At 62.7% G+C, this 56,841-nt stretch carries 52 protein-coding genes, 1 other RNA gene and 2 pseudogenes; 22 read left to right on the top strand and 33 right to left on the bottom strand.

Features of this window, described 5'->3' with window-relative positions:
• Positions 1-11 precede the first annotated feature (11 nt).
• The 4 genes from NKJ64_RS18645 to NKJ64_RS18630 form a co-directional block, all read right to left on the bottom strand.
• Entirely contained in the window at positions 12-3,173 is a 3,162-nt protein-coding gene (locus NKJ64_RS18645) for an efflux RND transporter permease subunit (protein WP_352463122.1), read from the bottom strand.
• The gene (locus tag NKJ64_RS18640; protein ID WP_023744640.1) at positions 3,170-4,459 is read right to left on the bottom strand and encodes an efflux RND transporter periplasmic adaptor subunit; all 1,290 of its coding nucleotides are present in this window, start codon (positions 4,457-4,459) and stop codon (positions 3,170-3,172) included. The genes NKJ64_RS18645 and NKJ64_RS18640 overlap by 4 nt, the downstream gene beginning before the upstream one ends.
• A gap of 225 nt (positions 4,460-4,684) precedes the next feature.
• Positions 4,685-5,281: a LysE family translocator gene (locus NKJ64_RS18635; protein ID WP_023735940.1), complete on the bottom strand. Its 597-nt coding sequence runs from the start codon at positions 5,279-5,281 to the stop codon at positions 4,685-4,687.
• Between the two features lie 123 nt (positions 5,282-5,404).
• On the bottom strand, positions 5,405-6,361 hold the full coding sequence (locus tag NKJ64_RS18630) for an acyl-CoA desaturase (RefSeq protein WP_023822145.1): 957 nt from the start codon (positions 6,359-6,361) through the stop codon (positions 5,405-5,407).
• Positions 6,362-6,509: 148 nt separating this feature from the next.
• On the opposite strand from NKJ64_RS18630, the gene NKJ64_RS18625 reads away from it, so the two are divergent.
• Positions 6,510-6,890: a metalloregulator ArsR/SmtB family transcription factor gene (locus tag NKJ64_RS18625; RefSeq protein WP_352463121.1), complete on the top strand. Its 381-nt coding sequence runs from the start codon at positions 6,510-6,512 to the stop codon at positions 6,888-6,890.
• Between the two features lie 11 nt (positions 6,891-6,901).
• Here NKJ64_RS18625 and ilvN read toward each other — a convergent pair whose 3' ends face one another.
• The 3 genes from ilvN to NKJ64_RS18610 form a co-directional block, all read right to left on the bottom strand.
• A complete protein-coding gene (gene ilvN / locus NKJ64_RS18620) occupies positions 6,902-7,474 on the bottom strand; it encodes an acetolactate synthase small subunit (RefSeq protein ID WP_023668352.1) in 573 nt (190 codons plus the stop codon).
• Positions 7,475-7,555: 81 nt separating this feature from the next.
• Entirely contained in the window at positions 7,556-9,352 is a 1,797-nt protein-coding gene (locus NKJ64_RS18615) for an acetolactate synthase 3 large subunit (protein ID WP_023668351.1), read from the bottom strand.
• 331 nt (positions 9,353-9,683) lie between these two features.
• Positions 9,684-10,646: a DUF1236 domain-containing protein gene (locus NKJ64_RS18610; protein WP_023668350.1), complete on the bottom strand. Its 963-nt coding sequence runs from the start codon at positions 10,644-10,646 to the stop codon at positions 9,684-9,686.
• A gap of 579 nt (positions 10,647-11,225) precedes the next feature.
• On the opposite strand from NKJ64_RS18610, the gene NKJ64_RS18605 reads away from it, so the two are divergent.
• The 3 genes from NKJ64_RS18605 (at position 11,226) to NKJ64_RS18595 (ending at position 13,727) form a co-directional block, all read left to right on the top strand.
• Positions 11,226-11,528 (top strand): DUF1236 domain-containing protein, encoded by a 303-nt coding sequence (locus NKJ64_RS18605; RefSeq protein ID WP_023731684.1) that lies wholly within the window; start codon positions 11,226-11,228, stop codon positions 11,526-11,528.
• Positions 11,529-11,691: 163 nt separating this feature from the next.
• Positions 11,692-13,083: a sensor histidine kinase gene (locus NKJ64_RS18600; RefSeq protein ID WP_023668348.1), complete on the top strand. Its 1,392-nt coding sequence runs from the start codon at positions 11,692-11,694 to the stop codon at positions 13,081-13,083.
• On the top strand, positions 13,080-13,727 hold the full coding sequence (locus tag NKJ64_RS18595; protein ID WP_023668347.1) for a LuxR C-terminal-related transcriptional regulator: 648 nt from the start codon (positions 13,080-13,082) through the stop codon (positions 13,725-13,727). The genes NKJ64_RS18600 and NKJ64_RS18595 overlap by 4 nt, the downstream gene beginning before the upstream one ends.
• A gap of 49 nt (positions 13,728-13,776) precedes the next feature.
• On the opposite strand, the gene NKJ64_RS18590 is transcribed toward NKJ64_RS18595, so the two are convergent.
• The 3 genes from NKJ64_RS18590 to tmpA form a co-directional block, all read right to left on the bottom strand.
• The gene (locus tag NKJ64_RS18590) at positions 13,777-14,205 is read right to left on the bottom strand and encodes a hypothetical protein (protein WP_023750905.1); all 429 of its coding nucleotides are present in this window, start codon (positions 14,203-14,205) and stop codon (positions 13,777-13,779) included.
• A gap of 392 nt (positions 14,206-14,597) precedes the next feature.
• Entirely contained in the window at positions 14,598-15,182 is a 585-nt protein-coding gene (gene tmpB, locus NKJ64_RS18585) for a (R)-1-hydroxy-2-trimethylaminoethylphosphonate oxygenase (RefSeq protein ID WP_023751655.1), read from the bottom strand.
• Positions 15,179-16,330: a 2-trimethylaminoethylphosphonate dioxygenase gene (gene tmpA, locus NKJ64_RS18580; protein WP_352463120.1), complete on the bottom strand. Its 1,152-nt coding sequence runs from the start codon at positions 16,328-16,330 to the stop codon at positions 15,179-15,181. The genes tmpB and tmpA overlap by 4 nt, the downstream gene beginning before the upstream one ends.
• Positions 16,331-16,451: 121 nt before the next feature.
• Here tmpA and NKJ64_RS18575 point away from each other — a divergent pair, with 121 nt between their 5' ends.
• Positions 16,452-17,342 (top strand): LysR family transcriptional regulator, encoded by an 891-nt coding sequence (locus NKJ64_RS18575; protein WP_023712476.1) that lies wholly within the window; start codon positions 16,452-16,454, stop codon positions 17,340-17,342.
• Between the two features lie 138 nt (positions 17,343-17,480).
• Complete coding sequence (locus tag NKJ64_RS18570) at positions 17,481-19,283, top strand: NAD(P)/FAD-dependent oxidoreductase (RefSeq protein WP_023746888.1); 1,803 nt, start codon at positions 17,481-17,483, stop codon at positions 19,281-19,283.
• On the opposite strand, the gene NKJ64_RS18565 is transcribed toward NKJ64_RS18570, so the two are convergent.
• From NKJ64_RS18565 to NKJ64_RS18555, 3 genes are read right to left on the bottom strand one after another with little or no spacing between them, the layout of a single operon-like run.
• Entirely contained in the window at positions 19,280-19,801 is a 522-nt protein-coding gene (locus tag NKJ64_RS18565) for a GNAT family N-acetyltransferase (RefSeq protein WP_023712474.1), read from the bottom strand. The genes NKJ64_RS18570 and NKJ64_RS18565 overlap by 4 nt on opposite strands.
• Positions 19,802-19,816: 15 nt before the next feature.
• Complete coding sequence (locus NKJ64_RS18560; RefSeq protein ID WP_023682084.1) at positions 19,817-20,125, bottom strand: hypothetical protein; 309 nt, start codon at positions 20,123-20,125, stop codon at positions 19,817-19,819.
• A gap of 4 nt (positions 20,126-20,129) precedes the next feature.
• The gene (locus NKJ64_RS18555; protein WP_023668339.1) at positions 20,130-20,696 is read right to left on the bottom strand and encodes a helix-turn-helix domain-containing protein; all 567 of its coding nucleotides are present in this window, start codon (positions 20,694-20,696) and stop codon (positions 20,130-20,132) included.
• 152 nt (positions 20,697-20,848) lie between these two features.
• Here NKJ64_RS18555 and NKJ64_RS18550 point away from each other — a divergent pair, with 152 nt between their 5' ends.
• Positions 20,849-22,681, top strand: coding sequence for an ATP-binding protein (locus tag NKJ64_RS18550; protein WP_023735943.1), 1,833 nt, complete (start codon positions 20,849-20,851; stop codon positions 22,679-22,681).
• Between the two features lie 214 nt (positions 22,682-22,895).
• On the opposite strand, the gene NKJ64_RS18545 is transcribed toward NKJ64_RS18550, so the two are convergent.
• Both NKJ64_RS18545 and miaA read right to left on the bottom strand, forming a co-directional pair.
• On the bottom strand, positions 22,896-23,687 hold the full coding sequence (locus NKJ64_RS18545; protein WP_023690907.1) for a GGDEF domain-containing protein: 792 nt from the start codon (positions 23,685-23,687) through the stop codon (positions 22,896-22,898).
• Positions 23,688-23,818: 131 nt separating this feature from the next.
• Complete coding sequence (miaA, locus tag NKJ64_RS18540) at positions 23,819-24,802, bottom strand: tRNA (adenosine(37)-N6)-dimethylallyltransferase MiaA (protein ID WP_352463119.1); 984 nt, start codon at positions 24,800-24,802, stop codon at positions 23,819-23,821.
• Between miaA and serB the strand changes: the two genes are divergently transcribed.
• Positions 24,792-25,679: a phosphoserine phosphatase SerB gene (serB, locus tag NKJ64_RS18535; protein ID WP_023725332.1), complete on the top strand. Its 888-nt coding sequence runs from the start codon at positions 24,792-24,794 to the stop codon at positions 25,677-25,679. The two genes, miaA and serB, sit on opposite strands and share 11 nt — an antisense overlap.
• A complete protein-coding gene (locus NKJ64_RS18530) occupies positions 25,676-26,248 on the top strand; it encodes a GNAT family N-acetyltransferase (RefSeq protein WP_352463118.1) in 573 nt (190 codons plus the stop codon). Before serB ends, NKJ64_RS18530 begins: the two co-directional genes overlap by 4 nt.
• A 43-nt stretch (positions 26,249-26,291) precedes the next feature.
• On the opposite strand, the gene NKJ64_RS18525 is transcribed toward NKJ64_RS18530, so the two are convergent.
• The 6 genes from NKJ64_RS18525 to NKJ64_RS18500 all read right to left on the bottom strand — a co-directional run bounded on the left by NKJ64_RS18525 (position 26,292) and on the right by NKJ64_RS18500 (position 32,003).
• Positions 26,292-27,809 (bottom strand): DegQ family serine endoprotease, encoded by a 1,518-nt coding sequence (locus NKJ64_RS18525; protein ID WP_023682088.1) that lies wholly within the window; start codon positions 27,807-27,809, stop codon positions 26,292-26,294.
• 238 nt (positions 27,810-28,047) lie between these two features.
• On the bottom strand, positions 28,048-28,233 hold the full coding sequence (locus tag NKJ64_RS18520) for a DUF2065 domain-containing protein (RefSeq protein WP_023805528.1): 186 nt from the start codon (positions 28,231-28,233) through the stop codon (positions 28,048-28,050).
• Positions 28,234-28,237: 4 nt separating this feature from the next.
• Positions 28,238-29,215 (bottom strand): protease modulator HflC, encoded by a 978-nt coding sequence (hflC, locus tag NKJ64_RS18515; protein ID WP_023682089.1) that lies wholly within the window; start codon positions 29,213-29,215, stop codon positions 28,238-28,240.
• A complete protein-coding gene (gene hflK / locus NKJ64_RS18510; RefSeq protein ID WP_352463117.1) occupies positions 29,215-30,324 on the bottom strand; it encodes an FtsH protease activity modulator HflK in 1,110 nt (369 codons plus the stop codon). Before hflK ends, hflC begins: the two co-directional genes overlap by 1 nt.
• A 144-nt stretch (positions 30,325-30,468) precedes the next feature.
• Complete coding sequence (locus tag NKJ64_RS18505; RefSeq protein ID WP_023667408.1) at positions 30,469-30,987, bottom strand: dihydrofolate reductase; 519 nt, start codon at positions 30,985-30,987, stop codon at positions 30,469-30,471.
• Positions 30,987-32,003, bottom strand: a complete 1,017-nt coding sequence (locus NKJ64_RS18500) for a DUF4424 domain-containing protein (RefSeq protein ID WP_023714745.1) — start codon at positions 32,001-32,003, stop codon at positions 30,987-30,989. The genes NKJ64_RS18505 and NKJ64_RS18500 overlap by 1 nt, the downstream gene beginning before the upstream one ends.
• 147 nt (positions 32,004-32,150) lie before the next feature.
• Here NKJ64_RS18500 and cobF point away from each other — a divergent pair, with 147 nt between their 5' ends.
• Positions 32,151-32,924: a precorrin-6A synthase (deacetylating) gene (gene cobF, locus NKJ64_RS18495; protein WP_023725335.1), complete on the top strand. Its 774-nt coding sequence runs from the start codon at positions 32,151-32,153 to the stop codon at positions 32,922-32,924.
• A 202-nt stretch (positions 32,925-33,126) separates the two neighbouring features.
• Here cobF and NKJ64_RS18490 read toward each other — a convergent pair whose 3' ends face one another.
• The 4 genes from NKJ64_RS18490 to modA form a co-directional block, all read right to left on the bottom strand.
• Positions 33,127-33,468, bottom strand: coding sequence for a winged helix-turn-helix domain-containing protein (locus NKJ64_RS18490; RefSeq protein WP_023667411.1), 342 nt, complete (start codon positions 33,466-33,468; stop codon positions 33,127-33,129).
• A 69-nt stretch (positions 33,469-33,537) separates the two neighbouring features.
• Positions 33,538-34,650 carry a molybdenum ABC transporter ATP-binding protein gene (gene modC, locus NKJ64_RS18485; protein WP_352463116.1) on the bottom strand — a complete coding sequence of 371 codons (1,113 nt, stop codon included), beginning with the start codon at positions 34,648-34,650 and terminating at the stop codon, positions 33,538-33,540.
• Entirely contained in the window at positions 34,647-35,351 is a 705-nt protein-coding gene (modB, locus tag NKJ64_RS18480; RefSeq protein ID WP_023667413.1) for a molybdate ABC transporter permease subunit, read from the bottom strand. Before modB ends, modC begins: the two co-directional genes overlap by 4 nt.
• A 15-nt stretch (positions 35,352-35,366) precedes the next feature.
• The gene (gene modA, locus NKJ64_RS18475; protein ID WP_352463143.1) at positions 35,367-36,161 is read right to left on the bottom strand and encodes a molybdate ABC transporter substrate-binding protein; all 795 of its coding nucleotides are present in this window, start codon (positions 36,159-36,161) and stop codon (positions 35,367-35,369) included.
• A gap of 159 nt (positions 36,162-36,320) precedes the next feature.
• Here modA and NKJ64_RS18470 point away from each other — a divergent pair.
• Positions 36,321-36,518, top strand: a pseudogene (locus tag NKJ64_RS18470) (TOBE domain-containing protein).
• A gap of 28 nt (positions 36,519-36,546) precedes the next feature.
• Here the strand turns inward: NKJ64_RS18470 and NKJ64_RS18465 are convergent.
• Both NKJ64_RS18465 and NKJ64_RS18460 read right to left on the bottom strand, forming a co-directional pair.
• On the bottom strand, positions 36,547-37,341 hold the full coding sequence (locus NKJ64_RS18465) for a thymidylate synthase (protein WP_352463115.1): 795 nt from the start codon (positions 37,339-37,341) through the stop codon (positions 36,547-36,549).
• A gap of 341 nt (positions 37,342-37,682) precedes the next feature.
• Entirely contained in the window at positions 37,683-37,994 is a 312-nt protein-coding gene (locus NKJ64_RS18460; protein WP_023668323.1) for a DUF2853 family protein, read from the bottom strand.
• A 168-nt stretch (positions 37,995-38,162) separates the two neighbouring features.
• Between NKJ64_RS18460 and ssrA the strand changes: the two genes are divergently transcribed.
• Positions 38,163-38,521: a transfer-messenger RNA gene (gene ssrA / locus NKJ64_RS18455) on the top strand.
• A 212-nt stretch (positions 38,522-38,733) separates the two neighbouring features.
• On the opposite strand, the gene NKJ64_RS18450 is transcribed toward ssrA, so the two are convergent.
• Positions 38,734-39,939 carry a multidrug effflux MFS transporter gene (locus NKJ64_RS18450; protein ID WP_023682099.1) on the bottom strand — a complete coding sequence of 402 codons (1,206 nt, stop codon included), beginning with the start codon at positions 39,937-39,939 and terminating at the stop codon, positions 38,734-38,736.
• Positions 39,940-40,127: 188 nt separating this feature from the next.
• Between NKJ64_RS18450 and NKJ64_RS18445 the strand changes: the two genes are divergently transcribed.
• From NKJ64_RS18445 to NKJ64_RS18430, 4 genes are all read left to right on the top strand, one after another.
• Positions 40,128-40,811 carry a TetR/AcrR family transcriptional regulator gene (locus NKJ64_RS18445; RefSeq protein ID WP_023668320.1) on the top strand — a complete coding sequence of 228 codons (684 nt, stop codon included), beginning with the start codon at positions 40,128-40,130 and terminating at the stop codon, positions 40,809-40,811.
• Positions 40,812-40,941: 130 nt separating this feature from the next.
• Positions 40,942-41,487, top strand: coding sequence for an SspB family protein (locus tag NKJ64_RS18440; RefSeq protein WP_023667419.1), 546 nt, complete (start codon positions 40,942-40,944; stop codon positions 41,485-41,487).
• Positions 41,488-41,505: 18 nt separating this feature from the next.
• Positions 41,506-41,700 (top strand): DUF4169 family protein, encoded by a 195-nt coding sequence (locus NKJ64_RS18435; protein WP_023667420.1) that lies wholly within the window; start codon positions 41,506-41,508, stop codon positions 41,698-41,700.
• A gap of 13 nt (positions 41,701-41,713) precedes the next feature.
• Positions 41,714-41,935, top strand: coding sequence for a ribbon-helix-helix domain-containing protein (locus tag NKJ64_RS18430; RefSeq protein ID WP_023668319.1), 222 nt, complete (start codon positions 41,714-41,716; stop codon positions 41,933-41,935).
• 7 nt (positions 41,936-41,942) lie between these two features.
• On the opposite strand, the gene NKJ64_RS18425 is transcribed toward NKJ64_RS18430, so the two are convergent.
• The 3 genes from NKJ64_RS18425 to NKJ64_RS18415 all read right to left on the bottom strand — a co-directional run bounded on the left by NKJ64_RS18425 (position 41,943) and on the right by NKJ64_RS18415 (position 47,941).
• A complete protein-coding gene (locus NKJ64_RS18425; protein ID WP_352463114.1) occupies positions 41,943-45,878 on the bottom strand; it encodes an AsmA family protein in 3,936 nt (1,311 codons plus the stop codon).
• A 153-nt stretch (positions 45,879-46,031) separates the two neighbouring features.
• On the bottom strand, positions 46,032-46,466 hold the full coding sequence (locus NKJ64_RS18420) for a hypothetical protein (RefSeq protein WP_352463113.1): 435 nt from the start codon (positions 46,464-46,466) through the stop codon (positions 46,032-46,034).
• A gap of 65 nt (positions 46,467-46,531) precedes the next feature.
• Positions 46,532-47,941: an FAD-binding oxidoreductase gene (locus NKJ64_RS18415; protein ID WP_352463112.1), complete on the bottom strand. Its 1,410-nt coding sequence runs from the start codon at positions 47,939-47,941 to the stop codon at positions 46,532-46,534.
• A 220-nt stretch (positions 47,942-48,161) separates the two neighbouring features.
• On the opposite strand from NKJ64_RS18415, the gene NKJ64_RS18410 reads away from it, so the two are divergent.
• From NKJ64_RS18410 to NKJ64_RS18395, 4 genes are all read left to right on the top strand, one after another.
• On the top strand, positions 48,162-48,647 hold the full coding sequence (locus NKJ64_RS18410; RefSeq protein ID WP_352463111.1) for a thioesterase family protein: 486 nt from the start codon (positions 48,162-48,164) through the stop codon (positions 48,645-48,647).
• Positions 48,648-48,793: 146 nt separating this feature from the next.
• The gene (locus NKJ64_RS18405; protein ID WP_013531006.1) at positions 48,794-48,991 is read left to right on the top strand and encodes a hypothetical protein; all 198 of its coding nucleotides are present in this window, start codon (positions 48,794-48,796) and stop codon (positions 48,989-48,991) included.
• Positions 48,992-49,251: 260 nt separating this feature from the next.
• Positions 49,252-50,400, top strand: a complete 1,149-nt coding sequence (locus tag NKJ64_RS18400) for a histidine kinase dimerization/phosphoacceptor domain -containing protein (RefSeq protein WP_023667428.1) — start codon at positions 49,252-49,254, stop codon at positions 50,398-50,400.
• On the top strand, positions 50,397-50,846 hold the full coding sequence (locus NKJ64_RS18395; protein ID WP_023668313.1) for a response regulator: 450 nt from the start codon (positions 50,397-50,399) through the stop codon (positions 50,844-50,846). The genes NKJ64_RS18400 and NKJ64_RS18395 overlap by 4 nt, the downstream gene beginning before the upstream one ends.
• 3 nt (positions 50,847-50,849) lie before the next feature.
• On the opposite strand, the gene NKJ64_RS18390 is transcribed toward NKJ64_RS18395, so the two are convergent.
• Both NKJ64_RS18390 and NKJ64_RS18385 read right to left on the bottom strand, forming a co-directional pair.
• A complete protein-coding gene (locus NKJ64_RS18390) occupies positions 50,850-51,755 on the bottom strand; it encodes a dienelactone hydrolase family protein (protein WP_352463110.1) in 906 nt (301 codons plus the stop codon).
• A gap of 638 nt (positions 51,756-52,393) precedes the next feature.
• Positions 52,394-54,732: pseudogene (locus NKJ64_RS18385) on the bottom strand (glucose/quinate/shikimate family membrane-bound PQQ-dependent dehydrogenase).
• A 244-nt stretch (positions 54,733-54,976) separates the two neighbouring features.
• On the opposite strand from NKJ64_RS18385, the gene NKJ64_RS18380 reads away from it, so the two are divergent.
• A complete protein-coding gene (locus NKJ64_RS18380; RefSeq protein ID WP_352463108.1) occupies positions 54,977-55,810 on the top strand; it encodes a DUF2059 domain-containing protein in 834 nt (277 codons plus the stop codon).
• 80 nt (positions 55,811-55,890) lie between these two features.
• Positions 55,891-56,841, top strand: a 951-nt coding sequence (locus NKJ64_RS18375; protein ID WP_352463107.1) for an ATP-dependent helicase, incomplete at its 3' end; no start/stop codon positions are given.

Genomic DNA, 56,841 nt, shown 5'->3' with positions numbered 1-56,841 from the left:
CGGGCTATCGCCTATTCGGCGGCGGCCCTTTGCGGCTCGAGCCGATCCTCGGGAGCGAACAGCGAGGCCTGCTCGCCGCTCTCGACCGCATGCAGCTCCGGCCTGTTCTTTTTCGAAGAGAAGAAGCTCACCAGCCAGCCGGAGAAATTCTCGAAATAGACATAGATGACAGGGGTGACGAACAGCGTCAGCGCCTGCGACGCCAGGAGACCGCCAACCACCGCGACACCGAGCGGCTGGCGCAGCTCAGCACTGGCGCCGGTGCCGAGCGCGATCGGGAACGTGCCCATCAGCGCCGCCAACGTCGTCATCATGATCGGCCTGAAACGCATCAGGCACGCCTTGTGTATGGACTCCTTGGCCGACATGCCTTCTCGTCGCAGCTCCAGCGCGACGTCGACCATCATGATGCCGTTCTTCTTGACGATGCCGATCAACATCAGGATGCCGATCACCGCGATCACCGACAGGTCCATGCCGGCAAAGCGCAGCGCGACCACGGCGCCCAGCACCGCCGAAGGCAGGCCGGTCAGAATGGTCAGCGGATGGATAAAGCTCTCATAGAGGATGCCGAGTACGATATAGATGGTCAGAATGGCGCCGCCGATCAGCAGGCCCTGATTGGCCAGCGAATCCTGGAAGGTCTTGGCGGTGCCGGCAAAGCTGGTCGAAATCGCCGGCGGCATGCCGATCTGCTCCTTCAGCGCGGCGATGCGGGCCGTGCTGTCGCCCAGCGCCACGCCTTGCGGCAGGTTGTAGGAGATGGTCACCGCGGGCAGCTGGCCGAGCTGGTTGACCGTCAGCGCGCCGGCGGTGCGGTCGACGCGGGCAAAGGCGCCGAGCGGCACCAGGCTGCCGCTTGCCGTCCTGACCTGGATGGCCAGCATGCGCTCGGGCGACCATTCGATGTTGGGATCGAGCTCCATGATGACTTCGTAGCTGTCGGCCGAGCCAAAGATCGTCGAGACCTGCTCCGTGCCGAAGCCGCCATAGAGACTGGAGCGCAGCGTGTCGGTGTCGATGCCGAGCGACGCCGCCTTGTCGCGATCGACCACCAGCGTCGCCTGCAATGAATTGTTCTGCAGATCGCTGGTGACGTCGGTGAAATTCGCATGATCGGCCGCCATCGCATCGTTGAGCTTTTGCGCCCATGTGTCGGTCAGGCCGGTATCGAGGCCCTGAACGACGAGCTGGTAGGCGCTGGCGGAAGAACGCGCGCCAAGCCGCAGGTTCTGCACCGGCTGCATATAGGCATCGATCCCCGGCACAGTGGCCAGTTGCCGCCGCAGATCCGACAGCACCTTGTCGATGTCGGGGCGCTGGCTCTTGTCCTTCAGCTGCACATAGAGCTGGCCCTGGTTCAGCGCATTGTTGCCGCCGCCGGCTGACCAGGCGACATGCGAGACATAGGGCGAATGCGAGAAGACACTTGCCGCCTGGTTCTGCAGCTTGACCATGGCGTCGTAGGAGATGTCCTGCCTGGCGATCGTCGTAACCGAGATCTGGCCGATATCCTCTTGCGGGAAAAAGCCTTTCGGCGAGACCTCGATCAGCCAGACCGACCCTGCCGCCGTGCCGGCGAAGACGAAGAACACCAGAAAAGTGTGGCGCAGGCAGAAGGTCAAAAGCCGGTCATAGCCGCGGGTGACGATATCCTGCTTGTGGCCGGGGGCATGCTTGTCGCGATCGGCCTTGGTCACCGACAGCAAGCGCGAACACAGCATTGGCGTCAGTGTCAGCGACACGAACATCGAAGCCAGGATGGCGACCGTCACCACGACGGCGAATTCGTTGAAGATGCGGCCGATGACGCCGCCCATTAGAAGCACGGGGATGAACACCGCCACCAGCGAGATCGAGATCGAGATGATGGTGAAGCCGATTTCGCGCGCGCCCTTCAGCGAGGCATCGAAGGCCGAGAGACCGTCCTCCTCCATGTGGCGAAAGATGTTTTCCAGCATGACGATGGCGTCGTCGACGACGAGGCCGACTGCGAGCGTCAGGCCCATCAGCGAGATGTTGTCGATGGAAAAGCCGAACAGGAACATGGCGCCGAGCGTCGCGATCAACGAGATCGGCACCGCCACGGCCGGAATGATGGTTGCAGTCACCCGGCGCAGGAAGACGAAGATCACCATCACCACCAAAGCGATGGTCAGAAGCAGCGTGAACTGGACGTCGTCGACGGCCTGGCGGATCGAGGTCGAACGGTCGTTGAGCAGCTTGATGTCGGCGGCGGCCGGCATTTGGTCCTTGAACGACGGCAGCATCGCCTTGACCTTGTCGACGACGTCGACCGTGTTGGCGTCGGGCTGGCGCTGCACCGCCAGGATGATGGCGCGCGTGCCGTCATACCAGCTTGCAGTCGTCGTGGTCTCGACCGAGTCGATGACGCGCGTCACCTCGCCCAGCCGCACCGGATGGCCGTTCTTGGTGGCGATGATGAGGTTGGAGAACCCGGCGGCATCGGTGAGCTGCGTATTGGCCGTGATGGTCAGCTGCTGCTTGTCGTTCTGCAAGACGCCGAGCGGCGTGTTGGAGTTGGCCGACGCGATCGCCGTCTGCAGCTGATCGATCGAAATGCCGCGCGCGGCAAGTGCGGTCGGATCGATCTGCACGCGCACCGCATATTTCTGCTGGCCGAAGATCGACACCTGCGCCACGCCGTCGATGGTCGACAGCGAGGGCGAGATGACATTTTCGGCGAAGGCGTCGAGGTCGGTGAGCGGAACCGTGTCGCTGACCAGCGACATCAGAAGGATCGGCGCGTCGGCCGGATTGACCTTGCGATAACTCGGCGGCGACGTCATCTCCGGCGGCAACTGCCGCTGCGTGCGCGCGATCGCCGCCTGCACATCGGCGGCCGCCGCGTCGATATCCCGGTTGAGCACGAACTGGATGGCAATGGACGTGCGTCCCAGCGAATTGCTGGTTGAGATCGAATCGATGCCGGCAATGGTGGCGAACTGCTTGATCAGCGGCGTCGCCACCGATGTCGCCATGGTTTCGGGTGACGCGCCGGCCAGGTTGGCCGAGACGTTGACGACCGGGAATTCGGCGCTCGGCAGCGCCGCCACCGGCAGGAACTTGTAGGCAAACAGCCCGCCCAGCACGAGGGCGAACGACATCAGCAGCGTCGCGACAGGCCTTCTTATGCAGAATTCGGAAATCATTGGGCAGCCGCCTTGCCGGCCTCGGCGACCTTGGGAGCAGCTTGATCACCGCCGGCCGCCTTGCCTTCGTGAATGGCGGCGCCGTCCTTCAGCCTGGTCTGGCCCTCGACCACCACCTTCTCGCCTGATTTGACGCCCTCGCTGATGGCGCTGTTTTCGCCTTCGGTCAGCGCCACCTGCACCGGTCGCATCTCGACCGTGTTGTCGGGCTTGACGACATAGACGAACGGTCCCTTTTGGCTGGGCTGCACGGCAACGGTCGGGATGGATGTCATCTGCGGCATGATGCCAGCGTCGAGCACGACATTCACATATTGGCCGGGCCACAGTGAAAGATCGGCGTTGGGAATGCTCGCCCGTGTCGCGATCGTACCGGACGCGGTGTCGACGCTGGAATCGACGAAGTCGAGCGTGCCCTTGCCGATCGGCATCGGATCGCCATCCTTGGTCAGCGTCACCGCGCCTTGCTGCGGGTTGGCCAGCGCCTTGTGCAGCAGCGCCAGGTTGCTCTCCGGCAGGTTGAAGTTGACTTGCAGCGGATCCATCTCGGTGATCGTCACCAGCGGCGTGGCCGTGCTCGAGTTGCCGTTGCTCAAGGTAACCAGGTCACCGACCGAAACGTTGACCGCGCCCAGCCGGCCGGCAATCGGCGCCTTGATGCTGGCAAAGCCGAGCTGGACATTGTCGGCGTCGATCGTCGCCTTGTCGGCATCGACCGTCGCCGCCGCAGCCTTTTGCGCCGCCACCGCCTGATCGTAAGTCTGCTGCGTGCCGGCCTGCTTGGCGACGAGATCCTTGGCGCGCTGAAGGTCGGAGCCCGAACTGGTTAGCAGCGCCTGGTCCTTGGCGAGCGTCGCCTGATCCTTGGCAAGCTGCGCCTTGAGCGCCCTGTCGTCGAGCGAGAACAGCAGGTCGCCCGCCTTCACCATCTGGCCGTCCTTGACGTCGATCGATACGATCTGGCTGGACACGCGGGCGTTGATGTTGACCACGGCCGGCGAAGACACGAAGCCGATGGCGTAACGGCGGATCGGAAAATCGGCCATTGTCGCGGTGGCCGAGACGATCGAGGCCGAACGGGCGGCATTACCGCCGGCGCCGGATTTGCCCCCAGCCTTGTCGGCCGAAGCCTTGTCCGATCCAGCCGGCTTGTCCGTTGCTGCCGCCTGCCTGGCGCCCGGCAGCATCTGCCGCAGACTGCTCATTGCCGCCGGCGAAAAATAGACCCATGCCGCGGCGACACAGGCCGCTGCCACCACCACCGCCAGAACGACTTTTCCGCGCATCGACTGAAAGCCCTATGATCCGACACGCCGAACCCGGTGGTCTCATTCTACCCAATCACGGCGTCTTGCCGCGATCTCGCCGAAGTAGATAGGACGCACATTTGTCGGAAAAGGGCCAAAACACGGCATTACGAAGATTTAATGTGCACTGCACAATGACTATGCAGCCGGCTCAGCAGTCGGAAAACCAGCCAGGATGCGGTTGAGATCTCAGGCGGGATGCGTCTACTTCAGCATCGGCCAGAGCGTCGCCCCCAAGAGCACACCCATGGCGATGTTGAACCATTTCAGCCTCACCGGATCCGACAGGAACCCGCGCAGCGCCGTGCCGAAACCGGCCCACACCGAGACGCTCGGCAGGTTGACGACGGTGAAGGCGATCGCGATCAGCGCCACCGACAGGAACGGGTGGTCCGGATTGGAGTAGACGGCCATGGCGGTGATCGCCATCACCCAGGCTTTCGCATTGACCCACTGGAATGCGGCTGCCTCGATGAAGCGCATCGGCCGTGCCTCCGTCTCCCCCTTGCTGGACAGCGAGCGCGACATGGCGATCTTCCAGGCGAGATAGAGCAGATAGGCAGCGCCGGCGATCTTCAATCCGGTGTGCAAGGCCGGAAACGCCGTCAGCACCGCGCCCAGGCCGAAGCCGACGGCAAGCAACAGCACCAGGAAACCCATGCTGATGCCCAGCATATGCGGAATGGTTCTGACGAGGCCGAAATTCACGCCCGACGCCAAGAGCATGAGGTTGTTCGGCCCCGGCGTGATCGAGGTCACGAAGGCGTAGACCAAAAGGGCAAGGAAAGCGTCGAGGGTCATGACGGCTCACAAAGGTCAGCAATGCTGACTTAAATCGACAGGGCGCTGGACGCAACCTCATTCCATTGGTCCAAAGCGCCCCGCCGTGATCCGTCTATCCCGAGCCAGCCAGGCCGGCACAGTCTACCTGCCGTGGGCCCGCGCCGACAACAGGCTGGGAGCGGCGGCCGCCTCCTGATGGCCAGCCACACGCCGCAGGCCTTTGCGCCTCGGCGTGTTCCCGGGAAGCTTCACGCCATGCGCGAGGCCGAGGGCAGCCAGGATGCGGATGAAGAGCCAGCCGAGATCGATCTGCCCGCGTTCCAGGCCGAGCTTTGCGGATTCGGGAAACGCATGGTGATTGCCGTGGAAACTCTCGCCAAAGGTCACCAGGCCGAAACGCGGCAGGTTGTAGCCCTGCACGGCAACGCCATCGACGCGCCAGCCCTGCTGCCCGCTGCGATGTGCGAAATGCCCGACCAGCCAATGCCCGGTCAGCGACACCGAGATCCGCACCGCAATGCCCCAGACCACCCAGCTCCACCCGCCGAGCAGAAAGAAAAGGATCGTCCACGGCAGTTGCTGCAGCATCCAGGTCCGCTCGACAAATCTGTAGAAGCGGTCGTTGCGGATCGACGGCTCGATGACGAAGTCAGGCGGATTGCGCAACGCCACGGCGCAATGCATTTGCCAGAAAGCGTCGGTGAAGAAAGGCCGGCGATGGGCGTGCAGCTCGTGGCAGGCCGTCTGGCGCTGCGCCCAGTCTCGTATGTCATGCGCATAGATCATGCCGAACGGACCGGCCATGCCGACGAGCGTGCCGAGATAGACCAGCGCGTGTTCGAGCCAGATGTGAACCTTGAACGAGCGATGGATGAGCAGGCGATGCATGCCGACCGAGTGTCCGGCGCAGATCGTCACCGCCGTCGTCGCTACGAACAGGGCGAAAGCGCTCCAGCTGAAGGTCAGCGGCCCGAACACCAACGCAATCAGCGTCATCGCACCGACCCAGATCGACTTGGCCGGCATCCAGACGACCTCGCCATCTTCGGCATCGCTCAAGGGCTGCGAGATCATTCTGCCTGTGGATATGGTCTTCATCGGTACCCCTCCTCTGCAGGAAACATTTCCGGACCAAAGAGCCTTGCCTTCCGGCGCGCCGGCGCTTATTTAGGCAATAAGCTAACTATCTACTATTCCGATTTAGGCAATAGACTAAATACCGGAAGCGAAACGACAGAGGCAGGCGGTGATCGAAGACAATGCAGCGGATGGCGACACGGCTATCGGGGCAAGCAGCGCCATACAGCGCGTGTTCGAGGCGCTGTCATCGCAGCCGAGGCGCAAGATCCTCGCCTATCTCGCCCACTCCTCGCTGACCGCGGGCGAGATCGCGGCGCGCTTCGACATGTCGAAGCCGTCGATCTCGCAGCATCTGAGCATCCTGGAGACGGCCGGCCTCATCGCCAGGGAGCGGCAGGGACAATTCATCCGCTACTCGCTGGTCCAGAACAATCTGGTTAACACGCTGAACGGCTTCATCCAGGACGTCTGTCCGGTATCGCGCCCGATCAAAAGGGAGAGTAAGAATCTGGCGAGCGGCAAGGTCGATCCCAAGCCGGTAAAATAGTTGGACTGAGACTACATCCCCTGCGGGCCCCGGTTCATCGCCGCCACGCCGGTGCGGCAGATCTCGACCAGGCCGAGCGGCTTCATGATGGCGATGAACTGGTCGAGCTTCGAACCCTTGCCGGTAATCTCGAAGATGAAGTGCTCGGTGTTGGCGTCGATGACCGAAGCGCGAAAAGCGTCCGCCAGACGCAGCGCCTCGACGCGGGCTTCGCCGGTGCCGGCGACCTTGACCAGCGCCAACTCGCGTTCCAGCGGCCGCTCCTGGCCGAACTCGTGCGAGCGCACGGTGAGATCGACGACGCGATGCACCGGTACGATGCGTTCGAGCTGGTGCTTGATCTGCTCCAGCACATGCGGCGTGCCGCGCGTCACGATGGTGATGCGCGACAGGTGCTTCTCGTGTTCGGTCTCGGAGACGGTGAGGCTCTCGATGTTATAACCGCGGCCGGAAAAGAGGCCGATGACCCGGGCAAGCACACCGGGCTCATTGTCGACCAGCACGGAGAGCGTGTGGTTCTCCGGCTTTTCCGTTTCCTTGGCGATGAAATAGGCGGAGCCGGTCGGTTGAAGCTGTGCGTTCATGACATGAATCTCGATTTCAGACTTTGAGCTAATTCTCTGTTTGCGCACGGCTTCTCGCGACAGCCCTGCCCCGGCTTGGACCTAGACCAGTTCCCTGCCCTTGGCGTCGATGGCGTTGGCCACGGCTTCGTCGGTCGCCTCGTCGGGCAGGAGCATTTCATTATGCGCCTTGCCCGACGGGATCATCGGGAAGCAGTTGGCGAGCGTCGCCACCCGGCAATCGAACAGCACCGGCTTCTTCACCGCGATCATCTCCTTGATCGCATCGTCCAGCTCGTCCGGCTTCTCGCAGCGAATGCCATGGCCGCCATATGCGTCGGCCAGCTTGACGAAGTCGGGCATCGCTTCGGTGTAGGAATGCGACAGACGGTTGCCGTGCAGCAGCTGCTGCCACTGGCGCACCATGCCCATATACTGGTTGTTGAGGATGAAGATCTTGATCGGCGCATTGTGCTGCACCGCCGCGCTCATCTCCTGCATCGTCATCTGCACCGAGGCATCGCCTGCGATGTCGATGACCAGCGCATCCGGGTGCGCGATCTGCACGCCGAGCGCAGCCGGCAGACCGTAGCCCATCGTGCCCAACCCGCCCGACGTCATCCAGCGGTTCGGCTTCTCGAAATGATAGTGCTGCGCCGCCCACATCTGGTGCTGGCCGACCTCGGTGGTGATGTAGGTGTCCATGTCCTTGGTCAGTTCGTAGAGCCGCTGGATGGCATATTGCGGCATGATCACATCGTGGTTCATCTTGAACGCGAGCGAGTCACGCGCGCGCCATTTGGCGATCTGCTCCCACCAGGGATGGAGCGCCTTCTTGTCGGCCTTGGCGCTCGCCCGCCACAGCCGCACCATGTCCTCCAGCACCCGGCCGACATCGCCGATGATGGGCACTTCCGTGTGCACGTTCTTGTTGATCGACGATGGATCGATGTCGATGTGGATCTTCTTCGAGTTGGGCGAGAAGGCGGTCAGCCGTCCGGTGATGCGGTCGTCGAAGCGCGCGCCGATGCAGATCATCACGTCGCAATCATGCATCGCCATATTGGCTTCATAAGTGCCGTGCATGCCCAGCATGCCCATCCAGTTCTTGCCCGATGCCGGATACGCGCCGAGGCCCATCAGCGTCGAGGTGATCGGGAAGCCGGTGAGGTCGACCAGTTCGCGCAGAAGATGGCTGGCCTCCGGACCGGAGTTGATGACGCCGCCGCCCGAATAGATGATCGGCTTCTTGGCGCTGGCCATCAGTTCGACGGCGGCCTTGATCTTTTCCAGGTCGCCCTGGACCTTCGGCTGGTAGCTGGTGCGCGGCGCCGCCTGCGGCGGCACATAGATGCCTTTGGCGAACTGCACATCCTTCGGAATGTCGACCACCACCGGGCCGGGGCGGCCGGTCGTCGCGACATGGAAGGCCTCATGGATGGTGGCGGCCAATTCGTTGACGTCCTTCACCAGCCAGTTGTGCTTGGTGCAGGGGCGCGTGATGCCGACCGTGTCGCACTCCTGGAACGCGTCGGAGCCGATCAGCGAAGTCGGCACCTGCCCGGTCAGGCAGACCAGCGGGATCGAATCCATCAGCGCATCCTGCAGCGGCGTCACCGCATTGGTGGCGCCCGGGCCGGAGGTCACCAGCATGACGCCGGCCTTGCCGGTCGAGCGGGCATAGCCTTCGGCCGCATGCCCTGCGCCTTGCTCGTGGCGGACGAGGATGTGCTCGACCTCGTCCTGCTGGAAGATTTCGTCATAGATCGGAAGCACCGCGCCGCCGGGATAGCCGAAGACATGCTTGACGCCATTGTCCTTCAGCGCCTGCACCACCATTTCGGCGCCAGTCATTTCCCTGTTTGGCATTTCGCGCCGTTCGTTCTGTCCGTTGCTCATCGGTCTGGTCCCGTACTTCTAGCCATGAGGCGATTGCTGGTCGTTTAGTCGTGTTTCGGGCAATAAAAAAGGCCCCCGATGGGAGCCTGTGTGTTGCGCATGGGAGGTTTTCGCCCGGCGGTTACACCGCCTTGCCCACGCGCTTTCCTACGAGAATGAGTGCCTTTTTCATCGTGGCGGACACTACGAGGGTGAAAGGCAAGGTGTCAACGGGAAAAACGCGCGATGCGAAAGACAAAGCAAGTGGCCCGCCGCCTCTGGTCGGCGGGCCACCGCGGCGCATACGATACCCCTCAATCGCACCGCGCCGGGAACAAGAGCCACTGCCGTGTCACGTCAGGATCAGCACGATCTTGTACGTATCCGGGTCGACGATGACGATGCGCCCGTCGGCCAGCACGAAGTACTCATAGGATTCGTAAGCCGGGACGATCTTGACAATGCGCGCCGGCAGACGGTGCAGGCGCACTTTGTGCCGCGGCACCTCGATGCCGACCGAAATGTCGAAGTCGACGTTCTTCACCGGCTCAACCCTGGTCTCGTGGATGATCTGCGTGACCTGCGTCTTCTGCTCGACTGTCACGTTGTTGATCGAGGCCGTATTGCCCTGGTCGGTCTGGACGTTTGTGTTGCCCTGAGCGTTCTGCTCGGTGGTGGTCCCGGCCTTGCCCTGGGCCTGCTGGTCCGTGCTGGTGCCGGTCTGGCCCTGAGCGTTCTGCTCGGTGCTGGTCCCGGCTTTGCCCTGAGCCTGCTTCTCGGTGCTGGTGCCGGTCTGGCCCTGAGCGTTCTGCTCGGTGCTGGTCCCGGCCTTGCCTTGGGCCTGTTCATCCGTCTTGAGCTTGGCCTTGCCCTGAGCCTGCTTCTCGGTGCTGGTGCCGGTCTGGCCCTGAGCATTCTGCTCGGTGCTGGTCCCGGCCTTGCCCTGGGCCTGTTCATCCGTCTTGAGCTTGGCCTTGCCCTGAGCCTGCTGATCGGTCGTGGCGCCGGCCTGACCCTGAGCATTCTGCTCGGTACTGGTCCCGGCCTTGCCCTGTGCCTGTTCATCCGTCTTGAGCTTGGCTTTGCCCTGAGCCTGCTGATCGGTCGTGGCGCCAGCCTGGCCCTGTGCATTCTGATCGGTCTGTGACTTCATCTTGCCTTGCGCCTGTTCGCCGGCCTTGCCGCCCTTCTGGCAATCGGCCGCGCCAGCGGCGCAGTTGTCGCCGCCGCTCGGCTGCACAGCCTGGGTCTGGGCGATCGCGGCGCCGCACCCGACGCCAAGCGCAATCATGCTCGTGATCAACACATGTTTCATCTGCTTTCTCCTTAAAGAGTCGATCCCTCAGCCTAGCCAACTCTGTCAAAAATACTTTGTTCCGCATTTTGCGAATAAAATCGGGCTTCTAAGAAGACCAATAAATGTAGGCAGTAGTTTTGCCAACAATCAGCTACAAATTGCATAAAAAAATTAATGCAACGCAAGATTTTTGCTTTTTTCTGAGCTTGTGATCCCATAGCGATGACACCAGCCTCACAAGCTTAGAAGTACTCCCGTCGTCATGACCAGGATGGCTACCCCGAAAACAGGCAAGAGCAACCATCGTGCCTGATGGACGCTGTTGTCCATTAACGCCTCCCACAAGTGCTGATCTCAACGATGCCGAGAACCCTGTGTTCCGCCCTGAGGAGGCTCTAGGACCTCTACAGCCTGGCACCAGACTTTGGTCCCTCTCCCTATAGTCCATTGGCCCGATGACACCCGGACCGAAGCCCCACGCGGGAACGCAGCCGCGAAAAGCCCGTTCGGCTTGCGGTGTGCATCAACCTCACCAACAACCACCGTATCGGAATCGAGCTCGCGCAAGATGCATGAGCGTTGATGAAGGAGAGAATCATGACGACCATGTACCAGTCGACCGCAATTGCCGGATTCTTGCTGCTCGCGAGCGCGGGCGTAGTTGCCGCTCAAGACGTCATCATCGCGCCGGAGCAGGAAACGGTTGTGCGCGAATACGTGAAAAAGCAGCCCCTTGCGTCGGTGAAGATTCCAGGTGTCGAATTGAACGTGGGGACCGCCATTCCCGACACGGTGGAACTGCATGAAGTGCCGAGCGTCAAGTATCGCTACGTTGTGGTCGACGGGCGAACCGTGCTGGTCGACCCCGGCACGCGGAAGATCGTCAAGATCATACAGTAACGCTGATCCCACCGCCGTTCCCCGCGGGTGGCGGTGGGATCATGCCCTGAAATTGCGGTTTCCCCGGCAATTCAACCTAGCGCTTGCTCGCACCATCGACCGTTCTAGATGTAGGATGGCTTAGGCATTTTGGCGCGGCCAAAGTCGCGGGGTCGGTTGAGACGTGCGCTACATTGATAGTCTCTATCAAAACTGGAACAGGCTATCGTTGGCTTGGCAGTTCATCATAGTCGGAAGCATTGGGCTGCTGTCGCTGATGCTGGTCGTCGGCCTATGGGTCACCTCGCAAATACGAGATGGAGTGATCCGCAACTCTGCAAGCACGACCGCGCTTTACGTCGACAGTGTCATCGCGCCAATCCTGCCGGATATGCGCAAAAGCCAGCAGCTCAGCGACACCGTTAAACGGGCGCTCGATGAAACCCTGGACCAGGGTGCTCTCGGCAAAAAACTGGCGTCGTTCGTGCTTTGGCGGCGTGATGGCAAGGTGCTGTACGCCAAAGACGCGGCTCTTATCGGCCAGACCTTCGAGCCAAATGCGAACTTGCTGCATGCGTTCGGTGGAAACGTGGTGGCGCAATTCAATGATCTGGACGAAAATGAAAGGAAGGAACGGAAGAGCCCCACCGCCTCGCTGCTCGAGATCTACAATCCGGTTCGAGAGCCGTGGTCGGGCGATGTTGTGGCCGTTTCCGAGTTCTACGAGATAGCCGACGATCTTCAGGGCACTTTAAACTCGGCACTATGGTCGAGCTGGCTGCTCGTGGCTGGCGCGACCGCGGTCGCCTTGGCGATGCTCTCGGGAATCGTGCTTCGCGGCAGCAGCACTATCGAAACGCAGCGTTCAGCGCTTGAGACACAAGTGGCCGAACTTCAGTTGCTTTTGGAGCAGAATTCCGCTTTGCGGGAGCGCGTCCAGCAGGCGTCGCGCCGCGCAACGGCAATCAACGAGCGTTACTTGCGTCGCATCGGGTCTGATTTGCATGACGGTCCAGCTCAGCTGGTCGCACTGGCTGCGCTGCGCATGGACAGCCCTCTGCTGCTCGATCCCGCCGCATCCCCAAGCCACCGGAAGACCGAGATCGCCGATATCCATCATACGTTGGACGAGGCGATGCGGGAGATCCGCGCCATCTGCACCGGCCTCGTGCTGCCACAGATCGAAGCTTCGACAGTCGCGGAGATATTGCGGCTTGCGGTTGCCGAACATGAACGCCGGACGGCCTCCTCCGTATCGCTTTCACTGCCATCTCGCCTGCCCGACCTGGGGACGTCCGAGAAAATAAGCATCTTTCGCTTCGCGCAGGAGGGGCTGAACAATGCCTGGCGACACGGTCTGGGCAAGGGGCAGGCTGTCAAGGCGAGAGTGACGCAGGGCAAGCTCCTCATTCAAGTGCTTGATCGCGGCCCTGGATTCCAGTCGGGATCGTGTGAAGGACTTGGACTCGCCGGTATGAGGGAACGTATCGAAAGTATCGGAGGTCACTTCGAGACCTTTTCGAGCCCCAGGGGGACCCGGCTGACCATAACGCTCAACATCGAGGACCAGAAATGACCGCTCCCATAAGGATTGCCATTGTTGATGATCATCCGCTGTTTCGCGAGGGTGTGGCTCGCAGCCTCGCCGAAATCGGCGGCTTCGAAGTCGTTGGTGCGGGCGAAACCGCGACGGATGCCGAACAGCTTGCGGCCTTGGCAAATCCCGACATATTGCTGCTAGACATCAGTTTGCCGGGAGGGGGTCTGGCGGCAGCGGAAAATATTCTTGCAACTCAGCCTGACTGCAAGATCGTCATGCTCACCGTCTCGGAGGCGAACGCCGATTTGGCGACGGCGCTCAGGCTGGGCGTACGCGGATATGTGCTGAAAGGGATTGGGGCGGCATCGCTGGCCGAGGTGCTGACTTATATAGCCGCAGGAAAAAAATATGTTTCGCCGACCCTGTCAGCGCAGCTTTTGAATGAACTGATCCGGCCGGAAAAGCGCACAACCGATCTCGTTGCCAATCTCTCGGGACGCGAGCTTGGGATAATCTCCTTGGTAGGCGAAGGACTGAGCAATAAAGAAGTCGCCAAACGTCTCAACCTGCAGGAGAAAACGGTAAAACACCACATGACTCGGATATTTCAAAAGCTAAAGGTGCGAAACCGCACCGAAGCAGCCATTCTTATGCACGCGCCCAAAACGGGTCTTGTATAGGGAGATCGGGGCTTGTCTGAAGGTCGGATGCTGGTTGGCGAACCAACAGTTACAGCCCTTTCAGACGAGCAATGTCGGAGGCCCTTACGGCGCGTTCGACAATTGTCCTTCCAAGCGGATCCTTCATAGTGAAGCGGCCGGCCTCGATGCTTTCGCTGAATCCATCGCGATGCACGACCTGGATTTTGGCGCCCTGTACCGTCACCGTGTCGCCAGCGGCATTGACTTGGCTACTGGGAGCTTGGCTACCGGGGGCGTTGTCGCCGGCACCATTTTTTCCCTTTCCGTTGGCGTTGCCATTCCCGGCGTTGCCGCCTGAGCCATTACCGTTACCACTACCGTTGCCACCACCGTTACCATTGCCATTGTTTCCGCTCTTGGCGCTGGCAGCGGCGAATTCGATCTTGTAGCCGTCGACATGGCTCAACCGCAGACCAAGCACCGGCATCGCCACCGCAACCGCCGCGAATACGCGCAAGCTAAAGTACGCCCAGCGACGCACGGATGAAAACAGGGGCTGCCTTTCTCCATTCATGCCACCATCACATCATGATGTGTCACGGTATTCAAGAATGAACAGCCCAAAATCGCGGCTTACAAACGCTGAGGAAACTCTCCTTTCGTGCTTTCAGCTCGATTCTCAGACCTTCGTCTGAGTCAAATATACACCGAAGTCTGACCTACTGATCTTGGCCGCGCCGACGGATGTCGCAATAAAATCCGCGGTGACAAGGCTCGTCACCGGTAGGGATCGGCAGCGAGGCGCGAGCGCCTGCGGCACGCAGACGCTTGCGGCAGGTCTCCGGCATACGGTTAGCGCATGCTCGCCGTCGAAGCGGTAGCACATGCCGTTCCTTCCCCGGATTATGATCAGGCGCGATTGGCGAATTCGCGGACAACCCGTTGCAGCAGCGGCATGTAGTCGCGAAATGCCCGGGTCTTCATGTTGGCGATCTTGCCGGCCTCGTCCCAGACGCGAACCCGCACCGCTTCCTCGTGGAACGGGTTCTTGCGGAACTCTGCCACCTCTTCGGCATTCATCGGCCCGCCTTGCAGCGACAGTGTGTGGACCGAGGCCTGCGACAGCCTGCCGAAATAGCTCGGGTCGGTGGCGCAAAGGTAGCGCTTGGCCGCGACATGCAGCCTGACGCATTCGACGATCACCGGTGGAAAGAACGGCGCCAGCACCTCGCCGCCGGCTTCGTCATGATGCTTGTCCTCGACATCGTCGGGCGAATAGGTGCCGAACTCGCTGGTGTAGTGGCCGATATCGTGCAGCAGTGCTGCCGCCACCAGCACATCGGGCGCGCCGTCCTTTTCGGCGAACCAGGCGCCCTGCAACATGTGCTCCGACATGGTGACGGGTTCGCCGAGATAGGATTCCGCCCCTCGGCGTTCGAAAATATCGGCGATGAATTCGACGATGTTGCCCGCGTTCAAATCCTGGCCGCTCATTCCGCAGCCTCCTTGAAGCTGTGTTCGATCGCCGACAGCGTCGACAAAAGGCCATCCTTGTCGGCGTAGCAGCCCTGCAGCCAGCGCTTGCCGGTGCCGGAGAACGCCTTGCGGGCATGCATGACGCGGGTGTTGTCGACGATGAAGGCCTCGCCCGCCTCGAGCCTGAAGGTGACTTCGAAGGAAGGATCCTCGATCAGTTCGGCAAACCGGCGATAGGCGGCGTAGTAGGCCTCCATCTCCGCGAACGGCACATCGACGGTCGGCGCCAGCGAGCGGTTGTTGAAGCGGATGGCGATGAGTTCGCCATCCGGCCCGAGCTCGATCATCGGCCGTTTGGCCTGCAATCGCACGCCCGACGACCCCGCATATTCGAAACGCGCCGGGTATGAACTCAACAGCCGGAAGCCTTCGGGGTTTTCTGCCTGCAGCGCGGCCGCCACGGCAAAACCATCGACGACGCTGGATTCGCCGCCCTCCACGGTGTTTTCGATGCAGGACAGGATCTGCAAGGTCGGCACCGGATCGCGATAGGGATTGTCGGTATGCGCCTGCAGGCCAAGATTGGTGTAGGCCAGATTGGTTGGATTGACCTCGGCGCGCACCTCGAACCATCGGCCGTAATTGGTCTCCCTGATATAGCCGAACAGATCGGACACTTTGCACAGCGCCCCGGATTCGGGCGGCAAATCGTCCATCACCGCGAAGCCGTAGGTCTTCGCCGCCGACAGCCATTGCCGCAAGACGGCGCGGTCGCGGCTGGCAGCGAGATAGCCGGCGCGCGGCACCGAATTCTGCATAGAGGCCCTGGTCCATCGCACGGTGCCCTCGCCTGTCCAGCCGGGCTGTCGGGCGGCATCGCGGTCATAGGCATTGGCGCTCAGCCATGCCGCAGGAAAGCGCACCGTCTTTCCCTCCGGTTCGAAACTGACTTCAAGCGCATCGCCCTTGATCGCGGCTGCGCCGATCCATGTCTGCACGGGAATGTCGAGAATGGTGATCAGCCGCTGGCCGTTGCCGGCGCTGCGCGTCTTGTCGTCGAGCGCATTGTCGCGCAACCACACTGCGTGAAAGCGAGTGCGCGCGCCGTCCTTCCACCCGAGGTCGATCGTTCTTCCTTCGTCGCCGATCAGCACCTGGCTAAGCATGGGGATCCGTTCCTGTCCGCAGCGCCCCGCAGCCAACTCCGCAGGGTTTCCGGTTGCATCGTGATGATGTCGAAGGCATAACTCAAATTATCATTTTGCAGCCAGAGGCCCTAAACGGTTTATGACTGAAACAACCCTGCCCTTGCCCCCGCTTGACTGGCTGCGGAGTTTCGAGGCCGCCGCGCGGCTGTCGAATTTCACCGCCGCCGCGGCCGAGCTTGGCCTGACCCAGGCTGCGGTCAGCCAGCACATCCGTTCTCTCGAAGAGCGGTTGAAGCAGCCGCTGTTCATCCGCCTGGCGCGCGGCGTCGAATTGACGCCGGAGGGTGCCGCCTACCTGCCGCATCTGCAATCGGCCTTCGCCGTGATCGCCAACAGCACGCGCGAGCTGTTTGAACCCAAGACCGTCCAGAGCGTGACGATCCGCTCGCCGATTTCCTTCGCCGTGCTGATGATCGCGCCGAAGCTGCCGCAAATGGCCAAGGACCTGCCCTTCGTCCAGCTGCAGATCGAGACCATCCACACACCGGCCGATTACGGCGAGCGCTTTGTGGGTCTCGACATCCGTTTCGGCATTGGCTCCGGCTCCTTTGCCGGACGGCAGGCCGACCGCCTCACCCGCGAAACCTTGACGCCGATGGCATCGCCACATCTCGCCAACGTCAAGGATTGGACGGGATTGCCGAGACTTACAGTGGTCGGCGCACGGGAAATGTGGGGCGAATGGTTCGCCGTCGCCCGGATGAAGCCGGCGCTCGGGCCGACGCACAAATTCGACAGTTTCGTTACCGCGTTGGAGGCGGCGAAGCACGGCGCCGGCATGGTGCTGGGATCGCGACCGTTGGCCGACGCGGCACTGCGCGAAGGATCTCTCGTCACCCTGTCCGGCTTTACGCTGTCGAGCGGTGCCGGCCACTATCTGACCGCACCTTCGGGCGCGCATCTGAGCCCGGCCGAGGAAGCGGTCCGCCGCTGGTTCGTGACGGTCTTCGGCGTCCCGATTTCCCGATAAGCCCCTGAATACGCGGCAAACTATTGGACGACGTGACGCGGCGCATAATTTGCCGCGATACTGCGCCAGGCCGGACGTCAAGCTTCGGCAGGGTTCCGTTCGCTACGGGCGGCCAGGAAAAATCGCGGAGGAAATTCAATGCTCGACAAGGCCCCCAACAAGAAGCTTTCCGACCTGCTCGATCGCTTCGGCGCGGCACTCACCGCCGGCGACATCGACAAGGCGGTCGCCTGCTTCCAGGAGGATTGTTACTGGCGCGATCTCGTCACCTTCACCTGGAACATCAAGACGATGGAAGGCCGCGATCAGGTGCGCGACATGCTGGTCAGCCAGTTGGCCAGGACCAAACCGTCGAACTGGGCGATCGCCAAGGGCGAGGATGCCACGGAAAGCGACGGCGTGCTCGACGGCTGGATCAGTTTCGAAACGTCTGTCGCGCGCGGCTTCGGCCACATCCGGCTGAAGGACGGCAAGATCTGGACGCTGCTCACCACTATGGTCGAGCTCAAGGGCCATGAGGAGCCGGCCGGTTTCGACCGGCCGCTCGGCGCCAAGCACGGCCATGGCAAGAACCGCCCGACCTGGAAGGAGGAGCGCGAGAAGGAAGCCGCCGAACTCGGCTTCAAGACGCAGCCCTATACGCTCATCATTGGCGGCGGCCAGGGCGGCATCGCGCTCGGCGCCCGGCTGCGGCAACTCGGCGTGCCCACCATCATCGTCGAGAAGAACGAGCGTGCCGGCGACAGCTGGCGCAAGCGCTACAAGTCGCTGTGCCTGCACGACCCGGTCTGGTACGACCATCTGCCCTATATCGACTTCCCCAAGAACTGGCCGGTCTTCGCGCCCAAGGACAAGATCGGCGACTGGCTGGAAATGTACGCCAAGGTGATGGAGCTGAATTACTGGTCATCGACCGAGGCCAAGAGCGCCGTTTATGACGACAAGAAAAAGGAATGGACCGTTGTCGTGCGCCGCGACGGCAAGGACATCACGCTGAAGCCGAAACAATTGGTGCTGGCCACGGGGCAATCCGGCAAGGCCAACATGCCGAACTTCAAGGGCATGGACACATTCAAGGGCGACCAGCATCACTCCTCGAAGCATCCGGGACCCGATGCCTATGTCGGCAGACAAGCTGTCGTCATCGGCTCGAACAACTCCGCCCACGACATTGCAGCAGCCCTTTGGGAGGCCGGCGCCGACGTCACCATGGTGCAGCGCTCGACCACGCACATCGTCAAGTCGGACACGCTGATGGAGATCGGCCTGGGCTCGCTCTATTCGGAAAAGGCGGTCGCGAGCGGTATGACCACAGCCAAGGCCGACCTCGTCTTTGCCTCCCTGCCCTACAAGATCCTGCACGAATTCCAGATCCCGGCCTATGCCGAGATGAAGAAGCGCGACGACAAATTCTACAAGGGCCTGGAGAAGGCCGGCTTCATGCTTGACTGGGGCGATGACGGCTCCGGCCTGTTCATGAAATATCTGCGGCGCGGCTCGGGCTATTACATCGATGTCGGCGCATCCGACCTGATCATCGACGGGTCGATCAAGCTGAAAAGCGGTGTCGACGTGAAGGAGATCAAGGAGCACTCCGTTCTGCTCTCCGACGGATCGGAACTGCCGGCCGATCTCATCGTCTACGCCACCGGCTACGGTTCGATGAATGGCTGGGCGGCCGATTTGATCTCACGGGAGGTCGCAGACAAGGTCGGCAAATGCTGGGGCCTCGGCTCCAACACCACCAAGGACCCAGGCCCCTGGGAAGGCGAGCTCCGCAACATGTGGAAGCCGACGCATCAGGAGGCGCTGTGGTTCCATGGCGGCAATCTGCATCAGTCGCGCCACTATTCGCAGTTCCTGGCGTTGCAGTTGAAGGCCCGCATGGAAGGCATCGCGACGCCGGTCTACGCGCTGCAAGAGGTTCATCACAAGGCTTAGGCAGCGCCGCCGATGCGCTTCCAGTAGATGAGCGTGCCGGTCAGCCCGCCATGGGGCTTCAAGGCAAAGTCCGGTATTTCGCCAGTGAGCGTGAAGCCGAGTTTTTCGTAAAGGCCGGAAGCGCCCTCCTCGGTTGCGGTGTCCAGCACCAGAAGCGTGCGGCCTTTCTCGACGGCGAGCGTTTCTGCCGCCCGCATCAGCCGGCTCGCTATGCCTTTGCCGCGGTGTTCGACGCGGGTCATCAGCTTGGCGATCTCGGCCCGGTGCGGCTGATTATCAGGAAAGTCGAGCAGCACGGTCACGGTGCCGACCAGAACCTCGCCCTTCCATGCACCCAGCACCGCTCTTTCACCTCTCTCTGCTGCCACCAAAGAGTTGCTCCAGAAAGTTTCCGCCGCTTGCCTGGATAAGGGATGCATGAAGCTGACGGAGCCGCCGTCCGCGACCGTCTCGATCAGGAGGTCGGCCAGCATGTCGCGTGTTCCCGCAGTCAGCGACCTGATTTCGATGGGACTCACCTGCACTTTCCCTTGCTAATCCAGACGCGCGACGCGGCGCCGCTTTCGTCTCGCCTTGATCGCGGCGATGCGATCGGTGTCTTTCGGCTGCAGATGCAGCCCGCGTTCGAGGATTTCGAGCGTGTATTCCTCATAGGTCAGGCCAAGCCGCTCGGCCTTTTCCATGCGCATCAGCATCACGTCACGGCTTGGCGCCTTCCACGCCTTGGCATGCGCTGCCTGCCAGGCCAGGAAGATGTAGGGATCGCCCTTGCCCCATGGCGGGCCCTTGTAATCATCGAGCGGCGGTCCGCCATTGTCGGAGCGCTTGGGACGTCTTGCCACGATTTCAGCCCCTGACCAGCGCAACCAGATAGTCGGCCGGCTGCGGTCCGACGGCATGGAACGTGCAGTCCGACGGCGCGCCGAGCGCCAGGCAGTCGCCGGGCTCGAGACTATGCACCATATCACCCTCGGTGAATTCGAGTCGCCCGGAGATCAGCCACATCTGCTGCTTGATGAAGGCATAGGACGCCGCCGGGAAACTCACACTGGCGCCAGCCGGCAGTTGCACCCGGATCAATTCGAGCGGCGTGTCGGAAACCGGCGACAGATGCCGACGGACATAGCCCGTACCGGGGTCGCGCCATACCGGCTGCTCACTCTCGCGCAGCAGGCCGCCACCTTGCTGCTCGGCGCGTGCTATCAGCGTCGACAGCGTCATGCCGAAAGCAGCGGCGATGCGCACCAGCAGCGCGGCCGTCGGGCTGGTCATGCCGCGCTCGATAGTGCTGAGCATGGCTTTGGAGACGCCGGAGCGGTTCGCCAGGTCGGCCAACGACCAGTCCCGCAAGGCTCTTTCGGCGTGGATTCGTCTGCCTATCGTGGCCGACATGTCATTCGCTATATCAGTCATTCGTCCAATATATCGAATATTTGGATTCGGAAAAGAGGCCGGCAGGTTGAATTTTCGCTGACCGGTTAACCCCTGCTACACCATCCCGCATCACGCCACCTTAACCCCGTCTGTGTAGGATCGAGGCTCCACGGGAATGGGGATCGGATCGTATGTTTGTCGAGCGCGAAGCCTCCGTCGGCGAACCGACCTCGCAGGAGCGCCGCCGCGCAGAGCAGAGCGACAAGCGCATTCTCGGCAACGTCGTGCAGTGCGACGGTGCGCGCGCCACCATCAGCGCCTATGCCGACGACATCGAAGGCGCGGTCACCGGCCTGTGGACCGTCGGCAAGATGATCTCCATCAATCTCGGGACATCGCGCACCGTTGGTCTGGTCTACGAAATCGGCAAGTCGGATCGCGCCTGGAGCAATGAGGGACAAAACCCCATCGAGGTCAGCGTCGAGCTGATCGGCGAAGTGCGCGACGGCGCCGAACCGGGGGCCAAACCGGTGTTCGACCGCGGCATCACCACCTATCCTCATATCGGCGCCATAGCGCACCGCATCCGTACCCGTGATCTGCAGGCCGTCTACGATCTCGCCGGGCGTCATTCGATCACCATCGGTACGCTGTCGCAGGATGAGTCGATCGACGCCAACATCGCCATCGACGACACGCTGGCGCGCCATTTTGCCGTTGTCGGCACAACCGGCGTCGGCAAATCCACCGCCATCTCGCTGCTGCTGCGCAAATCGATCGCCGCCCGGCCCGATCTGCGAATCCTCATTCTCGATCCGCACAATGAATTCGCGGCATCCCTGCCTGAGTTCTGCGTCCGGGTCGATTCCAAGACGCTTGATCTGCCGTTCTGGATGTTCAGGCTCGAAGAATTCGCCGAAGTGCTGTTTCGCGGCCGAGAGGTCGTGCCGGAAGAAGTCGATGTCCTGCGCGACCTGATCCCCGCCGCCAAGAACCTCTATCGCAATCCCAATTCAGGCTCTTACGTGCGCCGCGGCAGCGATGCGCTGACCGCCGACACGCCGGTGCCCTACCGCATGGTCGATCTCATCAAGCAGATCGACGAGCGCATGGGCCTCTTGGAAAGCAAGAACGACCGCCCGACGCTGAAATCGCTGAAGACGCGCATCGAGTCCGCCGCGTCCGACCCGCGCTATCGCTTCATGTTCAATTCGCGGCTGATCGAGGACACGATCCACGAGACGATCGGCAATATTTTCCGTGTGCCGCATCATGGCCGCCCGGTGACCTGCTTCGAGATGGCCGGCATGCCGTCCGAAGTGGTCAACTCCGTCTGTTCGGTGCTGGCTCGGCTCGCCTTCGACCTTGCGCTGTGGAGCGAGGGCCGGCTGAAGCTGTTGCTGCTGTGCGAGGAAGCACACCGCTATATGCCGGCCGATCCACGCCTTGGCTTCGCCCCGACAAGGCATGCACTGTCGCGCATCGCCAAGGAAGGCCGCAAATATGGCTGCTATCTCGGCGTCGTCACCCAGCGCCCGGGTGAACTCGATCCGACCATCCTGTCGCAATGCTCGACCTTCTTCGCCATGCGGCTGGCCAATGAGCAGGACCAGGCGATCATCCGCTCGGCGATCGCCGATTCCTCCGCCTCGACGCTGGCCTTTCTGTCCTCCATGGGCCAGCGCGAAGCCATCGCCTTCGGTGAAGGCGTGGCGACGACCATGCGGCTGAAGTTCGAAAAACTGGCGGAGAACCTGATCCCCGGCACCGCCAAGCGAGAGCAGGACGAGTTCTCGCAGGACGGCAACGACGTCGATCTCGCCGCCATCGTCGAGCGGCTGCGCAACGTCCCGAAACCGCAGCAGCAGATGGCCTTCGCCGAAGCAGTGGATTCCGGCCGCCAGGCCGGCGATCCCGATTACCGCAAGCCGGCGACCGCCCAGCGCGTCCAGCCGGACGACGATTTCGACCTGCGCTACGGCCTCAAGCCCACAACCTTCGGCATGCGCCCGCAGAACGATTAGCCTGCACACCCTTCTGGCCACCGGCAAGCCGCGTCAACTTCCGAGATCAGCTTCGTCAGCCAGCTTGGGTAAATCACGCCAGAAAATTCGTCAGGCTGAGTCGGTCGGTGTCGACTTCGAGAACCGGAGCGGAGCGGACATTGAGTCCGTGAGCCACCGGAAGCGCAGAAGACGGCATCAAACGGCCAGCCTCACGAATTTAAATGCCGGGATTTTAGGCGCAGACGCGGTTGCGGCCTTGCCTCTTCGCCTCGTAGAGCTGGCGGTCGGCGCGGCGGTAGAATTCCTCGGCCGTTTCCTTCCGATCCCAGACGGCAAGACCGACGCTGGTGGTGATCTTGAGGCGGACATTGCCCGACAGCACCGACATGTTGGCAATCGCCTTGCGGATGCGTTCGGCGAACTTCCCCAACAACTCCGCGTCCATGTTGGGGGTGACAACGGCGAACTCTTCGCCGCCGAGCCGCGCCACCACGTCGTGATAGCGCGTCATGCCTTTGAGGCAATTGGCGACTGCCCTCAGCACCTCGTCGCCGACATCGTGGCCATGCGTGTCGTTGACCTGCTTGAAATGATCGAGGTCGAGGATCATCAGCCCGACGGGCTTTTCGATGCGGCGGAATTCCTCGAGATATTCCTTCAGCGCATCGTCGAAATAGCGCCGGTTCTGCATGCCGGTAAGGCCGTCGGTCAATGCCGCATGCTGCAGCGTTTCCGAGCGGGCGCTGAGCGAAACCGTCATGGCGCGCAGCTTGCCCTCTTCCGTCGCCTGCCTACGGATCAACGGGTAGATGAAGAACACGCCGAAGAACAGCGCTGTCGCCAGCAGCACCCCGGTGACAAACAGCAGCGTGTTGAGATAAGCGATCCTCTCGACCCGGGAAGTCGTATCGTGACCGACCGCGATGGACTGCAATTGACCATAGGCATAAAGCGTCACCAGGCCTGCGGCCAGGATCACGAAAATAAAGACGAAAAATGCGGATTCCGCCTTGTGGAAACGCATCTGCTCCCCGTTGGAAAAGTACCCCCCGGATCTATGGCATGCCGGCGCCTTACGGACGGTTAATCCAGACAACCGGAGCGGGAATGTTCATTCCTACTTCTGTTTCTTTAATTGTATTAGCAGCACGAAAATCAAGTCACGGCTTGCAGGCCGTCGCCGGGCCGCAATCTCAGCCATTCCGGTCCCAGCTGATGGCGAAACCACGTCGTTTGCCGTTTGGCATATTGCCGCGTCGCTGCCTTGCAGCGCTCGATGGCCTGAGGAAAGCTGATGTCACCGGCCATGGCGGCCGAAAGTTCGCGAACGCCGATCGCCTTCATCGCCGGCAGCTCGGGATCGAGGCCAAGCGCCGCAAGCCGTTTGACCTCATCGAGCGCGCCGAGATCGAGCATGCGGTCGAACCTTGTTTCGATCCGCTCGACAAGGGCGGCGCGGTCCGGCTCGATAACGAAGAACCGAGCGCTGTCGCGGTCGATCAGCGGCCGGCCGCGCGCTGCCTGCCATTCGAGGATGGAGCGGCCGGATGCATCGAGCACCTCCAGCGCCCGCACGATGCGCTGGCCGTCGGTCGGCTTCAGCTGCATGGCGACCGCCGAATCCTCATGCATCAGGATGCGGTGCAGCTTGGCTGCGCCTTGCTCCTTTAACTCGTAGCGCCAGCGGTCGCGTACCTGCTGCGGAATGTCGGGCATTTCCGAAATGCCCTCGGCAAGTGCGCGAAAATAGAGCCCGGTGCCGCCGACGAAAATCACCGGACGTTCAAAGGCGGCGTCGTCGGGCTGTCGGGCGAGCGTGCCGTCATCGATCAGCTTCATCACGTCGCGCAGCCAGGCGCCGGTGGAATAGGCGGTGGAGGGATGCACGTGGCCATAGAGAAAGTGCGGCGCGCGGGCGAGATCGGCGGCATTCGGCCGCGCCGTCAGCACGTCGAGCACCGAGTAGCCTTGCATGGAATCGGTGTTGACGATGACACCGCCCTTGCGTTCGGCGAGATCGAGCGCCAGCGCCGACTTGCCGCTGGCGGTCGGCCCGGCTATCAGGATCGCGTTCTTCACGCGGCCCTCGCCCGCCTGCCCGCCCTCGCCTAGCTGCTTGGAAGTCTCGATGCCGCTCATTGCCACGCTTGTGTCTCACCCCGTCCGCCGCGCGATGTCGGCCTCGCTTGCGAATATGGCCTCACGGTCGGTCGGCGCAAGCGCTGTTCGCTGGCTGGGCGAAGGCGTCGCCTGCGATCTGGTGTTGCCCGAGGGGGCAGAAGCCGCTGAGGCAAGTGCGGCCTTGCGCACAGCACTTGGTTCAGAGCCGGTCGACGTGATCGTTCAGCAGGCCGAAAGCCGCCGCAAGACAATCCTGCTTGCCGATATGGATTCAACCATGATCGACCAGGAATGCATCGACGAACTCGCCGACGAGATCGGCGTCAAGGACCGCGTTGCCGCCATCACGGCACGCTCGATGAACGGCGAGATCGCTTTCGAGCCGGCGCTGCGTGAACGCGTGGCGCTGCTGAAAGGCCTCGATGCCGCCGTCGTCGACCGCATCATCGCGAACCGCCTGACGCTGGCGTCGGGCGGCCGCGCTCTGGTGCAGACGATGCGCGCCAATGGCGCCTGGACGGCGCTTGTCTCCGGCGGCTTCGACGTCTTCACCAGCCGTGTCGCCGCCATGCTCGGCTTCGAGGAAAACCGTGCCAACCGCCTGATCGAGGAGAACGGGCGCTTTGCCGGCCTGGTCGCCGAGCCGATCCTCGGCCGCGCCGCCAAGGCCGATGCGCTGAACGATATCTCGGCCCGCCTCGGCCTGACGCCATTCGATGCGATTGCGGTCGGCGACGGCGCCAACGACCTCGACATGATCCGCCTGGCCGGCACCGGTGTCGCGCTCCACGCCAAGCCGGCCGTTGCTGCCGAAGCCAAGGTCCGCATCGACCATGGCGATCTCACCGCGCTGCTTTATCTCCAGGGCTACCGCCAGGAAGAGTTCGCCCAATGAAACCGATGCGCACCGAGCGCCTCATCCTGCGCAACTGGGAAGACCGCGACCGCGAACTCTTCCACCGCATCAATTCGGACGAGCGGGTGATGGAATTCTTTCCGTTCCGCCGCGACCGCGCCGAGACGGATGCCAAGATGGACGAGTTTCGGGGCTGGATCGCCGAGGACGGCTTTGGTTTTGCCGCCGCCGAGATCGCCGCGACTGGGGAATGCATCGGCTTCGTCGGTCTCTTAAAGACCGATCACGTGCCGTCCCTGCCTTCCGATACGATCGAGATCGGCTGGCGGTTGGCGCCGGAATTCTGGCGCAAGGGCTATGTCACGGAGGCCTCCGAAGCCTGGCTCGCCTTTGGCTTCGAAACGCTTGACCGCGACGAGATCGTCTCCTTCGCCGTCGCAGCCAACCGCCGCTCGACGGCCGTCATGGACCGTCTTGGCATGAGCCCTGACCCGGCTCGCGATTTCGACCACCCATCCATCCCTGACAGCCACCCGCACCTCAAGCGGCATGTCCTCTACAAACTGTCACGCACGGACTGGCAGGCACGAAAAAGGGCGGCTCGCTAGCCGCCCTTTCCCTGAAGACAATCGGTTATGGGGCTTTCCGGACTCAATCCATCCGGATCGTCACGAAGCGCAACTCGCCTGTCTTGGACGCCAGCATCAAGAGCGCATTCTTGCGGCCCTGCTCCTTCAGCGCGCCGATCCGGTCCATCACGTCCTTCGGGGTCGCGACCGATTCCTGGGCGATTTCGGTGATCACCTCGCCGGCCTGGATGCCGCGCTCGGCGGCGGCCGAATCCTTGGTGACGTCGGTGATGACGACGCCGGAGACGTCGGCCGCGATGCCGAATTTTTTCCGTGTGTCGTCATTGAGCTCGCCGACGGTCATGCCGAGCACCGAGGCCGTGGAGACCGCGGGCGCCTTGTCGCCGCCCTTGTCCTCATCGGTAGTGCCGTCCTCACCGGCAGCGACCTTCTCGCCGTCCTCAAGCCGGCCGAGCGTCACCTTCACCGTCTGCTCGACGCCCTTGCGCACGATGATCACGTCGACCGCCTTGCCGACCGGGCTTTCCGCCACGACGCGCGGCAGGTCGCGCATTTCATGGATGTCCTTGCCATCGAACTTGATGATGACGTCGCCGGCGAGAATTGTGCCGTTGTCGACCGGTCCGCCCTTGATGACGCCGGCCACCAGCGCGCCCTTGGCGGTCGCCATGCCGAGGCTCTCGGCGATGTCGTCGGTCACCGGCTGGATGCGCACGCCGAGCCAGCCGCGACGGGTCTCGCCGAACTGGCGCAGCTGGTCGACGACGCCCGAGGCAAGCTGCGAGGGGATGGAGAAACCGATGCCGATCGAGCCGCCCGACGGCGAGATGATCGCCGTGTTGATACCGATGACCTCGCCCAGGCTGTTGAACAGCGGCCCGCCGGAATTGCCGCGGTTGATGGCGGCGTCGGTCTGGATGAAGTCGTCGTAGGGGCCGGAATTGATGTCGCGGTTGCGGGCCGAGACGATGCCGACCGTCACCGTGCCGCCAAGGCCGAACGGATTGCCGATCGCCATCACCCAGTCGCCGACGCGCATCTTGTTGGAATCGCCGAACTTCACCGCCGTCAGCTTGTGGCCCTTCGGGTCGACCTTGAGCACCGCCACGTCGGTCTTGGTGTCGGTGCCGACCAGCGTCGCCTTGAGCGTCACGCCGTCGGAGAAATTCACCTCGATATCGTCTGCATCGGCGATGACGTGGTTGTTGGTGACGACAATGCCTTGCTCGGCGTCGACTACGAAGCCGGAGCCCAGCGACTGCACTTTTTGCGCGCCGCCATCCTTGTCGCCGCCACGGTTCTTGAAGAAGTCGTCGAAGAAATCCTGGAACGGCGAACCCTCGGGCAGCTGCGGCATCGGCACCGCGCCCGGACCTTCCGTGCCCTTCACGGTCTGCGAGGTCGAGATGTTGACCACCGCACCGAGCAGGCCTTCGGCGAGGTCGGCAACCGAAGCCGGTCCGTCCGCGGCCACCGTCGGCGTCACGAAAGCGGGAACGGCAAGCGCGCCGACCATAAGTGCCGCAGCACCTGCGATGAACGTCCGCCGCGCCGCGCGCAGAAGGGTGTTGGATGTCATCGAAAGCCTCCCGGAATCTGAAAAGAAAAAGCGCTTCGGCAAAACGCCGCGTCGCGTCATGTTGGCAAGAAATACGGCACGTTTGCGGCTATGGCCACATCAGGAGGATAAATCCTCCGTTACACCTTAGAGCGGTTCGCCGTTTCGCGGAAACGGCGAACCGTTCAATCCCTTTGCTTTTACGCAATTCCGGACGGAAAACCGCTCACACTTTCCTGGAATTGCAGATCAGCGGTCCTCAGCCACGCACCAACCAGACGATGCCGACGCCGATGGCGATCGCCACCAGCCCGACGATGCGCAGCGCAATTTCCGGCGTCGACAGCACTTCGCCGGCAAGACGTCTGGCAAGGCCGGGAAAGCCGCCATAGACCAGACCCTCGACAACGAGGACCAGGCCTATGGCCGCAAGGAAATCCTGCACCGCCCTACTGGGCGGGTGCAGGTTGTGCAGCCGGCGCGGCAGGTGCCGTCGCCGGAGCCGCAGGCGCCGTCGCCGGAGCCGCAGGCGCCGCCGGCTTCGCGTCCGTCCCGTCCGGATTGCGGAAGAAGCGGAAGAACTCCGAGTTCGGCGACAGCACCATCGTCGTCCCGGAGTTGTCCAGCGCCGTGCCATAGGCATTCATCGACCGGTAGAAGTCGAAGAACGCCGGATCGCGTTTGTAGGCGTCGGCAAAGGTCGCACTGCGCTGGGCTTCACCTTCACCACGCAGGATTTCCGATTCCTTGCGCGCCTCGGCGACGATTTCCACCACTTCGCGGTCGGCGCGGGCGGTGATGCGCTGCGCGGCCTCTTTGCCGCGTGCCCTCAGCCGTTCGGCCTCGGCTAAACGTTCGGCCTTCATGCGGTCGAAGGTCTGCTGCGAAACCTCGGCCGTCAGATCGGTTCGGCGGATGCGCACATCCTCGATCTGCAGGCCGAGCGAAGTGGCGTCGGGCCGAAGCTGATCGCGCACTTCGCGCATCATCACGGCCCGCTCTTCCGAAAGCGCCGCCTCGAAGTCGCGCAGACCGTAGACACGGCGCAGCGCCGCATCGAGACGCGTCCTCAGTCGTGCTTCGGCCAGTGTGATCTGACCGGACACGGCTGAGCGGAACACCCGCGGATCCGAGATGCGGTACGCGATGAAAGCGTCGACCTCGTAGAACTTGCCGCCCGAAACCTGGACGCGGATGTTGTCGAGATCGAAGCGCAGCACCCTGTTTTCGATCAATTGCACGCTGTCGGCGTCGAAGAAGGCGAAAGGCGCCTTGAAATAGATGCCGGGTTCATTCTTCACGTCGACGATCTCGCCGAACCGCAGCACGAGCGCCTGCTGGCGCGCATTGACCACGAAGACCGAGGAGTAGAGCAGGAACAGAAGCACGGCCGCGATGACCGCGATGATGGGAAGACGATTGGCCATCACTGGGCTCCTCCCATGGTCGCAGGCGGCGGCGCCTTCGGTTGCAATGCCGGCAGCGGCAGATAGGGAACGACCCCTTGCCCATTGCCCTGTTCGACGATCACCTTGTTGGAATCCTTCAGCACCTTCTCCATCGTTTCCAGATAAAGCCGCCGGCGCGTAACATCGGGCGCCTTGGCGTATTCGTCATAGACCGAGATGAAGCGCTGCGCCTCACCTTCGGCTTCCTGGACGACACGGTTCTTGTAGGCTGCCGCGTCCTCGCGGATCTGCGCCGCGGCGCCACGCGCCTGGCCAAGCTTCTGGTTGGAATACTGGTTGGCCTGCTCGACGAACTTGTCTTCGTCCTGCTCGGCGCGCTGCACTTCGTCGAACGCGTCGGCCACTTCACGCGGCGGCGCCGCGTCCTCGATCGAAACCGCGTTGACATTCAGGCCGGCCTTGTAGCCGTCCAGCGTCGTCTGAATGATTTCACGCACCGAGGCGGCAATGCCCTGACGGTCGTCGCGGAAGATGTCCTGGGCCGGTCGCCGGCCGACCGCTTCGCGCATGGCGCTCTCTGCGACCTGCTGCAGCATGCCTTCTGGGTCGGAGACGTCGAACAGATAGGCCCGCGGATCGGAGACCTGATAGGCCACCGAAAACTGGACGTTGACGATGTTCTGGTCGCCGGTAAGCATCAGCCCCGACGAGTTGCCGCTCGTCGCGCCGCCACCACCGATATCGACGAGTTGTTCGGCGATGTTGGCCGTCTCGACGGTTTCGACCGGCCACCAATGGAAATGCAGACCCGGCTGCGACAGCTCCGCCTTCGGCTTGCCGAAGCGCAGCTCGACCGCAACCTCGTCCGGCTGCACGGTGTAGACCGCCTTGAACGCCCACAGCACGATCAGAGCCGCTGCGATCAGCGCAAAGACGGCCGGGCTGGCGCCGCCGCCACCGGGCAGCGCGCGCCGCAGCCGGTCCTGGCCGCGGCGGATGATGTCTTCGAGATCGGGAGGTGACCCCGGCGGGCCGCTAGGCCCCTTCGGTCCCTGCCCCCAGGGTCCCTGATTGTTGCCGCCGCCGCCCCATGGGCCGCCGCCGCCGCTCTTGTCGTTCCAGGGCATGAATGTCCTTTCGCTTGGGATTCCCTCAGCGCCGACGTTGCGGCGCAAATCCAGTTGTTCTTCTATAGGGACGCAGCGATGCGCTTTCAACGCGATCCGCTGCCGAGCATGTCCGTTTTGGACGTTCGCGACCCTTTTATCGTCTCAATGCACGCCGCGGCGTCGCTCGTAAACCGAATAGCGCGTCGCATGGCTGTCCTTTTCACCGGCCGGAACGTCCTGAGCGCTGACAAGGCGCCACAAATCCGGATCGATGTCGGGAAAATGCGCGTCGCCATCGACCGCCGCCAGCACATGGGTGACGTGCAGCCGGTCTGCCAGCGGCAGCGCCTGCGCATAGATCTCGCCGCCGCCGATGATGCAGATTTCGTCGACGCCGGCCATGCAACGCCCGCGCACCGTGGCCAGCTGGATCGCTGCCTCCAGCGAGTGCGCCACCTCTATGCCCTCGGCGCGCCAGGCCTTGTCGCGGGTCACCACGATGTTCAATCGGCCCGGCAGCGGCCGGCCGATGCCTTCATAAGTCTTGCGGCCCATGATGACGGGCTTGCCCATCGTATCGGCCTTGAAGCGCTTGAGATCGGTGGACAGCCGCCACGGTAAGCCGCCGTCGCGCCCGATGACGCCGTTCTGCGCAATGGCGACATAGATCGCGACGTCCATCAGTTGGCTCCCCCGGCGCCGTCATCCGACGGCTCCAAAAGCAATATGTCGATGTTGTGCTCGGGATAGAGATCCTGCGCCGCCGTCTCGAAGGTCGTCGGCCCGACCTTCTTGACATTGTCGCCGCAAAACGAGATCAGCGCTTTCGGATTGCCCTTGTCGACGGTTAGCTTGAACTTGCCGATGCTGCCATTGGCCCAGTTGCCGCCGGTGGTCAGGATATAGGCTATGCGGTTCTCGTAAAAATGCGGATAACCGTCGGCCTTGGCGGCCTGCCGCACCGCATTCTCGAAGCTGTCGTCCATGCAGTAGCGGGTCTTGTAGGTCGTGTACTGGCTGCCCTCGGTGAACTTGCCGTCATAGAAGAAACTCACCGATGACGTGCCGCCGACGCTCGGTTTGTAGCGGTGCGAGACGTGGACATCCTTGTTGGCCGGAAATATCGCGCGCCACCAATAGGTCGAGCGCAACTGCCACCACGGCGTATAGACCTTGTTCGCCTCGGTACCGTCGCTGCCCGTATCCTCGATGATGATGCCGCGGTTTTCCCAATCCTCGGCGACCGTTTTCGGCAGCTTCGCCAGGGCCGCCTTGGCCGCATCGCCGAACGGATTGAACGGCACGTTCTGCGCCTTCAGATCGGCGCCGATATCGATGCCGACAGCGAACACTTTCTGCTCGAGCTGCGGCTTTGCCGGCGCTCCGTCGATCGTCACCTCGAAGCCAAGGAAATTGTCGCTCTGGTTTTCCGGGATGGCCGGCATTTCCTCCGGATTGCCTTCGATGTCCGGCAGCGGAAAAGCGACGATGGCATTTACATCCTTGTCGGTGTTGTTGTGGAAGACGTAGTCGACCGTGATCTTTTCCGGCGAGATATAGAGGTCCTCGCTTTGCATCGACACCGCGTCGCTACGCGACAGGATCAGGCCACCTGTGCCGAGTTCGGCGGTCGTATCATTGGCCAGCGCGGGCACGGCTAAAAGCGCCAGCGCTACGGACAGAACATATTGCAACATCGAAGCCCCTCGCCAAGAATGCCGCGACCCTAGCCGTTTCAATGTGGCGTTTCAAAGCCTTCCGTCTCCCAGCAGGACGCCACAGTGTCTGGACACGCCAATCGGCGGTCTGGACTAACAGGTTTCGATCGGGCAGGAGTTCGCGTCATGCGCAAGCTTCTCGTCATCGGCATCGGCGCCGGCAATCCCGACCATATGACCGTGCAGGCCATATCAGGCCTAAACCGGGCGGACGTCCTGTTTATCCCCGACAAGGGGGCGAAGAAGAACGACCTTGCCGAATTGCGCCGCCATATCTGCGACCGTTTCGTCAGCAATCCGAAATCGCGCCGAGTCGAGTTCGACGTGCCGGTGCGCGCCGAGCCGGCGCCTTCCTATCGCTCGACCGTCGATGACTGGCACGAGGCCATCGCCCAGATCTATGAGAGCCTGGTCCGCGACGAACTTGCCGAGGACGGCTGCGGCGCCTTCCTGATCTGGGGCGACCCCTCGCTCTATGACAGCGCGCTGCGCATTCTCAAGCGCGTACGGCTCAGAGGCAATGTCGCATTCGAATTGGAGGTCATTCCCGGCATCACCGCCGTCCAGGCGCTCGCCGCCGGCCACAAGATGGCGCTGAACCGCATCGGCGACCCCGTGCTGATCACCACCGGCCGCCGCCTCGCCGAACAAGGCATGCCGCACTATGCCGGCAGCGCCGTGGTCATGCTCGACGGCAAATGCGCCTTCAACACGCTGGCAGACAAGGATCTGATCATCCATTGGGGCGCCTATCTCGGCACACCGGACGAGATCATCGTTTTCGGTCGCCTGGGTGATGTCGGCGAGGAGATTGAGAGGACGAGAGAAGAAGCCCGGAAAAGAAAGGGCTGGATCATGGACACCTATCTGCTGCGTAAAGCAGGAGAGCCCGAGGAATAGCGCGCTCAAAGGTCGAGTTCCTTCGCGCCCCCCTCTGTCCTGCCGGACATCTCCCCCTCTAGTGGGGAGATTGGCCGTCACGGAGGATTTCGCCAATCGCCTAACAGATTAGCGCCCGTCTACGGGCGAGCTGATCTCCCCCCTTGCGGGGGAGATGTCCGGCAGGACAGAGGGGGGTGTGACGGATCGCAAGCTTCAACCCTCACCCAGCATCAATCTCCGCCTGCAAGGCGTCCATATGCGTGGCCGCCGCTGCCGCCGCAGCGCGCTCGATAGCGCGAAAACGGCTGACAACTGCAAGGCCAACTGAGGTCAGCTGTGCGCCGCCGCCCTTTTTGCCGCCGGTCTGCGCCGCGACCAGTGGCTTGCCGAACACACGGTTCATATCTTCCACCAGATCCCAGGCGTGCTTGTAGGACATCTCCATGCCGCGTGCCGCAGCCGAGATCGAGCCGAAAGTGGCGATCTGCTCCAGCAATTCGATCTTGCCCGGACCTATGCGCCCGTCCGGATCGAGATTTATCCGCAGGCTCAGCGACGGCATCTCTTGTCCTCCACAGTCACACTAGCCCCTCTCGACCCATAGCGCTATTCCAAAACGATATAGCGGCTATCAGCCATCCGCTTCGGCCGGCAGCCCGGCGCCGGTGTTGGCACGGTCGAAACTGACCGTCTTGATCACCGCGAACACCTTGCCGCCGAGTTGAAGGTTCAGTACCTGCCTGGATTGTTCGGTAATGCGCGCAAGCACGGTTGCGCCATTGCAGTCGATGCCGATTTCGACCGTCGGCCCCTCGCCCGAGCCGATTGCGACGATGGCGCCCGGCAGGATGTTGAGCGCACTGAGACCTTTCGGCTGTTCGGTGGCGATCATCACGTCGCGGGCGCGGATTCGGATGCGCACAGGCGCGCCGACCGAGACCGCCAATTGCGGCACCCGGATTTCGCCCGCCGCCGAGCCGAGCACGGTCATCCCGAAGATCTCATCATGGCACAGCACCTTGGTGTCGAGAACCGCGCCGCCCTCGCCGCGTTCCTCCGCCGGCAGCAATTCGAGCCGTTGCATGATCGCGCCGGTCGGGCCTGAGGCAGCGACCTTGCCTTGCGCCATCACCACCACGTCGCTGGCCAGCCGCGCCACCTCGGCGACGGAGTGGCTGACATATACGATGGGCAGCTTGGTCTCGTCGCGCAGCCGCTCGATATAGGGCAGGATCTCGGCTTTGCGCGCATCGTCGAGCGAGGCCAGCGGCTCGTCCATCAACAGCAGTTTCGGGCTGGCAAGCAGCGCCCGGCCGATCGCCACGCGCTGCTTCTCGCCGCCCGAGAGCTTTGCCGGTCGCCGGTCGAGCAGAGGACCGATGCCGAGCAGTTCGACGACCGCGTCGATATCCGCATAGCGCTCCGCCGGTGGCGTGAACCAGCGGCCATAGCGCAGATTGCCGGCCACGCTCATATGCGGAAACAGCCGCGCGTCCTGGAACACCATGCCGATCCGGCGCTTGTGCTTCGGCACGAAAATGCCGGCATCGGTGTCGACCAGCACACAGCCGTCGACCGCGATACGGCCCTTGGTCGGCCGGATCAGGCCGGCGATCACGTTGATCAGCGTCGTCTTGCCGGAGCCCGATGGCCCGAACAGCGCCGTCAGCCGCCCGGCGCTTTCGAAACGCGCGTCGACGGCGAAACCGCCGAGCCGATGGCTGATGTCCACCAGCACGCTCATTCGATGTCCATCCGCCGGCCGACGCGCCGCGCCAGCACTTCCGAGGCGACCAATGCGGCCATCGAGATGACGATGGAGATCAGCGTCAGCCTGAGCGCCCCGTCATCGCCGCCAGGCACCTGCGTGAAGGTGTAGATCGCCGAAGGCAGCGTCTGCGTCTCGTTGGGAATGTTGGAGACGAAGGTGATCGTGGCGCCGAACTCGCCCATCGCCTTGGCGAAGGACAGGATCGAGCCGGCGATCAGCCCGGGCAGGATCAGCGGCAGCGTGATGGTGGCGAAGACCCAAATCGGGTTGGCGCCGAGCGTTCCCGCCGCTGCCTCCATTTTGCGGTCGACCGCCTCGATCGACAGCCGGATCGCCCGCACCATCAGGGGAAAGCCCATGATACCGCAGGCCAGTGCGGCGCCGGTCCAGCGAAACGAGAAGACGATGCCGAAATGCTCGGCCAGGAACGCTCCCGCCGGCCCGCGCCGGCCGAAGGTAAGCAGCAAGAGATAACCTGTCACCACCGGCGGCAGGATCAATGGCAGGTGAACCACACCGTTGAGCAGCGTCTTGCCCCAGAATTTTCCGCGGGCCAGCAAAAGCGCCATCAAGATGCCCGGCGGCAGGCTGAACAGCATCGCCACCGTCGCCACCTTGATCGACAGCCGGACCGCATTCCATTCGTCGGGAGTGAGGTCCAGCAGCCAGTTCATGCGTCAGCCGCTACCTTAATTGCTCGGCGTGAGCACGGTGAAACCCTGATCCCTAAACAGTTCCGCCGCCTTGGCGGACTGCAGGCACTTCAGGAAGGCCGGCGTATCCTTGTCCTTCGAATCGGTGGTCTGGGCAACCGGATAGATGATCGGCGGGTGCGAATCCTCCGGGAAGGTGCCGACCACCTTGACGCCCTTGTCGGCATGCGCGTCGGTGGCATAGACGATGCCGAGCGCGGCCTCGCCCGTTGAAACCAGCTTCAGCGCGGCGCGCACATTCTCAGCCTGCGCCACCTTGCCTTCGACCGACGACCAGACGCCGAGCGATTCAAGTGCCGCCTTGCCGTATTTGCCGGCCGACACCGCCTTGACGTCGCCCATGGCGAGCCTGCCGTCGCCAACCAGCTTGGCGAGGTCGAAGCCTTTCTCGATCCTGGTTTCGACCTTGGAATCCTTCGGCGCCACCAGCACGATCTGGTTGCCGAGCAGTTTCACCTCGGTGTCCGGCTTGGTCAGTTTCTTGTCGGAGAGATATTTCATCCAGTCGAGGTCGGCCGAGATGAACACATCGGCGGGCGCCCCGAGTTCGATCTGCTTGGCCAGGGCCGAGCTCGCGGCGTAGGAGACGGTCGCCGCTTCACCGACATCGGCTTCGCAGGCCTTGGTGACGGCGTCGAGCCCGTCCTTGAGGCTGGCTGCGGCAAACACGATCACCTTGTCTCCCGCGTGAGCCGCCGGCATCGCGGCCATCAGAGCTGCGGCAAAGCCGCCAATCGCGATTGCCCTCATACCAAAACCTTTGTGCCCCAACATGAAAACTCTCCCTGGGCTTGAAATCTGCTGGCTCGACTCCTGCCGACCGATATATCTGGATGAATATAACAAGGGAAGGCCGCCTCCTGCGAAAGCGTATGTTCGGCATCGATTGTTCTGGTTTGGACGTGCACCGAAACCCGGAAAGGAACTCCGATGAAGATCAGCGCCCGCAACATCCTCAAGGGAACGATCGTCGAGATCGTCAAAGCACCTCGCCTGTCCGGGGTGATGTCGCCGGCTCCGTCGTCACGCTTCGATCACCAACGAGGCCGTTGCCGATCTCAAGCTCGAAAAAGGCAAGCAGCCTATGCCATGATCAAGGCAACCGACGTCATGGTCGACATCGATTGAGGGTCGGAATTGATTGACGGTGGACGGATCAGACCGCGATCGGCGCCTTGATCGACGCATCGGCAAAATAGTTTTCCAGCCGGAAATCCTCGAAGCGGAAGGCGAACAGGTCCTTCACCTCCGGATTGATCCACAGCGTCGGCAGCGCCTTGGGTGTACGCCGCAATTGCTCGCGCGCCTGCTCGAAATGGTTGGAATAGAGATGCGCATCGCCCAGCGTATGGACGAACTCGCCGGGCTTCAGCCCGGTCACCTGCGCCACCATCAGGGTCAGCAGCGCGTAGGAAGCGATGTTGAAGGGTACGCCGAGAAAAATGTCGGCCGAGCGCTGGTAGAGCTGGCAGGACAGCTTGCCGTCCGAGACGTAGAACTGGAACAGGCAGTGGCAGGGCGGCAGCGCCATCGCCTCCACTTCGGCCGGGTTCCACGCCGAAACGATCAGCCGGCGTGAATTCGGATTCCTGCGTATCTCCTTCAGAACATTGGCAATCTGGTCGATCGACCCGCCACGGCCATCCGGCCAAGAGCGCCACTGCTTGCCATAGACCGGGCCGAGATCGCCATTCTCGTCGGCCCATTCGTCCCAGATCGAAACGCCATGATCTCTAAGGTATTTGATGTTGGTGTCGCCGGCCAGGAACCACAGGAGTTCATGGATGATCGACTTCAGATGCAGCTTCTTGGTGGTGGTGACGGGAAAGCCGCGCGACAGGTCGAAGCGCATCTGGTACCCGAACACCCCACGCGTGCCGGTGCCCGTGCGGTCGGCACGATCGGCGCCATTGTCCAGCATATGCTGCAAAAGGTCGAGATACTGGCGCATCGGCTTCGCCTCGATTCGGGGTTACCGCCATCATAACCGACTGGCCGCCGGCCGAACACAGCAAAAGGGACCAGAACGCGGCTTGCCCCATCTCTCAAGAGGTGGCGCTGCCCCTCACCTGCCTGCCGGCATCCTCTCCTCGTATAGGGACGGGGAGAGGGGCGCAGTCATCAGCGGTTTCGCCAATCACAAGCTTGTTCGAGAGAGAGAGCCAAGGCTGCGGTCAGCCCTTTCTCCCCGTCACTATACGGGGAGAAATGCCCGGCAGGGCAATGAGGGGCGGTGCTGACCTCCGGTGAGGAGCAAAATCAAACGCGCGCTCTGCCTATCGGCAATAATCTCTACAAAGAGCCGAGCTTGCCCAGATCCTTGGCGACCAGATAGTAGAAAGTCACGCGGCTCTTGGAGCTGTCGGCGGCCAACGCCTTGCAGGTCTTCTCGATCGCTGAGTCGGCTTTCGCCCCGTCGGTCACGCCGAGTTTCTTGGCAACCCAGTTGGTCTTGACGCGCTCCAATTCCTTGGGGTCGGTGCAGGATACCAGCGAGGAATCGCGGTTGCGCAGCGCGATGCCCAGATGTTTCACAATCTTGGCAACCACATCGGCATTTGCGGCGGCGTCGTATTTCTTCACGTCTGCGAGATAATCGGCCATCAAATTTCCCCATGTCGGCGCCACGGGATCCGATCGATGAGGGCTGTGGCGCGCTGCCGCAACTTGTGCGCTATGTCGATGCTCCTCACCATCGCAAAGCTTCGGTTGAGACCGCGCGCGAGTCAACCCTCGGCGCCGCAGTTTGGTGCGGCCAAGAAGTGTCATTGCGGCCTTTCATTTTGTGCGCCGCCCCCCTATATTCGTTTTGTCGGCTTGACCGACTATGGCGATAAATGGGCGATGTAATAAGCCGTTCGGACCCGGGGGCGGTACCCGGCGCCTCCACCAAGAACCGCTCTGTGATCAGAGCGGCTGTTGCTGGGGGCGAAATAGGATCGACGAAGGTGTAAAGATCGTACTTTTGCCCGGCATGGTACCACCGTCATCGGGCTAAACCTGTAGTTGCAAATGACAACTATGCGGAAGCACGTCTCGCCGCGTAAGCGGTGCGATAGCTTCAAATCAAGCCCTAGAGGTTCGCACTTCTAGGCGGGGTTCGGAGGTACCTGGCAACAGAAACCTCCACTTCTCCCCTCCTCGATATCGTAGGCGCAATGCCGGCTGCCGCTGGCCGGATTTCGCATGACGATGGGACGCGAAGCCTACACCAAATTGAGCCATGAGCTGGTGCAATTTGCCGCTGGCGTCGGTCGAAGGCCGTGGTTCTGGCCGGGGCCGGATTACCCCAGACGTGAAAAAGGCCGGGATGACCCGGCCTTTCCGGTCGATTGCGGTCAGCTTACTCGGCCGGCGCTTCAACGGCTTCGCGCGAGCGGCCAAGCGTCAGTTTGGCCAGCGTGAACGAGATCACGGCGCAGAGCGTGATGCCGGCCACCATGGGCAGCGGGGTGCCGTCGAAGAAGATGCCGGCGACGCCCATCGCCAGCGCACCGATGGCGAAGTGCAGCGTGCCCATCAGCGCCGAGGCCGTGCCGGCGATCTCGCCATGCTCTTCCATGGCCAGCACCGACGTCGTCGGGATGACCAGGCCAAGGAAGCCGTAGCCGACGAACAGCAGTGCCGCCATAACATCGAGCCGGTCGACGCCGGTCGCCATGACTGCGAACAGCACAACCATCGTCGTGGCATAGCCGGTTACCGCCACCCAGACGACGCGCTTCAGCCCGAAGCGCTCCGACAGCATCCCCGTCAGTTGCGACATGCCGATGAAGGCCACCGCATTGATCGAGAAGAACACGCTGTAGACGGAAGGCGACAGCCCGTAATGGTCGATCAGGATGAAGGACGAACTCGAGAGGTAGACGAAGAAGCTGGCGATGCCGAAGCCGGCGATCGCCACCAGGCCGAGGAAATTGCGGTCACCCATGAGGAAGCGATAGCCGGCGAGTGCGGTTCCGAAGGAGGAACCGACGCGTTCTTCCGCCGGCCGCGTCTCCTTCAGCGAGGTCGCCAGCAGAATGGTGGCCAGCAGGGCCGCGCCCGTCACCGTCCAGAACACGGCGCGCCAGCCGAAATTCTCGATGATCTGGCTGCCGGTCAGCGGCGCCAGGATCGGCGACACCGAAAACACCAGCATCAGCAGCGACATCAGCTTGGCGGCTTCGGTGCCGGTGTGCAGGTCGCGCACGATGGCGCGCGGCACCGCCATGCCGGCGCTGGCGCCCAGCCCCTGCAGGAAGCGGAAGGCGATCAGCCATTCGATGGTCGGGCTCATGGCCGAACCAATGCCGCCGACCATGAACAGCGCAAGGCCGCCGTAAAGCGGCAGCTTGCGGCCGACCATGTCGGAGATCGGTCCGACGACGATCTGGCCGAAGCCCATCGACAGGAAGAAGATCAAAAGGCTCATCTGAACGGCGGCGGTGCCGGCATGCAGATCTTCGCCGATCGAAGGCAACGCCGGCAGATACATGTCGATGGCGAAGGGGCCGATAGCGGACAACAGGCCGAGCACGACCGCGATGCGGAGGAATTTGGGACTCATGATAAAGGCTTCTTTCAAGTCTGGTTGGCGCCGCCAACGCGACGACTAACCCTAGGACGTTCCATCCCGTTGAAATCCGACGGGTCAGAGCGAGATTATTCGTCTCTACGGAGCGAATTCACCATTTATTGTGTCCACAAATTTAGACAGCCTTGTCTAATTCGTCAATCACCTCTATATAGATTTCTATGAAGCTTGCCGTTTCTCCTGACATTTTCCCGCCACGCGGCCACGAGGCCAAGCGTATGTCGATTATCGATGCGGCGGCTTCGGTCTTTTGCCGGGAAGGCTTTGCCGGCGCCAATATCGACCTGATCGCGGTGGAGGCCGGCGTGTCGCGCCAGACCATCTACAATCACCACCGCGACAAGGAAAAGCTCTTCATGGCTGTGGTGCGCGATCTGACGGAGCGCTGCAATGCCGGCATCTTCGCCACCTTCGCCTCTTTCCCAGACCAGCCGAAGGATCTGGAAGCCGACCTGATCGGCTTTGCCGTGCGCATGAATCAGAACTGCATCTGCAACCGCGACGGACGCTTCCTGCGCAAGCTGATCCAGACCGAAGGCGAGCGCTATCCCGAGCTCTTCGCAGAATGGCGCGACCAGGGGCCGGGCCGGACCTGGCCCGCACTTGCCGCCCGTTTTGCCCGCCTCGCCCATGCCGGCCATCTCGCGGTCGACGATCCCGATGTCGCCGCACGCCAGTTCCTGGCGCTGGCCAACGCCGAACTGCAGACCACCTTCATGCTAGGCGGCATGCCGTCGGAAGACGAAGTGTTGCAATCCGCCACCCACGGCGTGCGCACATTCCTGCGCGCCTTCGGCAAGCGCAGATCAGCGGCAGCGGTGGAAAAACAGCTGGCCAGCGCCTGAACGCCAAAGCAGGCGATCAAATCGTCCGTTACGGGCTTCGCTTCGGCGCATCAGCGATCTATATCCGGTTTACGCCGCGCTCAAGCTTGATTACAGCTATGCGGACGATTCAACGGAACCCGACCAGCACATGGCCGACGACCACATCCGCTACGACATCCTGGCCCAGGAGGCATTGCGCGGCGTCATGCGCAAGGTCCTGGCCGAAGTCGCGCGCACCGGCCTTCCCGGCAATCATCATTTCTTCATCACATTCCTGACCGGCGCGCCGGGCGTGCGGGTGTCCTCCAGGCTGCGCGAGCGCTATCCCGAACAGATGACCATCGTCATCCAGTTCCAGTATTGGGACCTCAAGGTGACCGATACCGGCTTCGAGGTCGGGCTGTCCTTCTCCGACGTGCCGGAGAAGCTGGAAATCCCGTTCTCGGCCGTACGCGGCTTCTACGACCCATCGGTCAATTTCGAACTCGAATTCGACGTCAAGACCGACGTCCCGGCGGAAGACGATGCAGCCGCCCAGCCGGCTGCCGAGCCTTTGGCTATCGTCTCCGAGAAAAAGCCGAAGGCCGAGAAGAAGGCAGCTGCCACTGAGGCGGAGAAAAAGCCCGCCGTGGCCGATGCCGCCGCCGGCAAGGGCGCCGACGTCGTGTCGCTCGACGCCTTCCGCAAGAAGTAGCGGGACGGTCGGCGCGACATGGGCGAAATCGTCAACCTTCGCCAGGTCCGCAAGCAGAAGGCGCGCACCGAAAAGGAAAAGCTCGCCGGCGAGAACCGCGCTCTGCACGGCCGTTCCAAAGCCGAAAGAACTCGTGACCGTCTGACATCGGACAAGGCCGAAAAATTCGTCGCCGGCCACCGCCGCGAACGCCCGGAAGACCAGGGCGATTGATGGACCGCCTGCGGTGAGCCCGGTCGAAAAACGCTCCGTGACCATCCGCGGCCATCGCACCAGCTATTCCCTCGAAAAACCCTTTTATGACGATCTCGTCGCCATCGCCGCCGCGCGCAAGCTGACCCTTGCTGCCCTGGTCGCGGAGATCGACGAGACAAGACCGCGCGATGCGAACCTGTCCTCGGCGCTCAGGCTGCATGTGCTGGACTGGGCCAAGCGCGGCGCGGTCTGAATGGTTCTTAATTGCCCAGCGACTTCAGCAGATTGTCGACGGAGAACGGATTTGTCCTGGGCTTCGGCGGCGCCGGGGCCGAACCGTCACTGACACCGGGAAGTGAGCGGTCGACCTTCGGCGCCTGCTCCTGAGCCTTGCGCTCGGCCTCCAGCCTGGCTTTTTCCTGCGAAGCGGTCCGCATCGCCTGCTCAGCCTTCTTCCGTTCGTCCTCGGCCTTTGCGGCGTCTTCGGCGGCCTGCTCTTCGGCCTGCGCCTTCGCGTCCGCATCCGCCTTGGCCTTGGCGTCAGCCTCTGCCTGCGCTTTCGCATCGGCCTTTGCTTTGGCATCCGCCTTGGCCTTGGCATCCGCTTCGGCCTGTGCCTTTGCGTCGGCCTGTGCTTTCGCCTTGGCGTCGGCCTCGGCTTTGAGCCGTGCCGCTTCCTCCTGCTTGCGCAATTCCTCGGCGGCGTTGTCGCGCTCGGTCTGCAGGGCGGCGTAGTAGCGCACCTCGCGCCGCAGCCGCTGCTTCTCGAGCAGTGCGGCCTGCATCGCCTCGACCCGCTGCTGCTCCTTTTCCAGCGCGCGCTGGGTCAAAAATTGCGCCAGCGGCTCGCTGTCGAACTGCTTCTTCAGCGCCCCGAACGGCCCATCGACGCTGAAATTGACCGTCGGATCGGAGCCGATCAGCGCCTCGTCGCCAGGCTTGTAGGTGACAGCGCCCTTGGTGGCGACGGTGCCGGTGTTGAGGTCGGCCGTGATGTCGGCAGACAGCGTCGCCGCCTGGTTTTCGAGTTTCATCGGTGGTGCCCGCAACGTGCCGCCGGCGACCGTGAAGGCCATGTCGGTATCGCCGGCTGCAAAGCTGCCGTCGCCGGCAATCTGCGGCGCAAAGCCCGCGGTCTTGGCCACGTCGATGTCGCGCCCGATCGCATCAGCCTTGGCAATCAACGCGCCGAAGGCATCGGGATTGACGCCGGCAATGGTCAGGCCTTTCAGCGCCGCCGTGCCCGAGCCGGAGAGTGCGGCAATCATCGCGTCGACCGATTTGCCGCTGGTCGACAGCCCTGTCGAGAAGTCGCCGCTGCCACTCAAGCCGGCAGCCGGCAGCACGGTCGCCAGGTCAGCGCCGGCAAGCCTCATCTGGCCGGAGAACAGCCCCGTGCCGTCTGTGTTCTTCAACTCGAACAATCCGGTGAGCGCGCCGCCGAGCAGTTTTGCCTTCAGGTCCGAAACGCGGATGCCTTCCTGGTCCAGTTTCAACGACAGCGACGCGTCATAGGCTGTCGCCAGCGGTCCGGCGGCAAGCGTCGCCGTCGTCAGGTCGAGATCGGCGCTGAACGGCAGGCTGGATTTCTGGCTGAATGGCGCCGTCGGCCAGTTCGCGTTGCTGCTGAGTAACGACTGGTCACCGAACAGCGCAACCGCAATCGGGTCGAGGTCCAGTTCGTCGAGCGCCAGCGCACCGGCAAAATGCGGCAGCCCCTGCTTCGCATCGATGTTGACGTCGCCCGAAATCTCCGACTCGTTGATGGATCCGCTGAGGCCGCTCAACACCAGCAGGCCATTGCCGAAATCGGCATCCGCGCTGAGCGAGGTCGAGGTGCCCGTGCCCATTCCCGGCAGGCCGGCGCCGGTGGTCATCAGCCACGGCTCTATATCGGAGGCGTCGAGGCCGATCTTGCCCTTGGCGGTGGCGCCTTGCGGCGTCTGAGCAACGGTGCCGTCGAACGTCGCCCTGAAGTCGTCGGCGGCGAAATTGAAGCTCGTCGCCAGGCCGCCGCCAAACGTGCCTTTGGCCGAAATATCGGTGCTTGCCTGGCCGAGCATGCCGAGCGGCAGCGCCGGCAGGCCGTAGAGCGCCAGCAGCACGGTGGCGTCGGGATTTTTGGCGTTGAAGGTCAGCGTCACCGGCGCGTCGAGCAACTGGCCGACGGCACCCTCGCCCGACAGCGACGCCGAAAAGGCCGAACCGCCGGCCTTGCCTTGTCCGCTCACCGCCAGCCCGGTCGTGCCGTCGCCATTGTCGGCGGCGCTCGCCACCAGATCGACGCGCGCGTCCTGGAACAGTTCAGGATAGGCGGCCGTGCGGCCAGCCAGTCCCTTCAGCATCAGCTTGTCGGGATAGTGTTGCGCGGCAATGTCGATCAGCGGCTTCAGATCGACGGCGACCACCGAGGCATCGAGCTTGCCGGTCGGGCTTGCCGGAAAATCCTTGATCCGGCCGGTGGCGCTGATCGAGGCGCCGGCAAGGCCGCCAATCGACAGCCGGTCGATTTCGAGCAGCCCGTCGCGGAGCCGGAGCGCGGTATCGACCGTGTCGGCGGTGAGCCCGCCAGCATTGACCGGCCCTGCCTTGATCTGAAAATCGAGGTCACGGTCGGAAAAGCGGTTGGCGCCCTTGTCGCTGACGAAGATCGAGGCGAAGGCCGTCAGCCCGTCGACATCGAGTTCGCCGCCCTCGAGCCGCATCAGCACCGAGGACTTGGCGTCGTCGGGCTGGCTGGAATCGATGCGGCCGGTGAACTTCGACTTGCCGAGGATCAGTTCGAGATCGCTGAACGCCTGGCGCTTCTCCGACAGGTCCACCTTGGCCTTGAAGCCGGCGGCCGGCAGCCGGCGGATCGCCTCGTCGACATCTTTGGACAACCAGGCAGCAAAGCCGGAAGGCTGCGCCACCGCCAGCAGCATGGAGCCGCTGAAACCGAAATGATCTTCGACGCTGAGCATGCCGCTGGCTTCCAGCGTCGTGCGCCCGGGCAAGGTCGCGGCCAGCGATTTCACCGACCAGCCGCCCTCGACCGGCTCGGCCGAGAGATGCACGTCGCGCACCGTGGTGTCGCCAGCCACCACCGCCGGCAGCTTGACCTCGACAGTGCCGGGGATGCTCGGCTTCGGCAGTTCGAGCAGCGCCTGCTCGATTCCGGCAATGCGCTGGTCCAGCGTCAGGCCGGCGCCCTTCTCAGCGCCCACCGCTTCATCCAGTTGCACCTGCGCGCCATTGGCCTCGATGGCGAAGTTCGGCCTAAGGCCGAGATCGACCGAAGCCTTGCCGTCGGCTGTGTAGGGATTGTCGAGCGGCCCGGTCTCGAAGCGGAATTCGTCGACGCCAAGCTTCTGGTGGTCGAGCGAGAACTTGCCGTTCAGCCGGAAGCCCGGATCGGGTTTGCCGGCGCTGATTTTGACGCTCTCGCCATCGCTGCCGCGCAGTTCGGCGCTGTTTTTGTCGTTGCCGGAAATCTTGAACTGGCCGGAATAGACGGCAGCCCCATTGACGATGCCTGCATTGCCGTCGGTTTCGATGACCAGTGGATAGGCATCGGGATCGACCTTGAGCCTCAGCCGCATCTGGCCGCTGCCTTCGGCCTTGCCGGTCGAAGCCGCAACCGTCGAACGCAGGCCATCGAGCAGCAACGTTCCGTCCATGCGCCACGGCCCGGCCAGCGACTTGGCAGAGATGGTCGAATTGATCTCGGAAATCAGATGGCTGCGCCCGCCTGCGGCATGGCGGAGCGCAATTTCTCCCTCCGTCACCGTCAGCTTCTCGATCGAGATCTGGTTGAGGTCGAAAGGCGAGGACGGCCGTATCGCCCAGTCGACCGTGCCGTTATCGGCGATGTCGATCGTCGCCTTCGGATGCACCAGCCGCATATCGAAAATCAGCACTTCGCCGCGCAGGAACGGCGCCAGTTCCGCGTCCATCGAAAAGGTCTCGACGGTCATTGCCTGCTGGCCGCCGGGGCCGCCGGCGACCGTGACGTTTGAGAAGGTCACCGAGGGGAACGGCAACAGCCGCGCCGTGGCGTCGCCTTGCACCGTCACCTTGCGGCCGAGAATGGCGCTCGCCTCGCGCTCGAATTGGGCGCGGTACCCGGTCCAATCGACAAAATACGGCACCACCAGCGCCGCAACCAGCACCAGCACAAACAAGCCACCGAAGATCACGAACAGGCGTGCGAGCATCAGCTCCGAACGGGTTGATTGAAAGTCAGCCGCACTCTACCCGCATCAGCGTGTCGATAAAGAGGCAATTCATCCAGAGTTGCTTGATCTCTGTATCTGGACGAGCAGAGATTTCGGACGCCTGTGACTGCGTGCCGGCCGACATGCAACAGACTAACCCGCCACCGCCTGTCGGCGATATTCGTTCAGCAGCACTACCATCTCCTCGGGCGACAATGTCCAGCCCTGCGGTAATGCGGCTTCGGCGCCGAGGCTTTTGGTCACGCTGCCCATGACGGAGCTTTTCTTGACCCCCGGTGCGAAATTGTACCCGATCATATCGCTGATTCTGCGCCGGCGGTGGACGACGAAGAAGCTTTCGATATCCTTCCAGGGGACCAGCTTGGGCGATCGAACAAGGCCTCCGCCGAGACTGAAACCTTGTCCGTTCAGCACCAGAATCTGCGGCCGCACAAGCTGCCAGGCAAACACCAACGCGACCAGCCCGAAAAAGGCCACGCACCACCAAAGGCCGGCGGTGTCGCCGTCCTCGGAGACATAAATCAGGAAAGCGCAGGCCAGGACAAAGAAGAGGCTGGCCGACAGCAATAACAGTGTCTTGCCAAGCGATGCCCTTATAATCAGGGTATCCATTGCCGCTCCTCACATTTCGGCTATGCAGGTAATATCTTGCCAGGGTTCATGATGTCTTGCGGGTCGAGCGCTTTTTTTATGGAGCGCATGATGTCGACACCATGGCCGAGCTCATGGCGCAGGAAGCCGATCTTGCCCTGGCCGATGCCGTGTTCGCCGGTGCAGGTGCCGTCCATGGCGATCGCCCGCATGTTCAGCCGCGAGACGAATTTCTCCGCCAGCGCGATCTCTTTGGGGTCGTTGACATCCATCAGCACCAGCACATGGAAATTGCCGTCGCCGGCATGGCCGACGATCGGCGCAACCAGGCCCATCTCGGCAATGTCGGCCTCGGTTTCGGCAACGCATTCGGCCAGCCGCGAGATCGGCACGCAGACATCGGTCGACAGGCCCTTGGTGCCCGGCCGCAGCGTCAGCGACGCCCAATAAGCATCGTGCCTGGCCTTCCAGAGTTTCGTGCGCTCCTCGGCGACGCTCGTCCACAGGAATGGCCCGCCGCCATTGTCTTCAGCAATGGCACCGAAGGTTTCGGCCTGTTCGGCGACACCGGCATCGCTGCCGTGGAACTCGACGAACAGGCACGGGCTCTCGGGGTAATCGAGCTTCGAGTAATTCTTCATCGCCCGCATCTGCAGTCCATTCACCAGTTCGATGCGCGCCACCGGAATGCCCATCTGGATGGTCGCGATGACCGCGTTGCAGGCCGCCTCGAGGTTTGGAAACGGGCAGACGCCGCCGGAGATCGCCTGCGGAATGCCTTGCAGCTTCAAGGTCAGCGAGGTGATGATGCCGAGCGTGCCTTCCGAGCCGACCAGAAGCCGCGTCAGATCGTAGCCGGCCGAACTCTTTTTCGCCCGCTTGCCGGTCGTCACCGTCTCGCCATCGGCCATGACGGCCGTCAGCGACAGCACGTTTTCACGCATCGTGCCGTAGCGCACCGCATTGGTGCCGGAGGCCCGCGTTGCCGCCATGCCGCCGAGCGAAGCATTGGCGCCGGGATCGATGGGGAAGAACAGGCCGGTATCGCGCAGGTGCCGATTCAAATCCTCGCGCGTTACGCCAGGCTCGACCGTGCAGTCGAGATCCTCGGGGTTGACCGACAGGATGCGGTTCATGCGCGAGGTGTCGACCGAGATGCCGCCACCCGGCGCGTTGGTGTGGCCTTCGAGCGACGAGCCGACGCCGAAGGCGATGACCGGCACGCGGTGCGCGGCGCAGGCGCGCACGATCTCCTGTACCTCGGCCGTCTTCTCCGGAAATGCAACGCCATCGGGCGCCTGCGTCGGAATATAGGTGGTGGTGTGCGCATGCTGCGAGCGGATCGCCGCGCCGGTCTGGAAACGCTCGCCGAACTGCTGTTTGAGGATGCCGAGCACGGCGGCGATGCCTTCCTCGTTGCGTTCGACCGGATTGAGGTCGCTCAGAGCCATGAATTCCTCCGCGAATGGACCAGCGTCCATGCTTGTTATGCGATTATGGATGCACATGACGCAATTCCAGGGAAAGTGTGAAGCGGTTTTCCGTCCGGGATTGCGTCAACAAAAAACTAGAGCGGTTCGTGTTTCCGCGAGACGGTGAACCGCTCTAGTCTCACGGGCCGCAGCCTGTCCAGCACTGAACTCGGTCCAGCACCAGAACAAGGAAGTTTCCATGCCCATCCCTGCCCAATTCGTTTCCAAACCGATGGACATCGAGAAGGATTGGATCGACTACAACGGCCATCTCAACATGGCCTATTACAACGTGTTGTTCGACCGCTGCTCGGATGAGGCGTTCGAGGCGATGGGCATGGGGCTGGACTATGTCAAAGAGCGGCGCCTGACCATCTACACGGCCGAAGTCCATGTTTGCTATGTCCAGGAACTGCACCTCGAACACAAGGTCGTCGTATCCTTCCAACTGATCGATCATGACGACAAGCGGCTGCGGGCCTACCAGGAAATCCGCCATGTCGATGGCTGGCTCGCCGCCACTTCCGAAACCCTGTCGCTGCATGTCGACATGTCCGGGCCGAAAGTCGCGCCCTTCCCCGCCGATGTGCAGGCCAAGGTGGAAGCCATGCGCGCCGCCCATTCTGCACTGCCGATGCCCGAGCGGGCCGGCCGTTCGATCGGTATTCGCCGCAGGACCGCTTGAAGCGCTGCCGCGCCCGCGTTAACCTTACCAAGGTTTTAACGTGGACAAGCCATTTGGGCCATTGAACGACTCAGCTGACCGTTTGAGAACGGTGCCATGCGAGTTGCGACGCGGGCGGCGGGCAACAGGCGGTTCGAGGAACGTGCATGAAAACCGACATCAAGGTCGAGGTGGACAGGCTGGCTGCCGATCCGCGCATCACCGACTATGATTTCTGGCGCTCGTTGAAGAACGTCAACAACGAGATCTTCCACATCGCCAACAACAACGAGCCTATCCCCTTCGACATGATCCGCTGGCGCGCCATCCTGAAGCAGGCGCGCATGAAGCGTGGCCACGCCTGATGTTTCCGCTGTTCTGAGAAAGCCGCCACCGGCGAGCGCCGCCACGGACCATTGCGACCTGATCATTTCTATAGGTCGGCGCCAGCCCTGCTTTCAGCGAATCGGCTACATCCGACAACCTTCAAAAACCGTTCATTTCGACAGTTTGCGCAACCGGCGATTCGGTTTCGCAAACGGCTGCCTGCGACAAGAAGATCAAGATTGAACCAATTCCACGTCTAAGCCGTTGTGACCCCTGAAAAACGGCTTGGAGTGAAAGCATGGATTGGAAAAGGACCAGGGAACCGGCCGACGCATGGCACATGACGGACAATCTGCATGCCGAGCACGGCAAGGGCGATCCGTTCGCGGCCGCCATCCGCGCCACCCGCATGTCGATGGTCATCACCGATCCCCGTCAAGCGGACAATCCGATCGTCTTTGCCAATGACGCGTTCCTGCGCCTGACCGGCTACGAGCGCGACGAGGTCATGGGCAAGAACTGCCGCTTCCTGCAGGGGCCAGAGACAGACAAGGCAGCTGTGGCTAGCGTGCGCGACGCGATAGCAGCGGGAACCGATATCGCCATCGATCTGTTGAACTACCGCAAGGACGGCTCGACATTCTGGAATGCGCTCTACATCAGCCCGGTTTCCAACGACAAAGGCGAACTCCTGTTCTTCTTTGCCTCACAGCTCGACGTCTCCGATCGCAAGCGCTCCGAGGATCGCATCACCGCCGACAAGAACCGTTTTGAAAAGGCTGTCAAGGAACGCACACGCGAGCTTGAGGCCGCCCTTGAGGCGCAGACCACGCTGCTGCACGAGGTCGACCATCGGGTGAAAAACAACCTGCAGATGATCTCCTCGCTGATCATCATGCAAAGCCGGGCAATCAAGGATGAAGCGACAAAGCGATCGCTGACCACCATGCTGGAGCGCATCGAGGCGCTGAGCACGGTGCATCGCCGTCTCTACCAGTCAAAGGATGTCAGCCGCTTCGATGTCTCGGATTTCGCCAGGGATCTGGTCACCGACCTGCTGACCGCATCCGGACGCGCCGAGATCAAGCCGACGCTGGACCTCGAACCCATCGTCATTCCGGCCGAAAAAGCCACGCCTGTTGCCTTGATGGTCAATGAGCTTGTCACCAACGCGCTGAAGCACGCCTTCAAGGCAAAGCCGGACGGCACCACCGCGGGGCGCATCGGCATCAAGATGAGCCAGCCCGACGGCCACTTCAACATCGAGGTTTCCGATGACGGCGTCGGCATGGCCGAGGCCAGTGGCGATGCTTCTTTTGGCATGCGGCTGATCAAGTCGCTTGCCCGTCAGTTGCATGCCGACATCGAATGGCGCGACGCCGGCCCGGGCACAAAGGTCGTCATCTCGATGCCGAACGAACCGCAGCAGAAAGGGAAGCTGTCATGAACGAACCGCTCAAGGTCCTGATCGTCGAGGACGAGGCGTTGCTGGCGATGGAACTGGAAAGCCTTGTCGAGGAAGCCGGCCACAGCGTTGTGGGTTGGGCGACCTCCTTGGCCGAAGCAAGAGGCATGATTGATACCGCCGATGCCGATATTGCCTTTGTCGATATCCACCTCGCCGACGGGCCGACCGGGGTCGAGGTTGCCGAGCATATCCGCGAGGGTAACCGTTCCATGGTGGTGTTCATGACCGCCAATCCAAAACGCATCCCCGACCATTTCGCCGGCGCGATCGGCGTCATCGCCAAGCCCTACACGATGAACGGACTGGTGTCGGCGTTGCGCTATCTGCAGGAGGGCGTGCGGCGCCCGCCCCCGGTCTCGGTGCTGCCGGCCGGTTTTACGCTGTCGCCGGCCTATGAGAGCGTATGGGCGTCGTCGGCGGCCTGAAGCCTACGCCAGCTTCTCCTTGAGGAAAGCGATCGTCCTGCCCCAGGCGAGATCGGCTGCCTTCTTGTCATAGCGCGCGGCCGAGGTGTCGTTGTTGAAGGCATGGTTGACGCCGTCATAGACATAGAGCGTGTATTCGACATGGGCGGCGTCGAGCGCTTTCTTGTAGGCATCGATGCCGGCGTCGATGCGCTCGTCGAGCCCGGCATAGTGCAGCAACAGCGCCGCCTTGATCTTCGCCACATCCTCGGCCTTCGGCTGCATGCCGTAATAGGCGACGCCGGCGGCGAGATCGGGCGCGTTGACCGCCAGATTGTTGACCGTGCCGCCGCCCCAGCAGAAGCCGACAGCACCGACCTTGCCGTTGCCGTCCTTCTCGCCCTTGAGATAGGCGATGGTCGCCACACCATCGGCGGTGACCTGGCTGGCTTCGAGCTTGGTAAACATGTCGCGCGCCTTGTCTTCGTCAGCGGGCGTGCCGCCGAGCGGCGACAGGAAATCCGGCGCCAGCGCCACGAACCCTTCCAGCGCAACGCGCCGCGCCGCATCCTTGATATGCGGGTTGAGCCCCCTGTTCTCATGCACCACGATGACGGTGCCGAGCTTGCCGGACTGGTCCGCCGGCCTGACCAGATAGCCCTTCATCTCACCGCTGCTGCCGGAATAGGTGATATCTTCAGCCTTCACGCGCTGATCGTTGTCGGCGACGATTGCCGCCTGCGCCGAATTCGCCGCAAGCAGCGGCGCGATCGCGGCCGCCGCCGCGCCCGATCCGGCAAGCCTGGTCAGCTGTTCCATGAAGCGGCGGCGGTCGAGCGTCAGATGCGTGTATTCGTCATAGGCATCGATCATCGCCTGGGTGATGGCAGGTTTGGCAGGTTTGACGGCTTCGGCGGTGGGTTTCGTCATGGCGTGCTCCTCGTTAGGAGATGATCTCACGGTCACTCCGGGATGACCTCGCGGTCACTCCGGGATGACCTCGCGGTCACTCCGGGATGACTCGCGGATCAAGATAGGGTGCAAGCTCGCACGGTCCAGTCTCGGATGGGTGACGCTTGCGCCATCGAACGATGCGGCCGCCCCGCCGAACGCGCCCATCACATTTTGGTCATTTCAGAGAATGTCGATGGTGCCGCCACAATATGGAAGGAAGCTGATGATGGTCTCGCTCGTAGCGGCGAGCCCGACGAGAAGGAACAACGCCATGACCTTGTCTACTCCGATCCTTGCAAGCGCGCTCGTGCTTGCTGTTGCTGCCTTGCTGGCAATGCGCTCCGCTGCTGCCGCAGCCGCCGCTCGGATGGTGAAGGTCCGCGTCGACCGGCACCACGCTGATCCAGCAGGCCGAAACAGGGCCGCAGCTAACCAATGAAGTACTGGGCTCCGTGCCCAGCCTCAAAGGCCATCTCTTACGCAAGCTGACCAAGGCTGCTGCTGCCCTCATCGCCCTGCCGGGCACTTCTCCCCGTATAGATGCCGGCAGGCAGATGAGGGGCGGCGCGACAGAATATCTGCCGGGCCGATCACTTACCTAAGTCACATCGCTGCTACTTCGGCAGCGTATAGGCATCACATAGTCGCCGGGCTTGGTGCCGACCGAGCCATGGCCGCCGGCGACGATGACCACGAACTGGCGGCCGTCGGCGACGGTGTAGGTCATCGGCGTCGACTGCCCACCGGCCGGCAGCCTGGCCTGCCAAAGCTGCTTGCCCGATGTCAGGTCATAGGCGCGCAGATAGTCGTCGACCGCCGCGCCCAGGAAGACGACGCCGCCGGCGGTGATCATCGGCCCGCCAATGCCGGGAACACCGACCTTCAGCGGCAAGGGCAACGGCGTCATGTCGTAGACGGTGCCGTTGCGGTGCTTGTAGGCGATCTTGCCGGTTCTGAGGTCCGCTCCCGCCACATAGCCCCATGGCGGCGCCTGGCAGGGCACGCCGAGCGGCGACAGGAACGGCCCCATCACCACCGCATAGGGTGCGCCCTCATTGCGGTTCAGCCCCTGCTCGCTGCCGCGCCCCTCATCCGGCGGCGGCACCTGGTCGCGCGGAATGAGCTGCGATTTGAACGCCAGATAGGTCGGCATGCCGAACATCACCTGCCGCACCGGATCGACGGCGACGCCGCCCCAGTTGAATGTGCCGAAATTACCGGGATAGACCAGCGACCCCTGCACCGATGGCGGGGTGTAGCGGCCCTCGTAGCGCAGGCCCTGGAATTCGATCCGGCAGGCCAGCTGGTCGAACATGGTGATGCCCCACATGTCGGCGCCGGTCAGCGGCCTCGGATTGAAGGAGAGATCCGAGACCGGCTGCGTCGGCGACGTGTGATCGCCCTCGACAGCGCCGCCCGGCGCCGGCACTTCCTTGATCGGGATGATCGGCTCGCCGCTGCGCCGGTCGAGCACGTAGAGGTCGCCCTGCTTGGTCGGTCCAACCAGGCCCGGAACGACGCCGGCAGCGGTGGTGATGTCGACCAGGGTCGGCTGTGCCGGCACATCCATGTCCCAGAGGTCGTGATGCACGGTCTGCCGCACCCAGCGCACTTGTCCGGTGGCCAGATCGAGCGCGGTGATCGAGGAGGAAAACTTCTCGACATTGGCGCTGCGGCCCATCCCGAGCTGGTCCGGCGTCTGGTTGCCGAGCGGCACATAGAGCAAGCCGAGCTTCTCGTCGGCGCTTGCCGTCGACCACATGTTGGGCGAGTTGTGGGTGTAGGTCTGGCCTGCCGCCAGCGGCGTTGTCTGGTCCGGATTGCCGGAATCCCAGTTCCACACCAGGGCGCCGGTGTCGACGTCGAAGGCCCGGATGACGCCGGACGGCTCTTGCGTCGAATAATTGTCGTTGACCGCGCCGCCGATGATGATCTTGCCGCCCGCAATCAGCGGCGCCGAGGTCGAGTAATAATAGCCCGACTTCGGATACGGCATGTTGGTCAACAAATTGAGCGTGCCGGCTTCGGCGAAGGACGGGCAGACCTGGCCGTTGGCGGCGTCGAGCGCGATCAGCCGCGCATCCGAGGTCGGCAGATAGACGCGCGTCGCGCAAGGCTGGCCGGCGGCGATCTTGGCATCGGCATAATAGGACACGCCGCGGCAGGTCTGGTGCTGGCGGTCCTTGTCGAGCTTGATCTTGGGATCGAAACGCCATTTCTCCTTGCCGGTGGCGGCATCGATGGCGATAGCGAAATTGTGCGGCGTGCAGATATAGAGCGCGTCGCCCACCTTCAGCGGCGTCACCTGGTAGGTGGTTTCGCCGACATCGTCCGGCCCTTTCACGTCGCCGGTCTGGTAGGTCCAGGCCGGCTGCAATTTGGCGACATTGTCGGGCGTGATCTGGTCGAGCGGCGAATAGCGCTGGCCAAATTGCGTACGGCCGTAGAAATGCCATTCGCCCGGAGGCACATTGCCGCCGAGATCGGCAGTCGGCGTCACCTTGTCGGCGCTGAGGTCGCCGGCGATGTCCTTGGGATCGGCCGTCATCGAATAACCGGCGACGGCGAGCGAAGCCAGCGCGGCCAGAATGAGCGGCGCTCGCGCGTCGGGGCCGGTCAGGCCCCGCCTTGCCCAAGGTGTCAGCAGCCACAGCGCCAGAAGCACGACGATGCCGCCGCGCGGTCCGAGTTCCCACCAGTCGAAGCCGATTTCCCACACCGCCCAGGCCAGCGTGCCGAGCACGATCGCCGCGTAGAGCCAGAGCGCCGTCGATTTGCGCCGGAAGAGCAGCCATGCGGCGATGAGGAAGGCGAGACCGGTGACGACATAGTACCAGCTGCCGCCCAGCATCGCGAGCCAGACGCCGCCGCCGCCAAGTGCGAGGCCGATGAGGAACAGGATGAGGGAGGTGATGACGACAGCCAAGACGATACTCCTTCGACTGATGCGCATTCCGCGGCGCGGCCATGGGCAAAGGTATGCCAATCCTGCCCCCGGCGGTACAACCTTCTCCCGCCCGCCGTGCCTGTCAAGCCGCCGGGGAGCGATCCATGGCGAAACCAAACGGCCATGCCGCAGGCTCCGCGCACAGGGCGTTTTTTTTCGAGGCCACACGCCCAGGTGGCAATCCCGCCTTGCCGGCATCCGGGTTTTCCAGCAGTCTGCTTTCGACCAACCATCAGGAGCAACCAGAGTGATGTCATTCGCCTCGCCTCTGACGCGAGTAGTCCTTGTCCTCTGTAGCTTCGTCGCGCTCACGGCCGGCACGGTGGCCGCGCCGGCACAGACGCTTAGCGAGATCAACAAGGCAAACGGCTTTCACGAGATGCTGATGGGCATCGGTCCCGGCATCGCCTCAGCCACGAAATCCATACCCGAACCGTTACCGGCAAATTTCCAGGACGCCTTGTCGGTCGCGCTGGAAGGCGCCTTCGACGCAGTCAAAATGGAGACTGCCATCGAATCGCGGATGGCGGACAGGCTGTCGGCCACCGATCTGTCCGACCTCGCAGCGTTTTACGCTTCCCCGTTGGGCAAGCACGTCACCGCTTTGGAAATCCAGTCGTCTGGCCCGGAAGGCAGCCAAAGCAAGAAGACAGAGGGCAAGCAAATCCTCGCCGGGCTTCCGACCAAGGATCCAGCCCGGCTCGAATTGTACCGCAAGATCATCGACGATATCAGCGCTGTCGACACCGGCGAGGCGATAGCGCTGAACATGAGCTACGCGATGGTTACGGGGATGCTGGGCGCAGCCGGAAAGCCTCTGTCGGACGAACAGATGATGGCGCTGGTGCGTCAGCAATCCGTGAAAATTCGCCAGAACATCGAACAGAATGCCATGCAGGGTAGCGCTTATACGTACCGGGATCTCTCGCTGGGCGATCTCAGATTGTACTCGAGATTCCTGGCGTCACCCGCGGGCAGCCGCTATTACGACCAGATGCTGACGGCCTTTGGCATGGTGATGACAGAGGAAGCGCGCTCGTTCGGACATCGATTGTTCGTCGCGCTCGGTTACCGAAAGGCCTGAGCCGCGGTATCGGGCACTTTAGCAGAACAAAACGTAGACACTTCTGGTCTTTCGCTCCCGAATCACTACATTCGGGGGAGATGTCCGGCTTTGCGGAAGACATGCCCTTTTTTGACGAACCCAATGCGCGGCCCGCGGCCCCGTCGGGCATAGCCGCGCGCGCCATGGCGGCCCGCAGCGGCCCCAACAGCGCGCCCGATTATCTCAACGGCCTAAACCCCGAGCAGCGGCTGGCGGTCGAAACCACCGAAGGCCCGGTCCTGGTGCTGGCCGGCGCCGGCACCGGCAAGACCCGCGTGCTGACCACCCGCATCGCCCATATCCTGGCCACCGGCAGGGCTTTCCCCTCGCAGATCCTGGCGGTGACCTTCACCAACAAGGCCGCGCGCGAGATGAAGCAGCGCATCGGCCATCTCGTCGGCGAAGCCGTCGAGGGCATGCCGTGGCTCGGCACCTTCCACTCCATCGGCGTCAAGCTCTTGCGGCGGCACGCCGAGCTGGCCGGGCTCAAATCCGATTTCACCATCCTCGACACCGACGACGTCGTACGGCTGATCAAGCAGCTGATCCAGGCCGAAGGCCTCGACGACAAGCGCTGGCCGGCCAAGCAGTTCGCGCAGATGATCGACGGCTGGAAGAACAAGGGCCAAGGCCCCGCCGACATTGCCGAGGGCGATGCCCGCAGCTTCGCCAACGGCAAGGGCCGCGAGCTCTACAAGGCCTATCAGGAGCGGCTCAAGACCCTGAACGCCTGCGACTTCGGCGATCTGCTCTGCCACCCGATCCGCATCTTCCGCGCCAATCCGGACGTGCTGAAGGACTACCACAAGCGCTTCAAATACATCCTCGTCGACGAGTACCAGGACACCAACACCGCGCAATACATGTGGCTGCGGCTGCTGGCGCAAAGACCTACCTCCCCCTCGATGGGGGAGGTCGCGCCGCGGTGGGGCGCGGGGGGGGGGTGGGGCGCCGGGGCCCGTGCGCCGCCCCCCCCCCCCGGCGGGGGGGCCGCGCCCCCCCCCGGGGGG

Origin of the sequence: Mesorhizobium sp. M0062, assembly GCF_040323125.1 — a bacterium.
Taxonomy (GTDB): domain Bacteria; phylum Pseudomonadota; class Alphaproteobacteria; order Rhizobiales; family Rhizobiaceae; genus Mesorhizobium.
This window is presented reverse-complemented; position numbering and strand designations above follow the sequence as displayed.

Coding starts and splice junctions, on each gene's coding strand:
- NKJ64_RS18645 (WP_352463122.1), bottom strand. CDS start 3,173: ATGATTTCCGAATTCTGCATAAGAAGGCCTGTCGCGACGCTGCTGATG.
- NKJ64_RS18640 (WP_023744640.1), bottom strand. CDS start 4,459: ATGCGCGGAAAAGTCGTTCTGGCGGTGGTGGTGGCAGCGGCCTGTGTC.
- NKJ64_RS18635 (WP_023735940.1), bottom strand. CDS start 5,281: ATGACCCTCGACGCTTTCCTTGCCCTTTTGGTCTACGCCTTCGTGACC.
- NKJ64_RS18630 (WP_023822145.1), bottom strand. CDS start 6,361: ATGAAGACCATATCCACAGGCAGAATGATCTCGCAGCCCTTGAGCGAT.
- ilvN (WP_023668352.1), bottom strand. CDS start 7,474: ATGAACGCACAGCTTCAACCGACCGGCTCCGCCTATTTCATCGCCAAG.
- NKJ64_RS18615 (WP_023668351.1), bottom strand. CDS start 9,352: ATGAGCAACGGACAGAACGAACGGCGCGAAATGCCAAACAGGGAAATG.
- NKJ64_RS18610 (WP_023668350.1), bottom strand. CDS start 10,646: ATGAAACATGTGTTGATCACGAGCATGATTGCGCTTGGCGTCGGGTGC.
- NKJ64_RS18605 (WP_023731684.1), top strand. CDS start 11,226: ATGACGACCATGTACCAGTCGACCGCAATTGCCGGATTCTTGCTGCTC.
- NKJ64_RS18595 (WP_023668347.1), top strand. CDS start 13,080: ATGACCGCTCCCATAAGGATTGCCATTGTTGATGATCATCCGCTGTTT.
- tmpB (WP_023751655.1), bottom strand. CDS start 15,182: ATGAGCGGCCAGGATTTGAACGCGGGCAACATCGTCGAATTCATCGCC.
- tmpA (WP_352463120.1), bottom strand. CDS start 16,330: ATGCTTAGCCAGGTGCTGATCGGCGACGAAGGAAGAACGATCGACCTC.
- NKJ64_RS18575 (WP_023712476.1), top strand. CDS start 16,452: ATGACTGAAACAACCCTGCCCTTGCCCCCGCTTGACTGGCTGCGGAGT.
- NKJ64_RS18570 (WP_023746888.1), top strand. CDS start 17,481: ATGCTCGACAAGGCCCCCAACAAGAAGCTTTCCGACCTGCTCGATCGC.
- NKJ64_RS18555 (WP_023668339.1), bottom strand. CDS start 20,696: ATGACTGATATAGCGAATGACATGTCGGCCACGATAGGCAGACGAATC.
- NKJ64_RS18550 (WP_023735943.1), top strand. CDS start 20,849: ATGTTTGTCGAGCGCGAAGCCTCCGTCGGCGAACCGACCTCGCAGGAG.
- NKJ64_RS18545 (WP_023690907.1), bottom strand. CDS start 23,687: ATGCGTTTCCACAAGGCGGAATCCGCATTTTTCGTCTTTATTTTCGTG.
- serB (WP_023725332.1), top strand. CDS start 24,792: ATGCCGCTCATTGCCACGCTTGTGTCTCACCCCGTCCGCCGCGCGATG.
- miaA (WP_352463119.1), bottom strand. CDS start 24,802: ATGAGCGGCATCGAGACTTCCAAGCAGCTAGGCGAGGGCGGGCAGGCG.
- NKJ64_RS18530 (WP_352463118.1), top strand. CDS start 25,676: ATGAAACCGATGCGCACCGAGCGCCTCATCCTGCGCAACTGGGAAGAC.
- NKJ64_RS18525 (WP_023682088.1), bottom strand. CDS start 27,809: ATGACATCCAACACCCTTCTGCGCGCGGCGCGGCGGACGTTCATCGCA.
- hflC (WP_023682089.1), bottom strand. CDS start 29,215: ATGGCCAATCGTCTTCCCATCATCGCGGTCATCGCGGCCGTGCTTCTG.
- hflK (WP_352463117.1), bottom strand. CDS start 30,324: ATGCCCTGGAACGACAAGAGCGGCGGCGGCGGCCCATGGGGCGGCGGC.
- NKJ64_RS18505 (WP_023667408.1), bottom strand. CDS start 30,987: ATGGACGTCGCGATCTATGTCGCCATTGCGCAGAACGGCGTCATCGGG.
- NKJ64_RS18500 (WP_023714745.1), bottom strand. CDS start 32,003: ATGTTGCAATATGTTCTGTCCGTAGCGCTGGCGCTTTTAGCCGTGCCC.
- cobF (WP_023725335.1), top strand. CDS start 32,151: ATGCGCAAGCTTCTCGTCATCGGCATCGGCGCCGGCAATCCCGACCAT.
- NKJ64_RS18490 (WP_023667411.1), bottom strand. CDS start 33,468: ATGCCGTCGCTGAGCCTGCGGATAAATCTCGATCCGGACGGGCGCATA.
- modC (WP_352463116.1), bottom strand. CDS start 34,650: ATGAGCGTGCTGGTGGACATCAGCCATCGGCTCGGCGGTTTCGCCGTC.
- modB (WP_023667413.1), bottom strand. CDS start 35,351: ATGAACTGGCTGCTGGACCTCACTCCCGACGAATGGAATGCGGTCCGG.
- NKJ64_RS18465 (WP_352463115.1), bottom strand. CDS start 37,341: ATGCGCCAGTATCTCGACCTTTTGCAGCATATGCTGGACAATGGCGCC.
- NKJ64_RS18460 (WP_023668323.1), bottom strand. CDS start 37,994: ATGGCCGATTATCTCGCAGACGTGAAGAAATACGACGCCGCCGCAAAT.
- NKJ64_RS18450 (WP_023682099.1), bottom strand. CDS start 39,939: ATGAGTCCCAAATTCCTCCGCATCGCGGTCGTGCTCGGCCTGTTGTCC.
- NKJ64_RS18445 (WP_023668320.1), top strand. CDS start 40,128: ATGAAGCTTGCCGTTTCTCCTGACATTTTCCCGCCACGCGGCCACGAG.
- NKJ64_RS18440 (WP_023667419.1), top strand. CDS start 40,942: ATGGCCGACGACCACATCCGCTACGACATCCTGGCCCAGGAGGCATTG.
- NKJ64_RS18435 (WP_023667420.1), top strand. CDS start 41,506: ATGGGCGAAATCGTCAACCTTCGCCAGGTCCGCAAGCAGAAGGCGCGC.
- NKJ64_RS18425 (WP_352463114.1), bottom strand. CDS start 45,878: ATGCTCGCACGCCTGTTCGTGATCTTCGGTGGCTTGTTTGTGCTGGTG.
- NKJ64_RS18415 (WP_352463112.1), bottom strand. CDS start 47,941: ATGGCTCTGAGCGACCTCAATCCGGTCGAACGCAACGAGGAAGGCATC.
- NKJ64_RS18410 (WP_352463111.1), top strand. CDS start 48,162: ATGCCCATCCCTGCCCAATTCGTTTCCAAACCGATGGACATCGAGAAG.
- NKJ64_RS18405 (WP_013531006.1), top strand. CDS start 48,794: ATGAAAACCGACATCAAGGTCGAGGTGGACAGGCTGGCTGCCGATCCG.
- NKJ64_RS18400 (WP_023667428.1), top strand. CDS start 49,252: ATGGATTGGAAAAGGACCAGGGAACCGGCCGACGCATGGCACATGACG.
- NKJ64_RS18395 (WP_023668313.1), top strand. CDS start 50,397: ATGAACGAACCGCTCAAGGTCCTGATCGTCGAGGACGAGGCGTTGCTG.
- NKJ64_RS18390 (WP_352463110.1), bottom strand. CDS start 51,755: ATGACGAAACCCACCGCCGAAGCCGTCAAACCTGCCAAACCTGCCATC.
- NKJ64_RS18380 (WP_352463108.1), top strand. CDS start 54,977: ATGTCATTCGCCTCGCCTCTGACGCGAGTAGTCCTTGTCCTCTGTAGC.